Annotated in this window: 58 protein-coding genes and 3 pseudogenes (1 of these 61 only partly in view); 30 read left to right on the top strand and 31 right to left on the bottom strand. The window is 66.2% G+C overall.

All coding sequences use genetic code 11. The features are described from left to right. Positions 1–214: the start of a PRC-barrel domain-containing protein gene (locus FV223_RS00915; protein ID WP_147724819.1), read on the bottom strand. Its footprint begins 560 nt before the window's first position; the window shows 214 of its 774 coding nt (coding positions 1–214); it begins with the start codon at positions 212–214; its stop codon lies off the left edge, out of view. A 226-nt stretch (positions 215–440) separates the two neighbouring features. Continuing rightward, entirely contained in the window at positions 441–1,370 is a 930-nt protein-coding gene (locus tag FV223_RS00910; protein WP_147724817.1) for a LysR family transcriptional regulator, read from the bottom strand. Between the two features lie 158 nt (positions 1,371–1,528). Here FV223_RS00910 and FV223_RS00905 point away from each other — a divergent pair, with 158 nt between their 5' ends. The 8 genes from FV223_RS00905 (at position 1,529) to FV223_RS32520 (ending at position 7,346) form a co-directional block, all read left to right on the top strand. After that, positions 1,529–2,089 carry an OsmC family protein gene (locus tag FV223_RS00905; RefSeq protein ID WP_147724815.1) on the top strand — a complete coding sequence of 187 codons (561 nt, stop codon included), beginning with the start codon at positions 1,529–1,531 and terminating at the stop codon, positions 2,087–2,089. A 73-nt stretch (positions 2,090–2,162) separates the two neighbouring features. Then, entirely contained in the window at positions 2,163–3,260 is a 1,098-nt protein-coding gene (locus FV223_RS00900; protein WP_187275999.1) for a sensor histidine kinase, read from the top strand. A gap of 140 nt (positions 3,261–3,400) precedes the next feature. Further along, positions 3,401–3,619 (top strand): hypothetical protein, encoded by a 219-nt coding sequence (locus FV223_RS00895; protein ID WP_147724811.1) that lies wholly within the window; start codon positions 3,401–3,403, stop codon positions 3,617–3,619. Positions 3,620–3,676: 57 nt separating this feature from the next. Then, positions 3,677–4,414, top strand: coding sequence for a cyclic nucleotide-binding domain-containing protein (locus tag FV223_RS00890; protein WP_147724809.1), 738 nt, complete (start codon positions 3,677–3,679; stop codon positions 4,412–4,414). Between the two features lie 604 nt (positions 4,415–5,018). Continuing rightward, entirely contained in the window at positions 5,019–5,666 is a 648-nt protein-coding gene (locus FV223_RS00885) for a BON domain-containing protein (protein ID WP_147724807.1), read from the top strand. Positions 5,667–5,738: 72 nt separating this feature from the next. Further along, complete coding sequence (locus FV223_RS00880; protein ID WP_147724805.1) at positions 5,739–6,452, top strand: hypothetical protein; 714 nt, start codon at positions 5,739–5,741, stop codon at positions 6,450–6,452. Next, positions 6,449–6,877 carry a heme-binding protein gene (locus FV223_RS00875; protein ID WP_147724803.1) on the top strand — a complete coding sequence of 143 codons (429 nt, stop codon included), beginning with the start codon at positions 6,449–6,451 and terminating at the stop codon, positions 6,875–6,877. The genes FV223_RS00880 and FV223_RS00875 overlap by 4 nt, the downstream gene beginning before the upstream one ends. A gap of 46 nt (positions 6,878–6,923) precedes the next feature. After that, positions 6,924–7,346: a hypothetical protein gene (locus tag FV223_RS32520; protein ID WP_187274697.1), complete on the top strand. Its 423-nt coding sequence runs from the start codon at positions 6,924–6,926 to the stop codon at positions 7,344–7,346. Positions 7,347–7,366: 20 nt separating this feature from the next. On the opposite strand, the gene FV223_RS00865 is transcribed toward FV223_RS32520, so the two are convergent. Further along, positions 7,367–8,353: a 2-hydroxyacid dehydrogenase gene (locus tag FV223_RS00865; protein ID WP_147724801.1), complete on the bottom strand. Its 987-nt coding sequence runs from the start codon at positions 8,351–8,353 to the stop codon at positions 7,367–7,369. A gap of 55 nt (positions 8,354–8,408) precedes the next feature. Next, positions 8,409–9,779, bottom strand: a complete 1,371-nt coding sequence (locus FV223_RS00860; protein WP_147724799.1) for an MFS transporter — start codon at positions 9,777–9,779, stop codon at positions 8,409–8,411. A gap of 331 nt (positions 9,780–10,110) precedes the next feature. On the opposite strand from FV223_RS00860, the gene FV223_RS00855 reads away from it, so the two are divergent. Both FV223_RS00855 and FV223_RS29955 read left to right on the top strand, forming a co-directional pair. Next, a complete protein-coding gene (locus tag FV223_RS00855; RefSeq protein ID WP_147724797.1) occupies positions 10,111–10,329 on the top strand; it encodes a hypothetical protein in 219 nt (72 codons plus the stop codon). A gap of 39 nt (positions 10,330–10,368) precedes the next feature. Further along, entirely contained in the window at positions 10,369–10,545 is a 177-nt protein-coding gene (locus tag FV223_RS29955) for a hypothetical protein (protein WP_187274698.1), read from the top strand. 201 nt (positions 10,546–10,746) lie between these two features. Here the strand turns inward: FV223_RS29955 and FV223_RS29950 are convergent, their stop codons facing one another. Together FV223_RS29950 and FV223_RS00845 are read right to left on the bottom strand one after the other, a co-directional pair. Beyond that, a complete protein-coding gene (locus tag FV223_RS29950) occupies positions 10,747–11,160 on the bottom strand; it encodes a hypothetical protein (protein ID WP_147895737.1) in 414 nt (137 codons plus the stop codon). Positions 11,161–11,294: 134 nt separating this feature from the next. Continuing rightward, on the bottom strand, positions 11,295–12,113 hold the full coding sequence (locus tag FV223_RS00845) for a universal stress protein (RefSeq protein ID WP_147724793.1): 819 nt from the start codon (positions 12,111–12,113) through the stop codon (positions 11,295–11,297). A gap of 263 nt (positions 12,114–12,376) precedes the next feature. On the opposite strand from FV223_RS00845, the pseudogene FV223_RS31410 reads away from it, so the two are divergent. Next, positions 12,377–12,529, top strand: a pseudogene (locus tag FV223_RS31410) (universal stress protein); the annotation flags it as partial. After that, the gene (locus FV223_RS00835) at positions 12,529–13,164 is read left to right on the top strand and encodes a DUF1003 domain-containing protein (protein ID WP_348642507.1); all 636 of its coding nucleotides are present in this window, start codon (positions 12,529–12,531) and stop codon (positions 13,162–13,164) included. The pseudogene FV223_RS31410 and the gene FV223_RS00835, both read left to right, overlap by 1 nt. A 58-nt stretch (positions 13,165–13,222) precedes the next feature. Here FV223_RS00835 and FV223_RS00830 read toward each other — a convergent pair whose 3' ends face one another. Together FV223_RS00830 and FV223_RS00825 are read right to left on the bottom strand one after the other, a co-directional pair. Continuing rightward, a complete protein-coding gene (locus FV223_RS00830) occupies positions 13,223–13,546 on the bottom strand; it encodes a cytochrome c (RefSeq protein ID WP_187274699.1) in 324 nt (107 codons plus the stop codon). Positions 13,547–13,686: 140 nt separating this feature from the next. Continuing rightward, complete coding sequence (locus FV223_RS00825; RefSeq protein ID WP_147724789.1) at positions 13,687–14,031, bottom strand: hypothetical protein; 345 nt, start codon at positions 14,029–14,031, stop codon at positions 13,687–13,689. Between the two features lie 140 nt (positions 14,032–14,171). Between FV223_RS00825 and FV223_RS00820 the strand changes: the two genes are divergently transcribed. From FV223_RS00820 to FV223_RS31405, 4 genes and pseudogenes are all read left to right on the top strand, one after another. Next, the gene (locus tag FV223_RS00820; RefSeq protein ID WP_147724787.1) at positions 14,172–14,822 is read left to right on the top strand and encodes a BON domain-containing protein; all 651 of its coding nucleotides are present in this window, start codon (positions 14,172–14,174) and stop codon (positions 14,820–14,822) included. 70 nt (positions 14,823–14,892) lie between these two features. After that, on the top strand, positions 14,893–15,264 hold the full coding sequence (locus FV223_RS00815) for a hypothetical protein (protein ID WP_147724786.1): 372 nt from the start codon (positions 14,893–14,895) through the stop codon (positions 15,262–15,264). A 14-nt stretch (positions 15,265–15,278) separates the two neighbouring features. After that, positions 15,279–15,518, top strand: a complete 240-nt coding sequence (locus FV223_RS00810) for a DUF2934 domain-containing protein (protein WP_147724785.1) — start codon at positions 15,279–15,281, stop codon at positions 15,516–15,518. 59 nt (positions 15,519–15,577) lie between these two features. Beyond that, a pseudogene (locus tag FV223_RS31405) lies at positions 15,578–15,715 on the top strand (VIT family protein); the annotation flags it as partial. Between the two features lie 181 nt (positions 15,716–15,896). On the opposite strand, the gene FV223_RS31400 reads toward FV223_RS31405, so the two are convergent. Further along, positions 15,897–16,058, bottom strand: coding sequence for a flagellin (locus tag FV223_RS31400; protein ID WP_246686424.1), 162 nt, complete (start codon positions 16,056–16,058; stop codon positions 15,897–15,899). 31 nt (positions 16,059–16,089) lie between these two features. Continuing rightward, complete coding sequence (locus tag FV223_RS00800; protein ID WP_246686423.1) at positions 16,090–16,545, bottom strand: hypothetical protein; 456 nt, start codon at positions 16,543–16,545, stop codon at positions 16,090–16,092. Positions 16,546–17,364: 819 nt separating this feature from the next. On the opposite strand from FV223_RS00800, the gene FV223_RS00790 reads away from it, so the two are divergent. The 5 genes from FV223_RS00790 (at position 17,365) to FV223_RS00770 (ending at position 24,870) form a co-directional block, all read left to right on the top strand. Next, complete coding sequence (locus FV223_RS00790) at positions 17,365–17,805, top strand: hypothetical protein (protein WP_147724783.1); 441 nt, start codon at positions 17,365–17,367, stop codon at positions 17,803–17,805. Positions 17,806–17,987: 182 nt separating this feature from the next. Next, on the top strand, positions 17,988–18,509 hold the full coding sequence (locus tag FV223_RS00785; protein ID WP_147724781.1) for a hypothetical protein: 522 nt from the start codon (positions 17,988–17,990) through the stop codon (positions 18,507–18,509). A gap of 2 nt (positions 18,510–18,511) precedes the next feature. Then, complete coding sequence (locus FV223_RS00780; RefSeq protein WP_147724779.1) at positions 18,512–18,952, top strand: YetF domain-containing protein; 441 nt, start codon at positions 18,512–18,514, stop codon at positions 18,950–18,952. 194 nt (positions 18,953–19,146) lie between these two features. Further along, positions 19,147–22,119 carry a response regulator gene (locus FV223_RS00775; protein ID WP_187275998.1) on the top strand — a complete coding sequence of 991 codons (2,973 nt, stop codon included), beginning with the start codon at positions 19,147–19,149 and terminating at the stop codon, positions 22,117–22,119. Between the two features lie 117 nt (positions 22,120–22,236). Further along, positions 22,237–24,870 carry an MHYT domain-containing protein gene (locus FV223_RS00770; RefSeq protein WP_147724775.1) on the top strand — a complete coding sequence of 878 codons (2,634 nt, stop codon included), beginning with the start codon at positions 22,237–22,239 and terminating at the stop codon, positions 24,868–24,870. A gap of 666 nt (positions 24,871–25,536) precedes the next feature. On the opposite strand, the gene FV223_RS00760 is transcribed toward FV223_RS00770, so the two are convergent. Together FV223_RS00760 and FV223_RS00755 are read right to left on the bottom strand one after the other, a co-directional pair. Further along, positions 25,537–27,759: a molybdopterin cofactor-binding domain-containing protein gene (locus tag FV223_RS00760; protein ID WP_147724771.1), complete on the bottom strand. Its 2,223-nt coding sequence runs from the start codon at positions 27,757–27,759 to the stop codon at positions 25,537–25,539. A 14-nt stretch (positions 27,760–27,773) separates the two neighbouring features. Continuing rightward, positions 27,774–28,244: a (2Fe-2S)-binding protein gene (locus FV223_RS00755; protein WP_147724769.1), complete on the bottom strand. Its 471-nt coding sequence runs from the start codon at positions 28,242–28,244 to the stop codon at positions 27,774–27,776. Between the two features lie 133 nt (positions 28,245–28,377). On the opposite strand from FV223_RS00755, the gene FV223_RS00750 reads away from it, so the two are divergent. Continuing rightward, on the top strand, positions 28,378–28,974 hold the full coding sequence (locus FV223_RS00750; protein WP_147724767.1) for a hypothetical protein: 597 nt from the start codon (positions 28,378–28,380) through the stop codon (positions 28,972–28,974). A gap of 720 nt (positions 28,975–29,694) precedes the next feature. Here FV223_RS00750 and FV223_RS00745 read toward each other — a convergent pair. The 4 genes from FV223_RS00745 to FV223_RS32340 all read right to left on the bottom strand — a co-directional run bounded on the left by FV223_RS00745 (position 29,695) and on the right by FV223_RS32340 (position 33,154). After that, positions 29,695–30,393 carry an HAD-IA family hydrolase gene (locus FV223_RS00745; protein WP_147724764.1) on the bottom strand — a complete coding sequence of 233 codons (699 nt, stop codon included), beginning with the start codon at positions 30,391–30,393 and terminating at the stop codon, positions 29,695–29,697. 174 nt (positions 30,394–30,567) lie between these two features. Beyond that, positions 30,568–31,473: an SDR family oxidoreductase gene (locus FV223_RS00740; RefSeq protein WP_147724762.1), complete on the bottom strand. Its 906-nt coding sequence runs from the start codon at positions 31,471–31,473 to the stop codon at positions 30,568–30,570. A gap of 143 nt (positions 31,474–31,616) precedes the next feature. Next, on the bottom strand, positions 31,617–32,870 hold the full coding sequence (locus tag FV223_RS00735; RefSeq protein ID WP_147724823.1) for an FAD-dependent oxidoreductase: 1,254 nt from the start codon (positions 32,868–32,870) through the stop codon (positions 31,617–31,619). 158 nt (positions 32,871–33,028) lie between these two features. After that, positions 33,029–33,154 (bottom strand): hypothetical protein, encoded by a 126-nt coding sequence (locus FV223_RS32340; RefSeq protein ID WP_279605340.1) that lies wholly within the window; start codon positions 33,152–33,154, stop codon positions 33,029–33,031. 117 nt (positions 33,155–33,271) lie between these two features. Here FV223_RS32340 and FV223_RS00730 point away from each other — a divergent pair. After that, positions 33,272–34,439 (top strand): annotated as a pseudogene (locus FV223_RS00730) (IS3 family transposase). Here the strand turns inward: FV223_RS00730 and FV223_RS00725 are convergent. The 8 genes from FV223_RS00725 to FV223_RS00690 form a co-directional block, all read right to left on the bottom strand. Next, on the bottom strand, positions 34,389–35,057 hold the full coding sequence (locus FV223_RS00725; protein WP_147724760.1) for a hypothetical protein: 669 nt from the start codon (positions 35,055–35,057) through the stop codon (positions 34,389–34,391). The pseudogene FV223_RS00730 and the gene FV223_RS00725 overlap by 51 nt on opposite strands. A 743-nt stretch (positions 35,058–35,800) precedes the next feature. Further along, entirely contained in the window at positions 35,801–37,336 is a 1,536-nt protein-coding gene (gene citF, locus FV223_RS00720) for a citrate lyase subunit alpha (RefSeq protein WP_147724758.1), read from the bottom strand. Next, positions 37,333–38,214: an aldolase/citrate lyase family protein gene (locus tag FV223_RS00715; RefSeq protein WP_147724756.1), complete on the bottom strand. Its 882-nt coding sequence runs from the start codon at positions 38,212–38,214 to the stop codon at positions 37,333–37,335. The genes citF and FV223_RS00715 overlap by 4 nt, the downstream gene beginning before the upstream one ends. A gap of 8 nt (positions 38,215–38,222) precedes the next feature. Further along, positions 38,223–39,506 (bottom strand): TRAP transporter large permease subunit, encoded by a 1,284-nt coding sequence (locus tag FV223_RS00710; protein WP_147724754.1) that lies wholly within the window; start codon positions 39,504–39,506, stop codon positions 38,223–38,225. Beyond that, on the bottom strand, positions 39,503–40,090 hold the full coding sequence (locus tag FV223_RS00705) for a TRAP transporter small permease (RefSeq protein WP_147724752.1): 588 nt from the start codon (positions 40,088–40,090) through the stop codon (positions 39,503–39,505). The genes FV223_RS00710 and FV223_RS00705 overlap by 4 nt, the downstream gene beginning before the upstream one ends. Before the next feature lie 37 nt (positions 40,091–40,127). Beyond that, complete coding sequence (locus FV223_RS00700; protein WP_147724750.1) at positions 40,128–41,138, bottom strand: TRAP transporter substrate-binding protein; 1,011 nt, start codon at positions 41,136–41,138, stop codon at positions 40,128–40,130. A 130-nt stretch (positions 41,139–41,268) separates the two neighbouring features. Further along, positions 41,269–41,988: a GntR family transcriptional regulator gene (locus tag FV223_RS00695; RefSeq protein WP_147724748.1), complete on the bottom strand. Its 720-nt coding sequence runs from the start codon at positions 41,986–41,988 to the stop codon at positions 41,269–41,271. A gap of 5 nt (positions 41,989–41,993) precedes the next feature. Next, positions 41,994–42,404 carry a carboxymuconolactone decarboxylase family protein gene (locus FV223_RS00690; RefSeq protein WP_147724746.1) on the bottom strand — a complete coding sequence of 137 codons (411 nt, stop codon included), beginning with the start codon at positions 42,402–42,404 and terminating at the stop codon, positions 41,994–41,996. Between the two features lie 193 nt (positions 42,405–42,597). Here FV223_RS00690 and FV223_RS00685 point away from each other — a divergent pair, with 193 nt between their 5' ends. Next, positions 42,598–43,503, top strand: a complete 906-nt coding sequence (locus FV223_RS00685) for an NAD(P)-dependent oxidoreductase (RefSeq protein WP_147724744.1) — start codon at positions 42,598–42,600, stop codon at positions 43,501–43,503. Positions 43,504–43,510: 7 nt separating this feature from the next. Here FV223_RS00685 and FV223_RS00680 read toward each other — a convergent pair whose 3' ends face one another. The 3 genes from FV223_RS00680 to FV223_RS00670 are packed head-to-tail and all read right to left on the bottom strand — an operon-like array spanning position 43,511 to position 46,673. Beyond that, positions 43,511–44,383 (bottom strand): MaoC family dehydratase N-terminal domain-containing protein, encoded by an 873-nt coding sequence (locus FV223_RS00680; protein ID WP_246686422.1) that lies wholly within the window; start codon positions 44,381–44,383, stop codon positions 43,511–43,513. Then, the gene (locus FV223_RS00675; RefSeq protein ID WP_147724742.1) at positions 44,380–45,495 is read right to left on the bottom strand and encodes a CaiB/BaiF CoA-transferase family protein; all 1,116 of its coding nucleotides are present in this window, start codon (positions 45,493–45,495) and stop codon (positions 44,380–44,382) included. Before FV223_RS00675 ends, FV223_RS00680 begins: the two co-directional genes overlap by 4 nt. A gap of 14 nt (positions 45,496–45,509) precedes the next feature. Next, complete coding sequence (locus FV223_RS00670; RefSeq protein ID WP_147724740.1) at positions 45,510–46,673, bottom strand: acyl-CoA dehydrogenase family protein; 1,164 nt, start codon at positions 46,671–46,673, stop codon at positions 45,510–45,512. A gap of 507 nt (positions 46,674–47,180) precedes the next feature. On the opposite strand from FV223_RS00670, the gene FV223_RS00665 reads away from it, so the two are divergent. Together FV223_RS00665 and FV223_RS00660 are read left to right on the top strand one after the other, a co-directional pair. Beyond that, on the top strand, positions 47,181–48,116 hold the full coding sequence (locus FV223_RS00665; RefSeq protein WP_147724738.1) for a LysR substrate-binding domain-containing protein: 936 nt from the start codon (positions 47,181–47,183) through the stop codon (positions 48,114–48,116). Between the two features lie 528 nt (positions 48,117–48,644). Next, positions 48,645–48,833, top strand: a complete 189-nt coding sequence (locus tag FV223_RS00660) for a hypothetical protein (RefSeq protein WP_147724736.1) — start codon at positions 48,645–48,647, stop codon at positions 48,831–48,833. An 892-nt stretch (positions 48,834–49,725) separates the two neighbouring features. On the opposite strand, the gene FV223_RS00650 is transcribed toward FV223_RS00660, so the two are convergent. Together FV223_RS00650 and FV223_RS00645 are read right to left on the bottom strand one after the other, a co-directional pair. Next, positions 49,726–49,944, bottom strand: a complete 219-nt coding sequence (locus tag FV223_RS00650) for a hypothetical protein (RefSeq protein WP_147724733.1) — start codon at positions 49,942–49,944, stop codon at positions 49,726–49,728. Beyond that, complete coding sequence (locus FV223_RS00645) at positions 49,941–50,369, bottom strand: hypothetical protein (protein ID WP_147724731.1); 429 nt, start codon at positions 50,367–50,369, stop codon at positions 49,941–49,943. The genes FV223_RS00650 and FV223_RS00645 overlap by 4 nt, the downstream gene beginning before the upstream one ends. A 507-nt stretch (positions 50,370–50,876) precedes the next feature. Between FV223_RS00645 and FV223_RS00635 the strand changes: the two genes are divergently transcribed. From FV223_RS00635 to FV223_RS00615, 4 genes are all read left to right on the top strand, one after another. After that, a complete protein-coding gene (locus FV223_RS00635; protein WP_147724727.1) occupies positions 50,877–51,110 on the top strand; it encodes a hypothetical protein in 234 nt (77 codons plus the stop codon). A 742-nt stretch (positions 51,111–51,852) separates the two neighbouring features. Next, complete coding sequence (locus FV223_RS00625) at positions 51,853–52,074, top strand: hypothetical protein (protein ID WP_187274701.1); 222 nt, start codon at positions 51,853–51,855, stop codon at positions 52,072–52,074. A 297-nt stretch (positions 52,075–52,371) separates the two neighbouring features. Beyond that, positions 52,372–53,298 carry an Abi family protein gene (locus FV223_RS00620; RefSeq protein WP_187275997.1) on the top strand — a complete coding sequence of 309 codons (927 nt, stop codon included), beginning with the start codon at positions 52,372–52,374 and terminating at the stop codon, positions 53,296–53,298. Positions 53,299–54,055: 757 nt separating this feature from the next. Further along, positions 54,056–54,646 carry a hypothetical protein gene (locus tag FV223_RS00615; protein ID WP_147724720.1) on the top strand — a complete coding sequence of 197 codons (591 nt, stop codon included), beginning with the start codon at positions 54,056–54,058 and terminating at the stop codon, positions 54,644–54,646. Positions 54,647–54,657: 11 nt separating this feature from the next. On the opposite strand, the gene FV223_RS00610 is transcribed toward FV223_RS00615, so the two are convergent. Together FV223_RS00610 and FV223_RS00605 are read right to left on the bottom strand one after the other, a co-directional pair. Then, the gene (locus tag FV223_RS00610) at positions 54,658–54,954 is read right to left on the bottom strand and encodes a hypothetical protein (protein WP_147724718.1); all 297 of its coding nucleotides are present in this window, start codon (positions 54,952–54,954) and stop codon (positions 54,658–54,660) included. An 18-nt stretch (positions 54,955–54,972) separates the two neighbouring features. Further along, positions 54,973–55,221: a hypothetical protein gene (locus FV223_RS00605; protein ID WP_147724716.1), complete on the bottom strand. Its 249-nt coding sequence runs from the start codon at positions 55,219–55,221 to the stop codon at positions 54,973–54,975. Between the last annotated feature and the right edge of the window lie 99 nt (positions 55,222–55,320).

The raw sequence follows: 55,320 nt of genomic DNA, 5'->3' as shown, positions 1-55,320 counted from the left end.
CGGGACGGGCGTTTGCGTACCCCATCATCGCGGACGCGGCGCCCATCGCCATGCCGTTGTTCCCGGCCAAGCCGCCGAACAAGTATCCGCCGAGGGGATAGCCGTATCCGTAGCCCGACCCGCCGAGCCAGTAGCCGTCTTTCTCCATCCGGGCGTCGAAGGCCTTGAGGTGGTCGAGGCAGGCCTGCGCCGGCTTGGCATCCGTCTCCGCCATGGGTCCGGCCTTCGGCTCCTCGGCGGCCCGGAGCGGGGCCATCAGGGAGAGCGAAACGACCGCCCCGAGGGCGATGGATCTGGCTGGCCGTTGCATGTTCGTGTTCCGGGTTGTCGGGCGCCCAAAGACTGCTCGCCCCGTTCATCCCCCGGGTTTGCCCCTTCGGCCCCCTCGATACTTTGTTCTGGATCAAGTCCGGCCCACGTCGGTGGGTGAAGGCGCCTTGTCAGGCGCCGACGGCCCGCACGTCCTCCTCGTTCGCGCCCGGTGGCTGGAGGAGGTGGGCGAGCGCCTGGAGGCTTTCCGTGATGTGCGTGAGCACCGTCCGTATCCTCGGCGTGTCGCGATTGTCCTTGTGGACCAGCAGGAGGATGTCGGCGCTGGGCGGTTCCGTCGGCACGTCCATACGGATCAGCCTGGGCTCGTCGTCCCCTCGGAAACGGGCGAGGCAGGCCAGCCCGCCGCCGCTGGCAGCGGCCTGCACGGCGGCCTCGTGGCTGCTCGTCTGCAGGACGACACGGGACATCGAGGCCATCTCGGTCAGCCAAGCCGACTGCGTCATCTCCTGGCTGTCCTCCATCTGCGTGATCAGGTGATGGTCCGGGCAGCCCTCGGCGAAGTTCAGGTCGCCCCGTTCCCTGATGTAATCCGACGTGGCGTAGAGGCCGAAGGCGATGCCGCCGATGCGCCGCACCACGAGGTCGTTCTGCTCGGGCTGCCGCATGCGGACCGAGATGTCCGCCTCGCGCATCGCCAGGCTGAGTTCCCTCGGGTTGGGGATCAGCTCGATCATGATGTCGGGATGCCTGGCGTGCAGGCCGGCGAAGCTCGGTGCCAGCAGGTGCGCGGCCATCGTCTCGGCGCAGGTCACCCGGACCAGCCCCCGCAGACGGCTGTCGCGGCCGGTGACATCCCGCTCAAGGGCCAGGGCCTCGGCTTCCAGACGCTCGGCCTTCTCGCGGACTTCCTTCCCGGCCAGCGTCGGCACGTAGCCGTCGGGGGTCCGGTTGAGCAGGCGCACCGCAAGGGTCGCCTCCAGCGAGTTCAGGCGCCGTCCCACGGTCGATTGCGAGACGTGGAGCACCTTGGCGGCGCTTGAAAGGCTGCCGTGCCGGACGAGCGTCAGAAAAAATCTCAGGTCGTCCCAGTCCAGCATGTGCTCCCCGCGATCCGTTTTCGCATTCCTCCTCGTCAGCTTTGGTGGCCGACTTCGTCGCGGATGAGCCTATGCTGAATGGCAGGAAATAACCACGCAGGAAATATTTTCGCCATCCGAGAATTCTCCTGGCCACTATTTCCTTCCTGGAGAATTCGATGGCACCACCACCCGTCAAACCAGGTCTTGGAGCCGCCGCCCCCATCGACAAGCGCGAACTCCAGACGGTGATCCACCAGGGCAAGGCCGACCCGACCGCCGTCCGGACCCTGCGCTGCCGCACTGTGGCGCAAGGAAGGCTGAGCCAGCTCAATTACATCCGGGACCTGCCGCCGCAGCCGGTGACGGAGCACGCGCCCGAGGGCCCGCTCGGCGAGGCCGCCGCCCCGAACGCCTCCGAGGCCCTGCTCGCGGCCCTCGGCTCATGCCTTTCCATCGGTATCCACGCCAACGCCCTCGCCCAGGGCATCCGGATCCGCTCGCTGGAACTCGACGTCGAAGCCGACATCCACATGACCTCGGTCTGGGGCGGCGGCGACCGGCAACCGAGGACCATCGGCTTCGAGAGCATCCGGGTGTCGGTGAGGATGGACGCCGATGCGTCCCGAAAGGCACTGGCGGCGCTCGTCAGGCATACGGTTCTATGGTCGGCAGTGGCGAACACCCTTCACAACCCGGTCCATCTCGACATCGCGCTCGCACCCGCCGCAGCCGCCTGAAACGAGGCCGGACATGACCGTCACATCGTTCCTTTCCGCGTTGGGACAGCGCCGCGCGAGACCTCGGACAAGAGTGGAACCGCCTCCGATCCTTGGTTCGCCGCCCGCCGTGTTCCACGACCGGGACGTGCACGGGGTGGTGATCCTCGATCGGCTTGCCACGGAGGCGAAGGCGCATGCGGCCGCGTTGGCCCTGAGCGAGGAGCGCCTCCGCTTCACCCAGGAGGCCGGACGCATCGGTTCCTGGACCCTCGACCTCGCGACGATGTCGCTCGACGCATCGGAGGGATGCAAGGCGAACTTCGGACGCGATCCCCTCGCACCCTTCACCTACGAGGCCTGGATCGAGGGTGTCCACGCGGAGGACAGGGGACGCATGCAGGGAGCGGTCTCGGCGGCCATCGCCGGGGACACGCAATACGACCACGAATTCCGGATCACCTACCCGGACGGGGCGGTCCATTGGATACACGCCCGCGGGCATGCCTCCTACCGAATGGACGGGACGGCCCTGACCATCGCCGGCATCTCGCTCGACATCACCGACCGCAGGAGGGTCGAGGCGCACCGCGACCTGCTGGCGAAGGAACTGGCCCACCGGGTCAAGAACACCCTCGCGACGGTGCAGTCCATCGTCCGCCAGACCCTCCGCAGGTCCGCCTCCCTGGAAGAGGCCGAGACCATCCTCGACGCCCGCATCCTGGCGTTGTCGGCCGCGCACGACGTGCTTATCCGCGACACCTGGGAGGGGGCGACCCTTGGCGAGGTCGTCGGCGTCGCGCTGCGCCCATTCGGGACAGACCAGGAGGGGCGCTTCACGTGCCGGGGGCCCAGCGTCCAGCTCGCCTCGCGGGTCGCGCTGGCCTTCGCCATGGCCCTCCATGAACTCGCCACCAACGCCGTCAAATACGGAGCCTTGTCCACGGCGGCCGGAAGCGTCCTGCTGACGTGGGACATCCTCGAGGTCGACGGCTTGGAACGGCTGCGTTTCACCTGGGAGGAGGCGGGGGGACCGGCCGTTGCCCCGCCGACCAGGGCGGGCTTCGGGTCTCGTATGATCGAACGCGCCCTGGCGGTCGAGATCGGCGGGACCGCCGAGATCGATTACCGCCCGGCCGGCATCCTCTTTTCGGCCACGGCGATCCTGAGCGAGATCCTGCGGTTCGATTGAGTGGCGGACACAGATCCTTGGTCTCGGGATGCAAGCAAAACTGCATCTCCGGTCGGCGCTTTTGGTTCCGCACCCTGACGCCGCATGCACGTTATACTTAGGCGTAGACTGACCTGGATTGCCCGCTCCGAAAGGTCACAATGTTCAGAGCCGACGCCTTTTCCGTTCTAGCCAAGTCGGTCACGACCCTGCGTGACGGAGCGGAAGACAGTCGTGCCTGGGACGACGTCACGGTCCGATTGGCCGCCGGCGCCCTGCAGCGCGCCTTCACGCTCGACGAGGGTGCCCGGAACCACTTCCTCGACCTCGCCCGGCATGCGGAGCGCGTCCGTGCGACCGAGCGCTGGCGCGGTCGCTGACGCGACGTATCTCCCTGGCCGTTCGACGAAGCCTCACCGAACCGGAAGGACAGAGCCATGTCGATCCATCCACTTACGGTCATTCCCGCACCCTACCGGCCCATCCCGAATTCGCTCCTTCGCAACGGGGTCGGAAAGGCCCGCCTCATCAGCCTCTCGGCGGCCCTGCCGCTGGTGGAACGCGATGTCCTAGAGCCGTTGAGCCGACGCGTCTCGCTCGCCCACGGAGAGACCCTGTACGGACAGGACGAGCCCGCTTGCTCGGTCTTCAACGTCACCTCGGGGGCGCTGCGCCTGTACCGCATCCTTCCGGACGGGCGCCGGCAGGTCACCGGCTTCGCGTTCCCGGGCGACTTCCTCGGGCTTTCCCTGCTCGACCGGTTCGCCGTCTCCGCGGACGCACTCGGTTCGGCCACCGCTTGCCGGTTCGAACGGCTGGCGTTCAAGGACCTGATCTGCGGACATCCCGGCCTGATGATGCACCTGCACGAGATCACCGGACAGGAACTGTCCCGGGCCAAGGACATGATGATGCTTCTCGGGCGGCGTACCGCGGAGGAGAAGATCGGTGCGTTCCTGGTGGGGCTCCAGGAACGCTACGTCCGGATCGGGCTATCCGCGGTCACCCTCGAACTGCCGATGGGACGCCTGGACATCGCCGACCACCTCGGCCTGACCATCGAGACGGTGAGCCGGACCCTGTCGCGCCTCGACCGGGACGGCTGCCTCCTGATCGTGCCAGGGGGCGTCCGCCTCCTTGACCAGGCGCGCCTCGCCCGGATGTCGGCGCACTGAGCCTGGGCCCACGGGCGAACGACCGGGAGTGAGTCGGGTGCCTGCCGTCCTCCCAATCGTCCGCGCCTCGGCAGCGATGCCGTCAGAGGTCCGGGGGGCGGACAGGCGGCCGCCTGAGGTCATACCACCGAGGCTTCGGTACCGGCGCATCGGGTCTCAGATTCGTTCCGGTGGCGAGTGGATCCTGCGGGTGGATGTCGCTCGGCACCACCTCCTCGGATCGCGGCATGATCGGCCGTTGGACAGGGCGCGGGTTTCCTCTGCGTGCGCCGCCTGGACCGTCGTCCCGACGAGAAGCGCCCCGAAGGCGGCGTACGCGGTCCTGATCGATCCTGTCGTCGTCCGTCCTTTCCGGGGCGAGTGTCTTGGCCACCCCGACGTCATGGCCAGCATGCGCGTATCGACACCGACGGACTTTGCGCTGGATCAAGGACCCCATGGGACCGGCGACTAGGGTCCGTCCCGTCGGCACCGACGGAACCGTCCTGCTACCGGCCCTCCCCAGCGGCGGTTCCCAAGCCGACGGGCCGCGCGCCCTTCCGCCCCGGCCTCGCCAGGCATCGCCGGAGACGGTCCGCATCCTCCACGATCCAGGAAACAGATCATGACCATGGACAAGACGCTTCAGACGAACGTCCTCGCCGAGCTTAGCTGGGAGCCGAGCGTGACCGCCGCCCATATCGGCGTGACCGCCAAGGACGGTGTCGTGACCCTGACCGGCCACGTGCAGAACTACATGGAGAAGCACGCCGCCGAGAAGGCCGCCGGACGCGTCAAGGGCGTCCGCGCCGTCGCCGAGGAGATCGAGGTCCGCCTTCCGTTCGAGGCCAGGAAAAGCGACGACCAGATCGCCGCCGCCCTCGTGCAGCGGCTCGATTGGAACGTCTCCGTTCCCGACGAGGCGGTGAAGGTGAAGGTCGAGAAGGGTTGGGTCACGCTCACCGGCAGGGTCGAGTGGCAGTACCAGAAGGCGGCCGCGGAGCATGACATCCGCGGGATGCTCGGCGTGGTCGGCATCACGAACCTGATCACGATCAACCCGCATCCGAACGCGACCGACATCAGCGCGGACATCACCAAGGCGCTTCATCGGAGCTGGTACGACCCGAAGACCATCAGCGTCACCGCCCACGGCGGTGTCGTCCACCTCGGCGGCACGGTCCACACTTGGTACGACCGACAGTTGGCCGGATGGACGGCCTGGGGCGCGCCCGGCGCGACGACGGTCGACAACGACATCCGCGTCGTCTGAGCGAACTGCGACCCCCACCGTCACCGCACCGGGCAGGTCGCCCGGTGCGGAGTCCGTCAGGAACCCCATCCGATGATCAATGCCCGGATACACGGTCACGACCGGACCCTCCTCGGCCGGATCTTCCACCACCCTGCCAGCAACAACCTGGCATGGCGGGAGGTGGTGGCCTTCGTGGGGCGGATCGGCCTTAGCGAGGAGACGGGCGACGACACGTGGGGCTTCACCCTCGCCGGCCGGACCGCGACCTTCCTGCGTCCGCGGGACAAGGACATGGACCCACGCGAGGTCGAGCGCCTGCGCCACCTGATGCAGGATGCCGGGCTGTCGCCCTACTCCACCGAGATCCTTGAGGCCTCGCCAACCCCGGTGAAGAGCGATGCCCTCATCGTCGTCGACCACCACGAGGCGCGGATCTATCGCCTCGATCCCGAGACCGCGGGCGGCGAGACCGAGACGACGCTACGGCCCTACGACCCGAAGGGCTACATCCACCATCTCTCCGACAAGGAGGACGGCAACGATCGCGGCCAGCGCGCGCCCGAGGACCTCGGCTACTACGACCGCATCGCCGAGGCCGTCGCACGAGCGCCGCGCGTGGCCATCGTCGGCCACGGGACCGGCAAGGCCAGCGCGATGGCCGTCCTCTCGGATCGCCTGCGAGAGCATCACCACGAGATACAGGGACGCGTCGTGGCGACTGCGACCATCGACCTTTCGGCGGCGACGGACAGCCAGCTGCTGGCGCTCGGGCGCGGGATGCTGACCCGGGACGACCTGTCATGAACGCCCGCGTTTCCATGGTCGACGACCGCGACCTGACGCTGGAGGAGGCGACCGCAATCGTCCGGCGCGCCGTCACCGAGGCCTGCCGGCTCGGGATCACCGTGAGCGTCGCGGTCTGTGGCGCACAGGGCCGTCTCGTCGCCTTCTCGAAAATGGACGGCGCTGGCTGCATGAGCGCCCGCGGGGCCATCGGGAAGGCCGTGGCCTCGGCCATCTCGGGCGAGCCGAGCGAGATCATGCCGCCGCCCGGGGATGACCTTTATTGTTCCGTCGTCGAAGGCGAGGGAACCGCGGCGTTCCACGAGCGCGGCGGCATTCCCCTTCGGCGGGATGGCACCCTCATCGGTGCCATAGGCGTCTACGGCGAGGCATCACGGGAACAGGATCGCGCCTGCGCGACCGTCGGGGCGGCCACCTACGGGTGACGCCGGCCCCCGGCCATGGCACCCTCGACGACGCAGGCGGGCGACCATGCTCGTCGGAACCCGCTCCCGATCCACCGTCAAGACCGACGAACGTTGCAACCCCGAAGGTCCGCATCGTATCGTCTTCGCTGATCGAGACATACTCGCCCTCCACGAAACGGTGGCTGCCCAGCCGGTAGCCAGGCTCGTCGTCATCCGTCGTCCTGTCGTCGTCGTCGATCAGCCCCGTGCCCCCACCGAAGCCACCCTGCCGGTGGATCAGGCGCCCGTCGCGATACGGCTCCCCGAGCCAGAACCAGCGGACGCGGCAAAAGTCCCGCATCTTGCGCCAGAGCACCGGATCGAGCTCTCCCCTGGCGTCGAGGGGCGCGTCGATCTCGTAGCGGCGGTCGACGCTTCCACTGGGAAAATCCGGTCCGCGGGCGAATGTCAGGGTGACGTGGGGCAGCGTGGTGTTCTCCATCGGTGAGGGTACGCGCCCCCGCGGGGTCAGAGGACCTCGTGGACCGGTCGTCCCGTCCGTTCGAACGCGTCGATGTTGGCGACGGTCGTCTCGGCGATGGCCGTCATCGCCTCGACCGTGAAGAAGCCCTGATGCCCAGTGACGAGCACGTTCGAGAACATCAGCAGGCGCTCGAAGACGTCGTCCCGGATCACCGCGTCGGACTTGTCCTCGAAGAAAAGCTCTTCCTCCTCCTCGTAGACGTCGAGGCCGAGGTGTCCGATCCGACCCTCGTTCAGGCCGGCAACGACGGCCTTGGTATCGATGATGGCGCCGCGGCTGGTGTTGATCAGCATCACGCCGCGCTTCATCACGCCGATGGCGGCCGCATCGATGAGATGGTGCGTCTCCGGCGTCAGGGGGCAGTGCAGGGAGATGATGTCCGAGGTGGCGAGCAGGTCCTGGAGCGGGCGGTAGACGACGCCCATGGCCTCGCAGGCCGGGCTCGGCTCGACGTCGTATCCCAGCACCGTGCAGCCGAAGCCCAGCATGATCCTAGCGACGCCGAGGCCGATCCGGCCGGTTCCCACGATTCCCACTGTGCGGCCATGCAGGTTGAACCCGAGCAGGCCATCGAGAGCGAAGTTGCCGTCCCGGACCCGGGCGTAGGCGCGGTGGATGTGCCGGTCGAGGGACAGCATCAGCGCCACGGCGTGCTCGGAAACGGCCTCGGGGGAGTAGGCCGGGACCCGGGCGACGACGATGCCATGCCGCTTGGCGGCGGCGAGGTCGACGTTGTTGAACCCTGCGGACCGCAGGACGACGAGGCGCACACCGGATTGCGCGAACACATTGAGGGCGGCGGTGTCGACCGCGTCGTTGACGAACGCACAGACGACCTGGGCCTTGCCGGCAAGGACCGCCGTGGTCCGGTCGAGCCGCGCATCGATGTAGGTCAGGGCGTGGCGGCCCGCGACCGCCGCGTCGAGGAAGCGCCGGTCGTACGGCTTGGTGCTGAAGACCGCGACATCCATGTGGTCATCCTTGGGCGTGAGGGCGTTCGAGGAGAAGGCATTTGGACGAAGCCGCTCAGGCGGGCGCCAGGACTGAGACGAAAGGCTTCGTGCCGTCCTGCGCGAGGGGTCCCTGCTCGGCCGTGCCGGTCTCCCGGAGGAACAGAGCGAGGACCAAGGCCAGGACGACGCCGCCCACCAGGGGCAGGAAGGCGGTCTGGAAGTCGGCCAGGGTCAAGGGTACGCCCTGCCGCGGTAGCATCAGGTGCGAGATGAACGGCGACATGATCCCCGTCGTCACGAAGACGAGGAAGTTCATCACCCCGGCCGCGGTGCCCTTCACCTCCGACGGGTTTGTCTCCTTCATCATCGAGAAGGGGATCATCGCCGCCCCGGACGCGATGCCGAGGATGAGGGCCACGGAGTAGCGCGGCAGCGTGCCCACCGGGACGTAGATGGCCGTCAGGCCCGCGGCGAGCATCAGCAGGGCGCCGCCCAGCAGCACCGGCTTACGCCGGCCGAGCCTGTCCGAGACGTATCCGAGGAGCGGGCAGCCGAGGACCCAGCCGATGGGCACCATGGCCGCGTCCGACGCGGCCTCCGCCATCGACAGGTTCTCGCCGGCATGGAGGAAAGACGTGGCCCAGACCAGGGCGCCGATGGTGGTGGGCAGGAACAGAAGGCCCCCGACGATGCCGGCGAGCCAGCTCTGCGGATTACCGAAGATAACCTTGAACGGATGGAGCAGGGCGGAGACCGAGAACCCGGCATGGTGGCTCGGGCTGTCGCCGGTGTCGCGCGGCATCACGAACCAAGTCGCGAGGGCCAAGACAAAGCCCATCGCGGCGAAGGCGACCCAGACATGCTGCCAGGGGACGTTGAAGCCGCCGGCCGGGTCGATGGCCATGTGAACGGGCTTCGATCCGAACGCCGCGCCGGCCATGCCCAGGCATTGCGTGAGGCCGATGAACAGCGCCAGCATGCGCGTCGGCAGGTAGCGGGCCGCCACGTAGGACGAACCGACGAAGGCGAAGATCGCCCCGGTCGCCTGAAGGACGAAGCCGATCATGCCGGCCGCCTCGCTTCCTTGCGCGAAGACGAGACATCCGAGGCCGACGACGGCGATGCCGTACGGGATGGTCTGGTGGGCGCCGTACCGGTCCAGCAGGACGCCTGCGACCAGGGCCATCACCGCGTAGGCGACGTAATAGGCCGAGATCATCGTCCCGATGTGATTGGCACCCCAGGCCGAGGCGAGTTCCGCCTGCATCACCCCGGGCGCAGACCGCACCGCGTACTGGAAGAAGTAGAAGACCGCGCAGAGCACCCAGGAAAGGAGGAACAGGAGCTTGAGCTCGGCCGGCGGCGAAGGATCGGATCGTCCACCTGCAGGCACCGCCACCGAGAGGTCTTTTGGATCGCTTTTGGCGATTGCCGCGTCCACCATTTCGAGATCTCTCCGGCATTCGCGGCTGACCGCGGTTTCGTGATGCCCGCCCGGAAAGCACGTTCTTCCATGGTCGTTCGCGACATCGAGAGCCCCTGGTGAGGGGACGCGTCCTGCGAGCGAACGAGGGGACACGAAGACCCTAGATCGGGGCTCGGGACGAAGCCTTGCGCTGGATCAAGGATACCGCCCGCGTTCCCGCCGTAGGCTCGTTCCCAGCTGGCACCTCGATGGGCGGACCTCGCTCGCGACCGTGATCGGCCCACGAGGAACGGGTGACATGGGCGGGAGAACTCAAAGGTTCCCGAAGGATGGGAGCAACGTCGGGGCCATGCTCGACGGCATCTCGGCGGTGCTGGGGGCGCTCGTGGTCCTCACTCCGTTCCTGTTCTTGGAGACCGGGAACTCCCCCGCCGCACTGAACGCCTTCGCATGCGGGTTTGCCGTCATGGGCTTGGCCTTCCTCGACGGGCCCGAACCAGAGCCCTGGACACGGTGGGCATCCAGTGTGCTGGGTGCCTGGGTCGCCGTCTCGCCCTGGATGCTTTAACGGGCTCTCCTACCAATGGGCGCCGTCAGTCGACCGCCGATGGCCGAGCCCGCGATCTCGATGGCGTTCGTCCTCGGTGTTGGTATCGCGGTCGTCGCCGCCCTCGACATCGTCCGGACCACCTCGAAAAACCGTCGGTCGCTCACGAAAGGACGATCGACAGCGCATGCCCTGAGGGAAATCGGACGTCAGGTACCGGCATTCCTCTCGCGATGAAGGGGCTTTCCCTGCGAGCCGCGACGCGCCTCCGCCCGAACCGAGCCGGATACGTCTTCGGGTCAGCCTGTTCGGTCGGGAGGTCCCGTTCGTGGCGTACCGCGACCTCGCGGATGACACCCGCGATCCGGTCCCGAGTATCCTCCGGCTCCCGTCGGATCGCCACGGCGAGATGGCCCAGGGTGCGTCGCTTATTATTGATCAGGCGAGATTCGGGACGCCGCCGGAAAGCCGCCGGGCCCGCTGCTCGTATCCCCCCGACGGATGGATCTCGTCTTGCAGGGGACCAACCTGGCCCCGAGAGAACGGACCGAAGCCTTCCGGCGCGGCGCGGCCTTCGTGAACATGATGTCCCGGTGTCAAGACGGCATGCGTCGCTTTCGGAGCCAGCTGCGACCCGGTGCCGGTGCCGTCCTCCGCAGCCATCTCGCCGGCGAGACGCTCGACCACGTCGAGGGCAGCCCCGATCCCGTCGGCCTGCAGGCAGACCTCGTCCTCGTCGATCCGGCAGGCGTCGTCCCCGGTCCACCACCGCCCGTCGTCGATCAGGCGGAGCACCTCGACGAGACGGTCACGCTGCTTGGTCAGGGCCTCGACGGCGCGGGGACAGGTCACCTCGAATTCCTTCTCGCCGTGGTCGAACGCGGGGCGTCGACCGTGCAGGCGCGGGGATCACCGTAGATGCCGGGCCGGCGTCGTCCTTGCGGTGGATCAACGACCTCGCCGGACGTCGATCCACCGGATGGCGTTCAGTGAGACATCAGGCAACAGACAGGGCTGTGGTCGAGGAGGGTGCGCGTCACGCCGCCGAAGAACCATTCCCGCAGGCGACTGTACCCGAAGGCTCCGCTGACGATCAGGTCCGCCCCGAACATCTCGGCGGCGTCGAGCAGGGTCTCGGCCGTCCCGCCAGCCTTCGGGGCCTTGAGAACCCCCACGGCCTTGACGCCGTGCAGGCCGAGATAGGCGACGACGTCCTCCAACTCGGTCCGGTCGGTGCCCTCCGCGACCTGGACGACCTGGACCTGTTCGGCGAGCGTCAGGAACGGCATCGCATCGGAGATCGCCCTGCGGCCCTGCGGGGTGTCCTTCCAGGCCACCACCACGCGGGTCGCCGACAGTCGCTCCACGCCGTGCGGCACGACGAGGATCGGCCGGCCAACCGTCATCAGTGCGTCACCGGGTCCGACGGCGGCCGCGTGATGCGGCAGGTCGTTCTTCCCCTGACGCCCGACCACGACGAGATCGGCCGCCCGCGACTGCTCCGCGAGGAACGTGAGCGTTTCCCTGAGCTCGGAACGCCACTCGATCCGCTCCGCCGGCCGGGCCGCAAGACGGAAAGTCTCTTCCGCCCGGTGCAACTCACCGAAGGCTTTCTGGCGGAGGTCCTCGATCCCGTATCCGGTCGGCACGGACGTCTCCCCGAACCCCCGCGGGTAGTCCGGTGCCCAGGCCGCGACGCCGATGAGGCGTGCATCGAGCCGTTGCGCGAGATGCGCGGCCACACCGATCCGCGGAGCCGTCCGCTCCCCGGGATCCACGGCGACGATGATGCTGGCATACGACATGGTGGACCTCCGGTGACGAGGGGAGGACCATGCCTGTTGGCCGGGCATCCATCGTTGATCCAGCGCAAACCCGTTCCGGGCGGCGAAAGGCCAGGCATCGTCGTCCCTCGACGATGGCCCGGTACGATTTCCGGCCCCGCCCTTGCGTTGGGTCAAAGCCGGCACCTTGGCGGACGGGCATCGTCCGGTTTCCCGCAGCCGAGCGAGCCGTCCCGTCCATGACATTGGCGAGCATCATGGTGTCCGTCGATCTCGCAGGCGACACGGAAGCCCTGCTCGACCTGGCGTCCGAGGGCGCGACCGACCTGATCGTCATGGGAGCCTACGGTCATGGGCGCTTGCGGGAGGCCGTCCCCGGCGGCGTCACCCGGGATGTCCTGCGCCGTTGCCCCGTCTGCAGCTTCCTGAGCCACTGATGACCGAGCACGCCCCGACGAGCGGCATGATCCCTCCCGCGAATGCCGATGACGGCAGTAAGCCGCCGGTCGACGGTGCGGTCACCCAGCTGGCCCGGCAGTTGATGGAAGACGGATTGGAAGGGCTTTCCGAACGCGAGCGGCGGGTGATCCTTCATGTCGCCAAGCGGCGGTACGTGTCCCGGGACGTGAACCGCGTCCTCGTCGAGCACCAGACCTTCGGCGAGCGCCTCGCGGACCGCGTCGCCCAGTTGGGTGGCTTGTGGGGCTTCATCCTGGTCTTCACGGGAATGCTCGTCGCGTGGGTCGTCGTGAACACCGTCGTCCTGGCCCGCGCCGGCGCCTTCGACCCCTACCCCTACATCTTCCTGAACCTGATCCTGTCGATGGTCGCCGCTCTTCAGGCGCCGGTGATCCTCATGTCGCAGAACCGCCAGGCGGCGCGGGATCGCATGGCGGCCGGTCTCGACTACGAGATCAACCTGAAGGCCGAGGTCGAGATCATGGCCTCGCACGACAAGCTCGACCGCATCCGGATGGAGCGTCTCGAGGGCATGCTGGCCGACCAGTCGACCCGGATCGAGGCCTTCGCCAAGGCGGTCGGTGCCAGCGCCGAGAAGGCGACGCGTCCCTGACGGGTTTTCGATGTCCGCTTCCTAGGGATGCAGTTTGGAAGCCTCCATGGCAGGACGGTCATTGCTCCAGGGACTTCAGGTAGGCCAACACGTCCGTGATCTGATCGGGCTCGAGCTCGAACTGGGGCATGGTCGGATGCCCCGTGGTGATGCCCTCCGCCAGGGCCTCGCCGAGGTCCTCGACCGGATACTTCGTATGGAGTTCCCGGAATGCAGGTGCGACGGCCAGGGGGCTTTCCCCGATCCGGCCGACGGCATGGCAGGTGGCGCAGTTCGCGCCGACGAAGGTCTTGCCACGTTGGACCTGTCCATCCGTGGCCGCCGCCGCGACCTGTAGGAGGCCGGTCATGAGCAGCGCGGATACGGGAAGGCGAATGGACATGGGATGGCTCCGGGTTCGGCTGATGCCATGACGCGCCTCGCGCCGGACGCATCCGAGAAGCGAGGCCGGCAGGCCCCCATCGACGCGGAAGGTCCAGGCGGCGGGTCGGCTCGACGGTAGGGCGGCGACCGGGACGTCGCTCAGGATACGAGCCACATCAGGCAGACGGCGGTTGCCGATCCGAGGACGGCGACCCCCAGCATCCGCAGGCTCTCCGTCAATGGATCGAGCGATGCCGCAGTCGGCGTCGCTCGCGTGACGGCGACATTGGTCAACGATGCGACGTCCGTGCTCATGACCGATGGACCCCTGATTTCCGGTCGCGCCTTATTACGGCCGACCACGACCCAGGGATGGCCGCGTTGTCGGGCCCGGTCTTTGATCGAGATCAACCCCGGTGTTCCCGGTGGACCCGTGCTCGCCGCCCGAGCCGCTCGTTCGGTCATGAACAATTCCGGTGACGCCTGATCCTTGCGCTGGATCAAGGACTGCTCCGGTTCCGCCACCTAGTGTTCACCGGATGCCGGGACGCGTTTCGACGACGTCGCCGGACCGCCTCGCATGGGTCGGGGTCGCCGAGCCCTTCCGCGCATCGGCGATCCCGGCAGCCCCCAAGGAGACCGTCATGTCCCACGACACCAGCCTGCAACACCGCGTCACGGCCGAACTCATCTGGGATCCGGCGGTGACCTCCTCGGAGATCGGCGTCACGGCCAGGGACGGCGTGGTCGCCCTGTCCGGTCAGGTGGGGACCTACGACGAGAAGATCGCCGCCGAGGCCGCCGCATGCCGCGTCAGGGGCGTCAGGGCCCTCGTGCAGGAGATCGAGGTCGTGGTGCCCTACGCCCGCAAGCGGTCCGACGAGGACATCGCCGCGACCGCCATCGCCCGTCTCGCCTGGAACGTCGCCGTCCCTCCGGATCGCGTCATGGTGAAGGTCTCGAAGGGGACCGTCATCCTGACCGGCGACGTCGACCATCGCTTCCAGTCCGAGGTCGCCGAGCGCGAGCTTCGGCAGTTGTCCGGTGTCGTCGCCGTGAACAACCGGATCGTGGTCAAGCCCCAGGTCGACGTCGAGGCCGTCAGCGACAGCATCAGCGAGGCGCTGGATCGCTCTTGGCTGTTCGACCCGAAGACCGTGACCGTCAAGGCGGATGGCGGGACCGTCTACCTCGGCGGGACCGTGCGCACCATGCAGGAGCGCAGGGAGGCGATGGGAGCCGCGTGGGCCTCCCCTGGCACCACCGCGGTCGAGAACCGCATCAGCGTCGTCTGAGCGACGCGAAGCCCCTGCCGGTCCTCGTGGGCCCGGCAGGGATTCCGACCTCCGAAACAGGAAATCGACCATGACGAAGCCCCACAACGAGCATCGCCAGTCCACGGACGACGAGGATACCGGCACCGATGGAGGCCGCCGCATCGAGGGTGCCGCCGACGAGATCTTCTGGCGCGCGAACGACGCCGTTGAAGACGTCGCCAAGCGGGCGACCCATCTGGCACAGGATACCCTCCACCGCGGACGGGCTGGCATCCGCAAGGCCGAACGGTCGAGCCGCGGCGGACATCCGGGACGGGGGGAGCGCGGCCTGACATCGCCCTTGGCAACCGCCCTGGCCGTCGGCGCCATGGGCTACGCCATCGCGACCCTGATCCAGGGAGCGATGAGTAAGCGTCATGCGGCCTTGCACAGGGCATCGCCGGAGACGCCTCCGGCATAGGCGTGGCGGCGCCCATGACCATCGATCCCGACCATCGCGAGGACCAGAGCATGCCCACCGATACGACGCAGACCGAAGGCGACATCCGTCTCAGAGCCTTTGAGCTCTGGAACATGCGTGGCCGCCCTCATGGCTACGAGGTCGAGTTCTGGCTCCAGGCCGAACGCGAGCTTGAGGGCGAGAAGACCGGTAAGCCGGTGCTCCCCGACGGGGACTTCGTGAAGAGTGGATCGGGGTCCGATTGCTTTTGCTGACCCCCGTCCCTCGAACTCCCGGACAAAGGCGAGCGTCCCCTCGAGAAACCCTGAAGCCGATGCGCGCAATCCATATGGAAAAGCATCTCGTCAACCGCATCGGCTGGCTGCGTGCCGCCGTGCTCGGTGCCGATGTCGGGCTCGTCTCCACGGCGGGCCTTATTGTCGGCGTGGCCGCTTCCTCAGCTGCCTCGGGCGTGCGAGCACACGGTCGAGCCTCCGGACGTCGCGTGGAGTCCTACGACGGTGATGGCGACGTCATAACCCACGAGATCGTCGGTATCGGCGCACCGGCGTATGTTGCGCCCCCCCGACCGCCTGGGCGCCTTCCCACGTGGCAGCCGGCGCGACGGCACGGCCGCGCCGGCCAGTCCCGGCTCAGCGCAGGAGCTGGAGGATGCCCTGGTTGGCGGTGTTGGCCAGCGACAGCGCCGAGATCGCCAGGGACTGGCGCGTCGACAGCGCCTGCGAGCGCGCGGCCTCCTCGTTCATGTCCGCATCCGTGAGGTTTGCCGCTCCGGTGTTGAGCCCGTCGACCATCTGCTTGGTGAAGTCCTGCCGCGTCTGAACCCTAGAGGTTCGAGCCCAGGGTCGAGCTCAGCGACTTCAGGCTGGTCAGCGCGTTGGTCAGCGCGTCCGACGCCTTGGCGAGGTCGGCGTTGTTCTGCACGCCGAAGTTCGCCCCGCCCTGGGCGGTGGCCGAGTCCACGAAGCTGCCGATCCCGAGGCCGGCCGCCGACAGGGCGGTGCCCTGGACGCTGAGCTTGGACCGGGCCGAGCCGGTCTTTTCGTTGAAGGCGATGGTCAGGTTGTCGCCGGCCAGCAGGTTGGTGCCGTTGAAGCCGGCATCCTTGGCCGCCTGGTCGACCTGCGTGCCGAGGTTGTTGAACTGGTCGATCAGGGCCGAGCGCTGGGCCGAGGTGCCGCCGGCCGTGGTGAACGCTGCCCCGCCCGTGAGCTTGGCGGTCTCCGTCGCGTCGGCAGTGAACTCGCCCACCGTGGTCAGGCCGGCGGCCAGGGTGATCACGTCCGGGCCGGTGCCGACGACGTCGAGCTGGCCGCTGCTGTCGATGGAGGCGGTGGCTCGGCTTCACTGCTGCTGCTCCACCGATCAATCCTGACGCGAACTCTTGACCCTTTGGCGACCTTCGGAAGGTCCGCTTCCGGGCTGTTGAGGTAGAGGCCAACGTCCGGGGTGGGTGGTTTTCTGCCAGTCTGCTTTTGAGCGTCAAACTTCAGAGGCGGACGTTCGACATTTGGCAGTTTTTGGCCGTAAGACGCTGGTCCGTTTCTGACAGAGTTCGCCGGAAAAGCTGACGGTGGTGTAGCCGACAGATCTATTTCACCGACCGCGGCGTAGTCGTCGAGCACGGCCCGTTGGCAACATTTGTTGCCTCCGCTCAGGACGAGCGAACGCGATGGTCCTTCTCGCAAGCCCTCTGACTGACTTTTGCGGGGCATATCAAAATCAAGACCCGGTTCCGCCCGCCGATTAGGTCGCCAGCAAGTTCTCATCGGCAATCGGCACACAGGGGCGGGCACTGTTCGCGCAAGGCAAATCATCGAGCTGAGCCTGCAGGGGTGCTTCCGCCGGACCATCGACGCCAGCGGACTCCGTTTCGAGATGACAATCCCGATCCGATGAGCGGTCGGGCCGGGTCGCCGGCGCTTAACGGAGGCTGAACGGCGCGGTTCAAGATGAGTTCGAACCCTGGCCCTAGAGAGCCGTCAACCCCGACAGGGGCCGATGCCAGTCTCCACCGGCATCGCCAGGAACTGGCCCCGTCCAGGTACACCGGGCATCCCGTGGCCCAGGCCGGCAAACGACACCCGAGGAAGACTCGACATGAACGACATGCAGACCATCACCGGCACCGTCTGGGCCGTCTTCGGCCACCGCTTCGCCATCGATGGCAAGGAAGGACGCATCCTCGCCGACCTTGGGCCGAAGGGCGCCGAGGTCATCGCAATCGCCCATGGCGACACAGTTACGATCACGGGCGAGCCCAAACCCTCGGAAATCAAAGTGACGCTCATCACCCTCAAGGACGGCACCGTCTGCGAGATCGCGTGGCCGCGGAAGCTTCACACGGAAAAGGCGAACCAGACCCCGGCCGATCCGGCGGCGGTCCTCGCGGCGGTCAAGGCCGAGGGCTACGCCGTCGAGGGAGAGCCTCAACGCAAGCCGAAGCACTTCGAGATCGTAGGCGCCAAGGACGGCATTCGACACGAGATCCACGTCGAGCTCTATGGGAAGATTCGGACGGCCAAACCGCTCGCCGCCTGAGAGACCGAGCCGGATCGCAGCCGCAATCCGGCGGTCGTGATCCGGTTTGCCGACCCGAAGGAGCGATCACGTTCCCGCGTCATCCCAGATAACGCCGCACCTGCAGGGAGCCAACGGCAGGTCCGACGACTTGGCTCCCGTCCCGGGCGGTTCCGCCCAGATCCCTGCCCAAGGAAAATATCTTGGACGTCATCCATCCCGACCCGCCGATGCGCGAGGAGATCGCGCGCGGCTTCTACCCGGCGTTCGAGGGACGTTGGCGGCGTGCCGAGATCATCGGCCGTTGGGCCATGGTCGCATTCGTGGGCGCCTCCGTTCTCGGAGCGTTCGGGCAGGGGCTGTTCAGCGAGCGCGAGGCTGCCAACGCCGATGCCTCGATCAAGCTCCGCTACGAGCCGGTGGTCCGCTTCGGTGCTCCGACCAAGGTCCAGTTCGACACCCGCGTCCCGCCCGGCGGCGATAAGGTCGCCGTGACCATGGCAAAGGGGCTGGCCGATCATTTTGGGTTGGAGAGCATCATCCCGCGTCCTTCTGTCTGGGAAGCCGGCGCCGACAGCATCCGCATGGAGTTCCCCGTCGTGAAGGGTCAGGAACGCGTCACCATCCTGTTCGCGGGCTCGCCCGGCTTCCGAGGCAGCATCCATCTCTGGGCACGGCTGGATGCAGGCGAGACCCTGCCCTGGTCGCAGTATTCGGTGCCGTAGGCATGAGCACCGTCTTCAAGGCCGCGGCCGCCTACCTCGTCGTTCTCTTCGTCATCCGCCTCATCGGACGCCGGACCGCGAGCCAGCAGGCCCCCATCGACATGGTGGTGCTGTTCCTGTTCGGCGGTATGAGCGTCAGCGCGGTGCTCGGCGACGACAAGTCGTTCGTCGGCGCGATGAGCGCGATCTTCACCGTCGGCCTCATGCACGTGGCCGTCTCATGGCTGAAGCTGCGCTACGTCTGGTTCGAGCGTATCTGCGACGGCACGCCCATCGTCGTCTACCGAGACGGCGACTGGGACGAGACCCAGATGCGGCGCCTGCGGATGCAGCAGGCCGACGTGCGCACCGCCGCCCGCCAACAGGGCCTCGATGACATGGATCAGGTCGCCGTTGCCATCGTCGAGCGGGATGGGAAGGTCTCGGTCATCGAGAAGGACTGATCCCCGGCGGCTGCCCCAGGGCGTGACCCGTCGCTCCGGAACAGACGCCAATCAGGGACCACTCGAAGACGTGACCGGGACGGGCGGGCAACCACCGCACGGTCACCGTGTTGTCGAGGGCACCCGAACACCGCATCGCGTCATCCCACGGCCTTGCGTCGGCGAGCCCATCCGTTCCCATGAGCGAGCCGCACATGACCGACGATACGCTCCCACCCGAAGTCGGCGATGCCCGTCGCCTGGACGCACTCCGAGGGTACGGCATCCTCGATACGCCCCCCGAGAAAGGGTTCGACGACATCGTCGAGCTGGCCCGAATGACCTGCTCTGTCCCGGTCGCCCTGGTCAGCCTGGTCGCCGGCGACCGCCAATGGTTCAAGGCGCGGTCGGGCTTCGCGCCTTGCGAGACCTCCCTGGACAAGTCGGTCTGCGCGCATGTCCTCGGCTCCCCGGACCTGCTCGTAATCGCCGACCTGTCGCTGGACTCCCGTACCAGGGACAATCCCCTCGTCACGGGCGAACCGTACCTGCGCTTCTACGCCGGGGCGCCGCTGGAGGCGGCCGACGGCGAGCGTCTCGGCAGCCTGTGCGTGATCGACCTCGCGCCCCGCCCGGAGGGCCTCACGGATCGGCAGGCGGTAGCCCTACGCGCGCTGGCGGGGCAAGTCATGTCCCAGATGGAACTGCGCCGCTCGGTCGCTGAGCGCGAGGGACTTCTTTCCGGCCAGGCCGCGCTGATCGCGCAGCAGAACGCCCTGATCGCCGCCCAGGCCAGCGTGACCCGGGCGGCAGGGGACCGTGGCGTGATCCTCGATACCCTCGTCGGCGGTGTGATGGCGGCGGTCTCCCAAGCCGAGGGCGCAGTGATCGAGCTCCGTGAGGGCGACGACCTCGTCTATCGCTCGGCACGCGGTGCGCTCGAACCCCATGTCGGGCTGCGCATCCCCATCGACGGCAGCCTCTCGGGCCATTGCCTGGCGACCGCCAAGCCGGTGCTGTGTCCGGACCTCCTCGTTGACCCTCGCGTCCGTCGCGACCTCGTCGGCCCGCTCAACGCACGCTCGGCAGTCTGTGTCCCGATCCTCCGTGGGGACGCCGCCGTCGGTGTCCTGAAGCTACAGTCCAGTCGTCCCGATGCCTTCACCGGCCTCGACCTCCACGTCGCCACCCTGTTCGCCGGCACCATTCCGGCCGGGTTGGCGGAAGCGGGCGAGGCGGAGGCGCGCCGTGGGATGCGGGCCGGCGAGGCCACCCTCCGCACGGTGATGGAGACGCTGCCCGTCGGTGTCCTGATCGCCGAGGCTCCGACGGGCCGCATCGTCGGGCACAACGCCCGGGCCACCGTGATCCTGGGGCATGATGTGGTCTCAGATACGTCCGCCGACCGGAAGGACCGCTGGGTCGGGTTCCATTCTGACGGATGCCAGGTCGAGCCCGGGGATTGGCCCCTCGACCGCGTGGTGCATGCCGGCGAGTCGCGCGCGGATCTTGAGGTCGACTACCGCCGCGGCGACGGCAGCCGTGCCTGGATCGGGTTCTCGGCGGCGCAGATGCTCGACGTTGATGGTCACCGCGTCGGTGCCGTCGTCGTCGTCACTGATATCGACGGGCGCAAGCGGAGCGAGCTCCAGTTGGCCGCCGCCAAGGAGGCTGCCGAGGAGGCAAACCGGGCCAAAAGCGAGTTCCTCGCCAACATGAGCCATGAGCTGCGCACCCCGCTCTCGGCGGTGATCGGCTACTCGGAGATGCTGCAGGAGGAGATGGAGGACGGCGGCCACGACGACCTGCTTCCCGACATGCGCAAGATCGAGGCGAACGCGCGCCACCTCCTCGGTCTCATCAATGACGTGCTCGACCTGTCGAAGATCGAGGCGGAGCGGATAGAGACCTACGTCGAGGACTTCGCCATCGACGCGATCGTCCGCGATGTCGCCTCGACGGTCGAATCCCTCGTCGCCGCAAAAGAGAACGTCCTCACGCTGGACCTTGCCGATGACCTCGGCGAAGCGCGTTCCGACGTGACCAAACTGCGCCAGTGCCTGATCAACCTCTTGAGCAACGCCGCCAAGTTCACGGAAGGTGGCCGGATCACCCTGAAGGCCGAACGGGGCGAACGCGACGGCAAGAGTTGGCTGACCTTCCAGGTGAGCGACACCGGGATCGGCATGAGCCCGGACCAGCAGGCGCGCCTGTTCGAGCGCTTCACCCAAGCGGATGCCTCGACGACGCGGAAGTTTGGCGGCACCGGCCTCGGGCTGTCCATCACCCAGGCGTTCGCATCCATGCTGGGCGGCGATATCAAGGTGGCGAGCGAGGAGGGTCGAGGAACCACCTTCACCATCTCGGTCCCGGCCCGCATCGCCGGCACGAACGACCAGCCGGCAATGGAAGCGGGTGTCGGGATGCCTCTATCCGACGATGTGTGCGGCAAGGACGTCGTCCTCGTCGTCGATGATGATCCGGCGACGCGTGATCTCCTCACCCGCTTCCTCGAACGCGACGGGTTCAAGGCCGTCGCCGCCGTCGACGGGCGGGAGGGCCTGGAGATCGCGCGGACCCTGAGGCCCCGGGTTATCCTGCTCGACGTGACCATGCCGCAGCTGGACGGCTGGTCGGTATTACGAGAACTTAGGGGAGATCCAGAACTCGGCAACACGCCCGTAGTCATGGTCACAGTGCTGGACGAGCAGAACCTAGCCTTCTCCCTCGGAGCCACCGACTACCTGCAGAAGCCGGTGGACTGGGACGAGCTTCAGGGGGTGATGGACCGCTTCCGACCCCGGGACCACGAAGGCCCGCTACTCGTCATCGATGACGATGCCGACACACGGGATCGTATGTCGACCCACCTCACCCGGGAAGGCTGGCGGGTCGTCACGGCCGAGAACGGCAAGGTCGGGCTCGGGGTCGTCGCGACAGTGCAACCCTGCCTCATCCTTCTCGATGTGATGATGCCGGAGATGGATGGCTTCGCGTTCCTCGCCACCCTGCGGGCCAAGCCGGAATGGGGTTCGATCCCGGTCGTCGTGCTGACGGCCAAGGACGTCGACGTGAACGACCGGCGGCGTCTGGCCGGACGGGCCGACAAGGTCCTCAGAAAGGGCCAGGTCGGTCTCGACGACCTCACTAGGCTGCTGCGTTCGGTGGTTTCGCCAAGCCCGGCCTGATCCTTCGAGAGCCATCGCGCTGACGGCTCGCAAGGTCTTGCGCTTCCGGGCCGAAAGATTGGTCCCAGGAGCGCTGCCTTTCGGTGCTACGGACCCCGTGCCCCCACCGGACATCCTATGGCCCATACCGGATACAACCCGCTACTCGTCACGCTGTCCATCGTCATCGCGGTGTTCGCGTCCTATGCGGCGCTGGACCTCGGTGCCCGCGTCCGGCGTCCGGACGCCGGTGCGCGCTGGGCCTGGGGCGCTGGCGCGGCGGTGGCGATGGGCGGTGGCATCTGGTCGATGCACTTCGTCGGCATGCTCGCCTTCGAGATGGGAATGGCGGCGGCCTACGATCTCGGACTGACGGTCCTGTCACTGCTGATCGCGGTGGGTGTCACGGCCGGCGCCTTTGCCTGGGTTGCACGCCGGGGAACGGGTGCGGGCTCGTTGCTGGTCGCGGGCCCGCTCATGGGCCTTGGCGTGGCGGCGATGCACTACACCGGCATGGCGGCGATGCGCGTGCCGGGCAACCTTGCCTACAACCCGGCTGTGGTGGCGGTCTCGGTCGCCATCGCGGTCACGGCTGCGACCGCAGCCCTGTGGCTTACCTTCCGCCGCAATCGGCCCTGGCAGAAACTCGCCGCCGCCTGCGTGATGGGGCTTGCAGTCGCTGGGATGCACTACACCGGGATGGCCGCGGCAACCTTCACCGCGCAGGAGAGCGGCGCCCATGCGGCCCACGTAGCCACCCTGGCGGCGGGCCAACGCGACCTCGCCCTGGCGGTCGCCGGCGTTACCTTCCTCATCCTGTTCCTGGCGATGATCGCTTCCTCGCTCGACCAGCGTCGGGTGCAGCGACGCCTGCACGTCAGCGAGGCGCGCTTCCGATCCGCCGTCAGGGCCGTCAACGGCGTGATGTGGACGACCGACGCCGCCGGGCATTTCGTCGAGGAGCAAGCAGGGTGGGCGGAGATCACCGGGCACACCCCAGAGCAGTACATGGGCGCGGGCTGGGCGAAGGCGATCCATCCCGAGGATCTCCCGGCGACGATCGCGACCTGGACCGACGCATTGCGAGCCGAGGCCCCCTACACGGTCGAGCATCGCGTGCGCACCGCCCAGGCGGGCTGGCGCCGCTACGTGGCAAGGGCAGTGCCGGTGCGCGATGCCGACGGCGCGATCCGGGAGTGGGTGGGCGTCCATGAGGACATCACCGAGCGACACGCGTTCGAGGTGGCGCTCAAGGAGGCGCGGGACGCGGCCGAGGAGCACAGCCGGGCGAAGAGCCGGTTCCTGGCCAACATGAGCCATGAGCTGCGCACGCCGCTTTCGGCCGTAATCGGCTATTCCGAGATGCTCGAGGAGGAGGCGGAGGAGCTCGGTCAGGAGAGCCTCCTCAAGGATCTCGGAAAAATCAAATCGAACGCCCAGCACCTCCTCGGCCTGATCAACGACGTGCTCGACCTGTCGAAGGTCGAGGCGGAGAAGATGGAGCTCTACCCCGAGGACATCGACGTCGCCGCCTTCGTCATGGACGCGGCCGCCACCGTCGAGGCGCTCGTCAAGAAGAAGGGAAACGTCCTCGTGCTCGACGTGGCCGATGGCGTCGGCCGAGCCCGAACGGACGCGGTGAAGCTGCGCCAGTGCCTGTTCAACCTGCTCTCGAACGCGGCCAAGTTCACCGAGGGCGGCACCATCACGCTGGAAGCCGGGCGCGAGGCAGGTATCCGCGGCGGCTGGCTCCAGTTCACGGTGCGGGATACGGGCATCGGCATGAACCCGGAGCAGGTCGGGCGCCTGTTCGAGCGCTTCACGCAGGCCGACGAGAGCACCACACGCAACTATGGCGGCACCGGTCTTGGATTGGCTCTAAGCCGCGCCTTCGCCCAGTTGCTCGGCGGCGACATCTCCGTGACGAGCGTCGAGGGCGAGGGAACGAGCTTCACCCTGCGCGTGCCGGCGGTGGCACCGGACCGGACGGTCGATGTCGCGCCGGATGCCGTACCGGAGAACGGCGAACGCATGGATGACTTGGTGCTGGTGATCGACGACGAGGCATCCCAGCGCGAGCTCATGACCCGCTTCCTCGAACGCCAGCGCTTTTCCGTGCGCACGGCGGCGGACGGGCGCACCGGCCTCAACCTCGCCCAGTCGCTCAAGCCCCGCGCCATCCTCCTCGACGTCATGATGCCCGAGATGGACGGCTGGTCGGTGCTCGCCGCTCTCAAGTCGGATCGCGAGACTGCCGGCATCCCGGTGGTGATGGTGAGCTTCGTTGCCGACGCGACGCTCAGCGCCTCGCTCGGTGCCATCGAGGCGGTGCCGAAGCCGGTGGACTGGGCGCGCCTCCGGACGATCCTGGATCAGTTCCGGGCAGCGGACGGCGACGTCCTCGTGGTCGATGACGACGCGGACATGCGGCACCGCCTACGGACGGCCCTCGAACGCAACGGCTGGAGCGTCCGCGAGGCCGGCGACGGCCGCGAGGCGCTCGAGCAGGTCGGGCTTGGCGTGCCGCGCCTCGTCCTTCTCGATCTCACCATGCCGGTGATGGACGGGTTCTCGTTCCTTGACCGCTTGCGAAGATTGCCGGGTTGCGCCGATGTGCCGGTAGTGGTCCTCAGCGCCCGGGACGTCACGGCCGAGGAGCGGGACCGGTTATCAGAAGCCGATCGCGTTTTGCGAAAGGGAGATTCCAGTCTCCAGGACATCGCCACCGAATTGCGCAAGCTCGACAACCGTCAGACCAGCAAGTCGGCCTAGGATATCCGATCGATCTGCCGTCCCTAGAGTTTTTCAGTTAAACCATGAGGTCATGGATCGCAGCAGCAATCCCGCATCCTACGAACCGCCTGCCAGTGAGCAAGATTGCCTGACCCAGATCACTGGAATGGCGCAGAGAATATCCACTGTCGGGTGCCTCCTAGATCCCTTGTTGCATCCGTGTAGAGTTGGATGCGGAACGTCCGCTTCCGGGTAAACCTGCAACGAGCGCCTGTGGGGCCTTGCGGATCCGATACCACGTCTCACAGCCTAGTACTATCTAAGCACTTTAATGTCGGAGGGCAGCGTGAAGCGCCTTCGGCAGGGTCGGTGGGAGTGTCTTCTCGCCTCGTCGGCATAGGCAGGCGGTCCGCTCGCGATGTTAGGGTAGGCCCCCAACAGCTCCATCCTTGTCCGGCCGCCGTCGAGGAGCCAGCGTACGGGACGAACGTAAAGCAGCAGATGTTCGAGCGCCGCCACGGTGCGGTCAAAGGGTGCCGGACCGGACCCCGGCACGGGCCGGCCCATGCCAGCCGCCTCTATCAAGCTGCGTCGATCCCGGCGGCCGAGGCACCACCCGGTGTCCGCGGCGCGGCCGGCGGATCGCGATCCGGGCTCGCGCCGCGGGACCGGCGCCACGCCCCGACGATCCTGCCTGCTCGCGTTTCAGGCCCCCTGCAGAGCCGCCTTCACCTTGGCCGGGGTGAACGGCACGGACCGCACGCGTACGCCGGTCGCGTCGAAGACTGCATTCGAGACCGCCGCCGGCACGATGGCGGCGGACGGCTCGCCGGCGCCCCACGGCTTCTCGGTTGGCCGGTCGATCAGGTCGATCACGACCTCGGGCACGTCCGGGAAGGTCAGGATCGGGTAGCTCGACCAGTCGAGGCTCGTCACGGCGCCGCGATCGAAGGTGACCTCCTCCAGCAGCACACGGCTGACGGTCTGGATGACATTGCCGTCGAGCTGGTTGCGCACGCCGTCGGGGTTGATGATCTGCCCGCAATCCTGGACCACGAAGAAGCGCGGCACGCGCACTTGCCCGGTGCTGCGATTCACTTCGACTTCGGCCACGCCCGCTACGTAGGTGCGATTGAGTTCGTACTTCACGTAGGAGATTCCGCGGCCGCGCAGCACGTCGCCCGCGGCGTCTTTCACCGGCGAGGGGCGCGCCTGCCACATGGCGAGTTCGGCAACCCGCTTCAGCACCTCAATGCCGCGCGGATCCTTCAGCGCCCGCAGGCGGTACTCCAGCGGGTCGGCGCCGGCTGCCGCCGCGCACTCGTCGAGGAAGGCCTCGTTGGCGTAGGTGTTCTGCATCCGCCCGGGGGTGCGGATCCAGGAGGGCCGGAACGGCGTCGAGGCCAGCCGGTGGCAGACCGTGCGCACGTTCGGAAAGGCGTAGGGCAGCGCCGAGTTGCCGATGATGTTGCCCGGCGCCATCGTAGTCTCGTGCGGCAGATCGGCCAGCGAGGCCGCCACCAGCGGCACGTTACCGGCCGCCCCCTCCGGGATGTGGAACTGGGAGGACCAGGCGGTGACGTTGCCCTGCGGGTCGAGCCCGGCCTTCAGGTCGATCAGGGTCGGCGGTCCTTTCGGATCCCAGCCGTGCTCGTCGGCGCGCGACCACTGGACCCTCACGGGGCGGCCGACCGCGCGGGCGAGAAGGGCGGCGTCGCCCGCCGCGTCCTCGTGACCGTTGCGGCCGTAGCAGCCCGAGCCCTCGACGTAGATGCAGCGCACCGCCTCCGGCGCGAGGCCGGTCATCGCCGCGAGCTGCTTGCGCAGGGCGTGCGTCATCTGCGAGGCCGTCCAGCAGGTCAGGAACCCGTCCTTCAGCTCTGCGATGGCGCAGGACGGCCCGATCGAGCCGTGGGTATGGATGGCGAAATCGTACGTCGCTTCGAGCTTCCGGGCCGCCTGTCCGAGCGCCGCCTCGGCATCGCCCGTGCTGCTCGTGACGTCGTCCTTGGTGACCTTCGTGGCGCGCACGTGCTGCCAGAGCTTGCCCTGCTCGGGCAGGCCTTCCCATTCCGACCACGTCGCCCTCAGCTGTTTTGCGGCCTTCACGGCCGCCCACTCCTTCTCGGTGACGATGGCCAGGAAGTTACCCTGGCGCACGACCTTGATCAGTCCTGGGATGTCCGCGACCGAGGCCTCATCCACGCCCTGCAGATCCGCCCCGATGGTTGGGGGACGGACCACCCGCGCATGCACCATGCCGGGCACGCGATAATCCTGCATGTAGGTGAAGCGGCCGGTCATCTTCTCGGGTATGTCGACCCGCGCCACCGGCTTGCCGACGAGGGCGAACTGAGCCGGATCCTTCGTCTTGACCGCCGGATCGACCTTGAGGTCGAGGCGCCCTTCCTTCACGAGATCGGCGTAGGAGAGTCCCTGGCCGCCAGCTTTCGGCCGGACGGTGCCGTTCTCGCTCACCAACTCGTCGGCCGGTACGCCGAGGCGCTCGCTGGCCATCTGCACGAGGCGCGCGCGGGCCGTCGCCGCCGCCTGCCGGATTTCGACGCCGCCCTTCTGGATCGAGAGGCTCCCGTAGGTCGGTCCCTGATCCGGCGTCAGCGCCGTATCGCCCTGGACGACGGTCACGCGGTCGAGCGGCAGGTCGAGTTCCTCAGCCGCGATCTGCGTCAGGGCGGTCTCGACCCCGGTGCCGAGATCCACCTTGCCGGAGAAGATCGTGGCGTGACCGTCGGCGCCGAGCGCCAGGAAGCTGTCGACGCGGTCCGGGGCGACGGGCTTCGCGAAGCCGTTGGTGGCGACCGGCGCGAAGGTCTGGGCGCTGGCGCCGCGGCCAGACAGCGAGAAGCCGACCACGAGGGCGCCGCCCTGGAGGAGCAGGCTGCGGCGGGAGAGGGCGGGTGCGGTCATGACAACAACCTCTGTCAGAGTGTGCCGGCAGCGCGCTGGACAGCGCGCACGATCCGCTGATGGGTGCCGCACCGGCAGAGATTCTGGGCGAGCGCCTGCCGGATCGCGGTCTCGTTGGGCTTCGGCGTCTCGTTGAGCAGGGCAGCCGACTGCATGATCATGCCATTGATGCAGTAGCCGCATTGCGCCGCCTGCTCGGCGATGAAGGCCGCCTGCACCGGGTGCGGCTTGTCCAGGCTGCCGAGCCCTTCGAGCGTCACGATCTTGGCCCCCGCCTTTAAACTCGAGACCGGGGTGATGCAGGAGCGCACCGCCTGCCCATCGACATGCACCGTGCAGGCGCCGCACTGGCCCAGCCCGCAGCCGAAGCGCGGCCCGTGCAGGCCGAGATCATCGCGTAGCACGTAGAGGAGCGGCGTATCGGGGTCGTCCACGCTCACGGGCGCCGCGCGCCCATTCACGTCCAGCGACATCAGCTGCACCATCGGGCATCTCCCTGGAACCATTCTCGGGTGCTCGGCCTATACCCGGCGTAGACCCGGAGCAACGCGGCGGCGTGACAGCGATTCCCATTCGCTGCAGGAAGCCGTGCTGCCCCCGGCGCCGTCAGGGAAGCGCATGCCCTCGCAGAACCGCAGCCGATGCATCCTCGCTCTCGTCCTCGCGCTGTCCGCGGGCCCCGCAGGGGCCGCCGAGCGCCTCGCTCAGGATTGGCCCGAGCCGTCCCGCAAGGCCGCTGAAGCCGTTGCTGACAAGTACGGCGCACCCCAGGAGCAGACGGCGACACTGCTGATCTGGCACCGCAACGGGCCTTGGATCCGGACGGTGGTGCACAAGATGGGAGCCGAGCACGATTTCCCGGCCAAGCACAACGACGTGCTAGAGCAGAGCTTGCCCTACAAAGTCCCGCTCAACTTCTTCAGCGCGGTCGCCACCTTCAACGGCAGCGTCATTCCGGACCGGACGCGAGGCACGCTCACCGCCTACGGCGCTAGCGAGGCCGAGAACGTCCTGAGCCTGAACCTGGCCCGGGCGGTGGTGCGCGGCGAGCTCACGGCGGAGCAGGCACGTGATAAGGAAGTTGCGGCTGCGCAGGAGTTGGCGAACGGACAGGAGCCGGACCTCGCGGCCAAGCTCTCGCTCGATCAGCAACAGGAGGGCGACGTCTCCGACCCAGACACCGCGATGATCCTGCCGCCCAGCCAAAAGCCATAGTCCGGAGTACGCGGCCCTCTGCTCTGGCAACGCGTTGATCCATGGGCGCCCGCTGCCTCGATCTCAGATTCTCATGCCGCGCAGTTCTCGACACTCTACCCCATGCGCTGAATACAGTGGTGAAGGCTGGAGCGCCCTATTCTAATCCGCGCACGTCGGCCGCCGCATCCTGCCGGCCGGGCATCGGGGCATCCGCGATCTCCCGGCGAAACGGCGCGATCCAGTCGTGAAGTGGCCGCCGCGCGCTGGACCGGCTCGTTTGAGGCCGACGCTCGGGACTGTGCGTCAGACGCTTAGAACGATCTTTCCGAGAGGCTCGTTTTTCCTCATGCGGGCGAGCATGGTCGGCGCCTCGGCTAGCGCGTAGCGGCTGTTGAATGACTGATGGAAACTTCCGGCTACCATCGCCGGCCACAGGTCGGCTCGGACGCGCACGGTGCGCTTCATCAAGCCCTGCGAGCAGAGCCTACTGTGGTTGGCAGCGGGGGGCGATGCAGCCTCGCCCTGCATGAGCGTTGTTGTCGAGGTTCGCTGCAGAGAACGTCGACGTTTGCGGCGAACCTACTTTGGAGCGGACCAGCGGCTTTCGGCCAGCATCGGCCGCCGCAGACCGCCTGCCTGAGCGTTTCAGACGGGTGGGATGCGGAACGTCCGCTTCGGATCGCCGTGCCGAACTGGCTGAGCATCATCTTAAGGCATCAGGTTCCTCGCGGCGTTCGCTCACTCCGGCGAGAGCAGGTCCGGCAGGCGCGAGAGATCCTTGAGCGACGCATGCGGTGGCCATGCAAGGTTCGGCGGTTCGCCCACCCGGTCGATCCACACGGAGCGGATTCCGAGCTCGTGGCAGACCTTGAGGTCGGTGAACTGCCCCATGCCGACATGGATGGTTTCCTCTTTCCGCACGCCCATGGTCTTGTAGGCGTGTAGGAAGAGCCCGTGATCGGGCTTATAGGCATGGGCCTGCTCGGCCGTGACGACGAAGTCGAGCGGCACTCCGATGGCCGCGACGGTGCCTGCGATCAGGTCGTCGTCCGTGTTGCTGATGACCGCCAGCCGGTAGCGTGCGCGGAGACGGTCGAGCGCCGCGGCAACCTCAGGGTGCGGCTCGATACGTCCCAGGACCCTCAGCAACGTGTCGCCGTCCTCGGGCTTGGCCGTATGGCCGGCATCGGCGAGGGCCTCGGCTAGGGCGGATCGCAGGATCGACTTGTAGTCGCGGAATTGCGGACGCTTCTGCCGCTCTACCGCAGCCTCTCGCAATCGATCGGCCAGGATGGCCGCTTGCTCCTGCGCATCGGCTTCCGGGAGGCGACGGGCAAGGATCGCGTGGGCCGCCGACCGGACGGCGTCATGCCACCGGACCAAGGTGCCGTAGCAATCGAAGGTGATGACCTTCGGCATCGGTTGAAGCTGCAGCATGATCGGTCCCACCGGGCGAGCCAAGTAGAGTATCCCCGCCTGCAACGCCTGGCGTCCACCCCCTCGAAGATCTGTAGCGCGCGTACGGCTCGGGCGAATGCTACGTTTGTCTCGAACAGGCAGTGCCAAGCATGACAGCCGGCGGGAAGCGGTTTTCCCGCCGGTTCGGCGAATTCACGCGGTGCCGTTGCCACCCGTCGCGCCGTAGACCTCGCCGGTGACGTAGCTCGCCTCCTGGCTGGCCAGGAAGACGTAGACCGGCGCGAGTTCCACCGGCTGGCCGGGGCGGCCGAGCGGCACCTCAGATCCGAACTTCTCGACCGCCTCCTGCGGCTGCCCGCCCGAGGGCTGCAGCGCGGTCCAGAACGGGCCGGGCGCCACCGCGTTCACGCGGATGCCTTTTTCGATGGACTGCTTGGCCAGCGCCTTCGTGAACGCGATGATGCCGGCCTTGGTGGTGGCGTAGTCGACCAGGATCTTGGGTGGGTTGTAGGCCACGACCGAGGCCGTGTTGATGATGGACGCGCCGGCCGGCAACAGGGGCATCGCCGCCTTGGTGATCCAGAACATCGCGTAGAGGTTGGTCTTCAGCGTCCGGTCGAACTGCTCGTCCGTGATGTCGCCGATGTCCGTCTGGTTGGTCTGCTTGCCGGCGTTGTTGACGAGGATGTCGAGACCGTCGAGCTCGACCACGGCCTTGTGCACCAGGGTGTCGCAGAACGCCTTGTCGGTGATGTCGCCGGGCAGCAGCACCGCCTTGCGGCCCTCCGCCTCGATGAGCTTCGCCACCGCCCGGGCGTCCGGCATCTCGGCCTCGACGAAGCTGAGCGCCACGTCCGCGCCCTCGCGGGCGAAGGCGATGGCCGCCGCGCGCCCGATGCCCGAATCGGCGCCGGTCACCAGGGCCTTCCGGCCGGCGAGGCGGCCGTGGCCCCGGTAGCTGGTCTCGCCGTGGTCCGGCTTCGGGTCCATCGCGCCGGCGAGGCCCGGCGCCTCCTGCGGTTGCCGCTTGAACGGCGGCTGCGGGTATTGGGTGCGCGGGTCCTGCATCTTGAGGCGGTGGTCGGAGGCGTCGGTCATGAGGTTGTCCTGGCGCGCCGGTTTCGTACGGGACAGCCCGTGCGGCGCGCGTCTTGGGTGATGCTGTCCGGGAACTTCGGAAATCGGCCCCGCCCCCGGATGTTCCGGCCCCTGCGGCCATGCGGACGCCTCCGGGACCTCGCCTAGGCCGCTTCGCCCCGCCTGTCCCCGAGCGCCGCCAAGGCCTCGTCGGCGGCCCGTATCCCGCTGTCGTGGGCTCCGTGTGCAGTGGTGAAGTCGAAAGGATGCGTCGCCTCGCCGGCGAAGAACAGGCGGTCCTCGAATGGCCGGGCCAGCCGCGCCCGCGCATCGGATCGGCCCGGCAGGGCGCAACTATACGCCCCACCGATGGACGCCATCCGGCTCCAGGACGTCGCCGCGAGGGGGCGGATGGCCGACGCCACGTCACTGCCGAACAGGGCGGCCAGTTCGGCCGACACGTGGGCGAAGCCGGCGGCCGGCCCCCCCTCCGCCACGATACGGGCGCCGTCGCCCCCGAGGAACGCCTCGATCACCGGCCATCCGTTCGGTCGGATCGAGTAGGCAGCCGACCTTGGGCCGTGCAGGTTGCCGTAGGCATGCGAGTCTGGCTCGAACGCTGCGTTATGCCCGATCTCCAGGAAGATCTTTTCGTTGCGGCCCAGCGGCAGGGCGGCGGCCGCCTCGCGCCAGGGTTCGGTCCCGGCGGGAAGGCGGATCGCGTCGCCGGCCAGGACCGCGGTCGAGATCGTGAGGATGGCGGCCCCGGCGCGGATGGTGCCGGCGCGGGTGGTCACGGCGACGCCGTCCGCCGTCAGGTCGATCCGGTCGGCGGGGGTGGCGAGCCGCAGCGTCGTCGTGGACGGCAGGCTGGCAGCGACCAACGTGCCGTAGCCGGACGGCAGATGCCAGTTCCGGCCCGTCGAGGCATCGTCGTAGGCGAGGTAATCGGTCGCGGAGATCTGCTCGGGCGCCATGCCGCTCATGAAGCCGGCGATGGCCCGCACGTAGGCGATCCAGGGGCCGCCCGGCTGAAGGGCGTCGCTGGCCCGGTCGCTGCCCGCCGCGACGATGCGGAGCCGGTCTTCCCAGTCGCCGTACGCCCTTTGCGCCGCCTCTTGTGCGTGCTCATCGTGCTCGATGCCCGGGTGGGCCTTCGCCCATGGCGGTTCGCCTCGGTCGACCGGGAAGCCCGATGCCTCGGCGATGCCGACCCATGCATTTCGATCGCCGGAGTGGAGCCATTCGCAACCGAGGTCGAGCGGGTACCCTCCGATGTCCTGCGTCCACGCGCGGCCTCCGAGGCGCGCAGATGCCTCAAGCAGCAAGGCCGATGAGCCTTGTGCCGCGAGCCGCCGGGCGGCACCGATGCCGGCGGCGCCTCCCCCTACGATGATGACGTCGAACGCGCTGCCCATTGGGGGCAAGGTGAGGTCTGCCGACACGACTTCCAAGGTAGCTGCGCCGGTTGCACTCAACGTCGTCTGCACACCCCGCGGCTCGTTGAACTTCAGACGGCGACCCCGCCGTCCTCCGACCTGGGCGTCCGATAGCGTCCGGCGCCCTCGCTCACGAATCAACCGTTGCGGTACATTCGCTCGTCGATGGCCCCTCCCCTGACCGTCTCGACGCGCCAGGCCTGCACGTGCTCGCCGGCCTCGTGAACCAGGTCCGCGCCGATCCGCAGGGTGATGTCGCTCACGTGGATCGCCTTGCGCTCCGGCAGGATCTCCCGGATGACCCGACGACAGAAATGGCCTGCCCCCTGAAAAGTGGTCCTCCCTGAGGTATGGCTTCGAGCCATGTGGAGGATGTTGTCATGGGACGGAAAAATCATACGGCTGAAGAGACCGTCGCCAAGCTGCGCCAGGTTGATGTCTTGGTCTCGCAAGGCCGTAAGGTCGCCGAAGCAATCCGGTCGATCGAGGTGACGGAGGTCACGTACTACCGCTGGCGTTTTGAGTACGGTGGCTTGAAGGGTGATCAGCTCAAGCGGCTAAAATCTTTGGAGACGGAGAATCAGCGGCTTCGTCGGGCGATCTCCGATCTGACCTTGGAGAAGCTGATCCTGAAGGAGGCAGCCTCGGGAAACTTCTGAGCCCGGCTCGCCGCCGGGCGTGTGTCGACTACGTCGTTGCCGAGCATGGCGTATCGGAACGCTTCGCTTGCCGTGTCCTGGGCCAGCATCGTTCGACCCAACGCAAGGCCGCCGTGGTGGTCGAGGACGAAGCTGTTCTGACGGCTGCGATCGTCGCCCTGGCGCTGCAGCATGGATGCTACGGCTATCGTCGGGTTACGGCCTTGCTCCGGCGTGACGGCTGGACGGTGAGCGTGAAGCGGGTCGAACGGATCTGGCGCCGCGAGGGCCTCAAGGTTCCCGCTCGCCAGCCGAAGCGGTCGCGGCTCTGGCTCAACGACGGCTCGTGCCTGCGACTGCGGCCGGAGCGACCTGACCACGTCTGGTCGTATAACTTCGTCGAGCACCGCACGCACAACGGGCGCAAGTACCGGATGCTGAACGTGATCGAGGAGTTCACGCGCGAGTGCCTCACCATCCGCGTATCCCGCAAGCTTAGGCCCTCGAAGTGATCGACGTGCTCTCGGATCTGTTCAGCCTGCGCGGTGTGCCGGGCCATGTCCGCTCGGACAATGGACCTGAGTTCATCGCTCGATCTGTCCGAGACTGGATCGCAGCGGTCTGATCAGCAACGGCCTACATTGAGCCAGGCAGTCCGTGGGAGAACGGGTATTGCGAGAGCTTCAACGCGAAGCTGCGCGATGAACTTCTCGACGGCGAGGTGTTCTACACCCTCAAGGAGGCCTGCATCGTGATCGAGCAATGGCGGAGGCACGGCAACACCCTCCGACCGCACTCGTCGCTCGGCTATCAGCCGCCCGCGCCGGAGGTCGTCATCTGGCCAACCGAACCGAGCAGCTCAGCGCCGCTCGCACAACCCGCCATCGTCACGCGACCGACGATGCACTAACTTCGAACCTGGGCCACAGGATAGGGGCAGGCCAGTCCACCGGCGCACCTTGCTGGAGAACGTATAGAAGGTTTTCTCGGTCGGCGCCTGATCCGTCTTCCAGCCTTCCAGAATCTGCTCCGGGCTCGGTGCCTCGATCCTCTCCTGCTTCGGCCGAGACACGGCCTCCGTTCGAAGGTCTTCCTTCGGCGGGGGCGAGGGTGTGGGGCGGGTATTCCCGGAGTGCCGGTCCTTGATGATGGTCATCACCTCGAGTTCGGCTTCGACGAACGCCAGATGGAGACGACGATCCGCTGGCGATCCGAACGCGATGTTCAGTCCGGCATCGAGCACGGTCATCATCGCATCGAAATCGAAATGCGTGGCGGTGCAGTCGCCGCGCGCGTTGGCATTGCGCAATTCGGCCTCCCGCGACGCGATCTCCCGTCCGAGTGCGTCGAACCCTTCGCGACTGAGGGGGTCGACGCCGCGCCGCCGCGCTTCATCCGCGGCGAGCTTGCGGTGGCGGAACGTCGCGACCAGACCCTGAAGAACCGTGTCGTCGAGGTCCGAGAGTTTCGGCTGAGCGCTGAGGCAGACGGCGCTTCGCCAAGTGGACGAGTGCGTCCGCCTCGCCATCCAGCCGGCGGGCCCGATCGCGTGCCACGTCCGCGTCGCGGGTGCCGAGGCTGACCCAGAACTCCCGGCCGGCCCGCCTTCCCTTCAGCGAGACGGGCGCGCTTTCGTCGAAGATGCCAGGCCCTGCCGTTCCGGGCACCGCCAGCATGTCGGCGCGCAGCGCATCCGGGATGGTGCAACGGACATAGAAGATGCCCCGACGCTGGACGAGCCCCACCATCTACCTCATGGCTTCGTAGCACTCCTTCGTAGCAGGAGCGCGCTGAAAGGCCTACGGCATCAAAAAGATACCGTCATCACAATGGTTTAAGGGTGATTTGGCGGAGAGGGGGGGGACTGTCCGGCCGGACTTAAAAACTCAATTAAATCAAGGGCGTTTCGTTTGGCGCCACGACTCATTCTGTACCAGCTAACAGTACCAGCGTCGACGTCAAATTTGATGACAAGCGGTTGCCGCAGATAGGTAACGGTGCTCGCCTCCGCCTCCCATGGTCGAGGTGATCGAGGAGTGCGCGTCGGAAGCAATATCCGAAGTCGGGTCAGACATTGCAGCTTGGCAGGATTGGATACTTGATTGCTAACTGAGCCTGTGATGCGCTCATCGAGCCGACGAGCCTTTGGCCGTCCAGAAAAAAAGTGCAGATTCACGATTAGTCAGAGCTACCTTTCGTTTTGGTCGAATGGTGAGGGAGGGCCCACAAGAAGCCGCAACTAAGTTTTGAGTACTTGCGCAGATATCTGCGCTAGACTGCTGGAACCATGTCGATAACGGTGCCGTCCCGATACTCAACCACAGCGACGATGCGTCCGTCAGCTGCACGGGGGCGTGCAGGAGCACCGGCCCGACGCCTGGCTTCCGCGGCCAGGTCGTCGATCCCGACGAGGGGGATCCCGGCTGCGCGGAGCCGGTCCGCAAGTTCCAGGCGGCGTGGGTTCACGGCGACGCCACCGTCGGTGACCACCACGTCCACGGTCTCGCCCGGTGTTGTAACCGTGGTGACGTGGTCGACCACCTTGGCGTGAGACCGGGCGACGAGCTGCGTTGTGATCAGGGTCAGCGATGCACCGGCGGCGGTGTCAGCATGACCTCCGGAGCCGCCGAGGATGATCCCGTCGGTGCCGGTGGTGACGTTAACGTTGAAGGTCCGGTCGATCTCGGCGGCGCCGAGGATCGAGGCGTCGATGCGGTTCACCACGCAGCCGCGGTTGTGCGGGTTGGCGTACATCGAGGCCGACATGGACTGATGCGCCGGGCTTCGGCGGAAACTGTCGACTGCATCGATGTCGAAGGCTTGCACGTCCATCAGCGCGCGGAACAGCCCGGCATCGAACATCCGGACGATCCCGGCCGTGATACCGCCGGCGGCGAAGCTGCCGGCCACGCCCCGCTCGGCCATGATGGTCCCGAGGTAAGCCGCGGCCGCGAGCGAGGCGCCCCCGGCGCCGGTCTGGAACGAGAAGCCGTCCGTCAGCAGCCCAGAGGCGGCGATCACGCTGGCCGCGGTCTCGGCGATGCCGAGCGCCACCGGGTCGGTGGTCGCGCGCGTGGTGCCCGATACTATGAGCGACGGATCGCCGATCGAGGCGATCGGAACGACGAAATCGACCCAGTCCTGCCCGATCTCGATGGGTACCGCCGGATAGGGCACGAGGGTGTCGGTGACGGCGACCACACGCTCAGCGCCCTGCGCGTCGGTGACGGCGTAGCCGAGGGGTCCGCAGGCGGCGCGTCCATGCGTGCCGTTGAGGTTGCCGTAGCTGTCGGCGACCGGTGCCGCCACGAAGGCGACGTCGATGCGCAGGTCGCCAGATTCGACCGCTCGTGCGCGGCCGCCATGGGTGTACATCAACACCGGCTTGGTCAGGATGCGCTGCGAGACCGCCAGCGCCAGCGGTCCGTAGATGGTGCTGGCGGCGAGCCCCGTAACGACGCCTGCGCGGATGTGTTCGATCAGCGGCGCATGGACGGCGAACAGCGCGCTCGCGGCGACGGTGATGCCGCGCAGACCCGCGCGCGCGACCGCATCTAGGACCTGGTTGAGCACGGCGTCGCCGTTGCGCAGGTGATGGTGGAACGAGATCGTAGCGCCGTCGCGCAGGCCGCAGGCACGGATCGCGGCGTCGAGATCAGGTAGCAGCTTCTTGCCCTCTGGCCGCGCCGGATGCACCGTCAGCCCCGCCCGCGTGACCCGTCCGCGATCGGCAAAGGCGCCGGCGAAGGGCCGAACCGGACCGTAGCCGGGGATGTCCGCGGGCCAATGCCCCATGCGGACGCTCATGGTGCCGCGTCCCCGCCCACCGATCCCAAGATGTCGGCGGCGCGCCGGACGACGGGAGCGTCGACCATCCGCCCGTCGAGCTCGAACGCGCCGCGGCCCTCGGCGCGGGCCGCGGCATCAGCCGCCAAAACCCGGCGCGCCCAGGCGACCTCATCTGCGGTCGGACTGAAGCCCGCGTTAAGCAGCGGCACCTGCGCGGGATGCACCGCCATCGCCCCGCGAAAGCCGAAGCGGCGCGCCCGCGCCACCGTCGCGGCGAAGGCGTCGAGGTCGGCGTAGGCGCCGATGCTGTCGATGAAGCCGAGGGGCACGATGCCGGCAGCGCGGGCGGCGCGGAGGACAGCATAGCTCGGCGCAAGCAAGGTGTCGGGATCGGGCACACCGCCCATCGCCGCGGCGTAATCCTCGGGACCGAGGGTGATCGCGGCGACCCGGGGATCGGCTTTGGCGATCGCATCGAGGCGGGGGAAGGCCGTCGGTGTCTCGACCTGCAGGACGAGACGCACCGATCCCGGCGCCATTGCGCGCTCAGCCTCGATCTCCGATACAGCTTCTGCGACCTCGCGGACGAACCCGGCTTCCTCGACCTTCGGTAGCACCAGGGCCGCGAGGCCCGGAACCACCGCCGCCTCGAGGTCGCAGGCCAGCAGACGCAAACCGTGGTTCACCCGCACCATCGCCGCCGCGCCGTCGCGCCCGACCGCGGCGATCGAGGCCGGCAGCGCCGTACGCGCCGCCGCCTTCTCGCCCGGCGGCACTGCATCCTCGAGGTCGAGGATCAGCGCGTCGGCACCGCGTTTGTGTGCGCCCTCGACGAAGCGCGGCACGTGGGCTGGCAGGAACAGAAGCGAGCGCCAGCGGGGCTGCGGTCGGTTCATCCCTATCCTTACATCGCGCCGAGCGCGCGGGGCAGCCACAGAGAAAGCGCCGGCCAGTACGTCACGAGCACGAGGAAGCCGAGCATCGTAAGCAGCCAGGGTAGCACCGCCACGGTGAGTTCGCTGATGCCCATATGAGCGATGCCGCTCGCCACGTAGAGGTTGAGCCCAACCGGCGGATGGCACAGGCCGACCTCCATGTTGACCGCCATGATGATCCCGAAATGGATCGGGTCGATCCCGAGCTTCACCGCGATCGGGAACAGGATCGGCGCCATGATTAGCAGGATCGAGGACGGCTCCATCACGTTGCCAGCGATCAGCAGGATGACGTTGACCACGAGCAGGAACACCAGCGGGCTGAAGTTCTTGGCGATCAGCCAAGCCGCCATAGTCTGGGGGATGTTCTCCGAGGTCATCAGGAACGAGAAAAGCACCGCGTTTGTGATGATGTACAGGAGCATCGCGCTCATGTTGGCCGAGGCCAAGAGTACGCGCGGCACGTCGGACAGCTTCAGGTCCTTGTAGACGAACACCGCGATGACGAAGGCGTAGACGGCGGCCGTTGCCGCTGCCTCGGTGGGCGTGAAGACGCCGGCATAGATGCCGCCGATCACAATCACCACAAGGAGCAGGCCCCAAAGGCTGTCGCGGAAGGCGCGAAACCGCTCCATCCAGGTGGCGCGCGGCATCCGCGGGTATCCCCGCCGCCACGCGATCACTAGGGTGACGGCGGCAAGCAGGCCGGAAAGCACAAGGCCGGGCATGACGCCGGCCAGGAACAGGTTGCCGATCGACGAGTTCGTGGACACGCCGTAGAGCACGAGGATGATCGAAGGCGGCACGAGGATGCCGAGCGCGCCCGAAGTCGTGATGATCCCGGCGCCGAAGCGGCGCGGATAGCCCTCCGCCACCATCGCCGGCAAGATGATCGAGCCGATCGCCACAACCGTCGCGACGCTCGATCCTGACACGGCAGCGAACAGCGCGCAGGCCACCACCCCGGCAAGGCCGAGGCCCCCGGGCCAGTGCCCGACCAGGGAGGTGGTGAAGGCGATCATCCGCTTGGCCACCCCGCCATGCGACAAGAAGTTGCCGGCCAGGATGAAGAACGGAATCGCCATGATCGAGAAGTTCTCGATTCCGGTAAAGAGCTTCAGCGCCACGCTCTCGATCGGCACCTGCGTCAGCGTGAACAGGAAGGTCAGCACCGTCAGACCGAGCGCGATCGAGATCGGCATGCCCGTCAGCATCAGCCCGAGCAGCAGGCCGAAGATGATCAGCGCGCTCATGCCGGGCCTCCAAGCTTACCCATCTGGACGGGGTCGACGCCCTCGACCGTCTCGACGCCGTCGACGTGGGCGTGGTCGCGGGCCGGCAGGTGGCCGGTCCGCAAATAGTGCCAGGCCACCTGGAGGAAGCGGAAGCACATGAGATAGGAGCCGAGCGGGATCGCGAGGTAGACCAGCCAGACCGGGATTTCCATGTCGGGCGTGGTCTGGTCGGTGTGCGCGATGCGCCAGACGAAGTTGGTGCCCAGCGTTCCGACGATCGCCGTGAACAGGGCCCCGCAGAGCAGGCTCGTCAGCACCATGCCCTTGCGCGCCCGCGGCGGCAGCTTGTTCACCAGTACGTCGACGCCGACATGGATGCCGGTCCGGACGCCGTAGGCGGCTCCGAACTTCGCCACCCAGATGAACATGTAGATGCAAAGTTCCTGCGCCCAGCCGAAGTCGAGGCGCTCGGTGTAGGGCTGCAGCGCCGGCACGCCGGAGAGGAACCGGTGGACGACGGCGGCGAAGGTGATCAGTGTCGCCGCCGCCATCAGGCTGCCGATCAGCACCTCTTCGAGCCGATCGAGGATCTTGAGCATCATGACGTGACGCGTCCCGATGTTCGTGCCGCGAACGCGGTCAGTTGTTGGCGCCGTCGGACTCGGCTTCCTTGTTTAGTTCCGCCACGAGGTCCTTGCCGACGCGCGAGGCCATCTCCTTCTGAACGGGGAGAAGCGCCTTGCGCCACGCGGACTTCTCGGCGTCGCTGAGCTCGTAGACGGTGGTCTTGCCGGTGGCTCGGATGTCGGCAAGCGCCTTGTCGTTGTCCTTCTGCGCGATCTCGTGCTCGTAGGTGGTCGCGTCGGCCATCGCGCCCTCCAGGGTCTTGCGGATGTCGGCCGGCAGCCCGTCCCAGAACGGCTTGTTCACGATCACCGCGTAGCCGACATAGCCGTGGTTCGACAGAGTCGCGTGCTTCTGAACCTCGTTGAGCTTCTGCGTGGTAACATTCGAGGGCGGGTTCTCCTGGCCGTCGACCACGCCGGTCTGCAGGGCCTGGTAGAGTTCAGAGAACGCCATCACCTGAGGCAGCGCGCCGACCGCCTTGAACTGCGCCTCCAGCACCTTCGAGGATTGGATCCGGAACTTGAGGCCCTTGAGATCCTCAGGCAGGTGCATCGGTTTGTTCGAAGTCATTATCTTGAAGCCGTTGTCCCAGTAGGCCAGCCCCTGGATGCCCTTGGATTGCAGCTTCTTGAACAAGCCCTGCCCGATCGGTCCGTCCTGAACCTTCCGCAACACGGTGTCGTTCGGGAAGATGTATGGCAGGTCGAAGGCCTCGAACTCCTTGACGCCAAGCGGCCCGAACTTGCTCGTCGAGGGGGCGAGCATCTGCACCGCCCCGAGTTGGAGCATCTCGACCTCTTCCTTGTCCTTGTAGAGTTGGCTGTTGGGATAGAGCTCGACCTTCACCGCGCCGTTAGTGCGCTCCTCGGCGAGCTTCTTGAATCGCTCGGCGCCGAGGCCCTTCGGTGTATCGGTCGTGGTGACGTGGCTGAACTTGATGACGATCGGCGTCTGCGCCTGCACGAGACCGGTGCCGAATAGGCACGCGGCGGCCAGGAGAGTTCCCAGGATCCGAGACTTCATAGCACCCTCCCACTCAATTCCCTGGCGTCGTCCCGGTGGGGCCGCGCCGGTATTTTGGATACCCTCGCAAGTCGGTCCCGCCGCGGTCAAGGCACGGGACTGCCCGCACCTGTCGAGCGGCCTTGCGGTGTCATTCCGTTTTCGAGTGCCGTCCGCGGCTCACCTGGGTTGGCACGTTGGACTGCTGCTCCAGCACCGCGATCGCCACCACCGCCGCCCGCGCGATGTGGAGCCGGCATGACGCTTCGGCGGCGTCCCCATCCCCGGTGACGATCGCCGCAGCGATCGTACGGATCTCGGAGACGCTGTCCTTGAGCCGCCCCGGCTGACTCATGGAGGTTAGGCGAAGCAGGGTGATGCGGTTGTGCAGGGTAGTGAGCATCTGCCGGACAACGGCGTTGCCGCAACCGCGCATCAGTGTGGCATAGAGGGCGGTCTTAGCCGCAATCAGCGCGCGGCGATCCGCGTTTGCGGCCGCTCGCGCGAAGCCCTCGACGTCGCGCCCTAGCGCCGCGATCTCGGCTTCGGGCCGAAGCCTCGCGAATTCGCGGCCAGCATAGCCTTCCAGCAAGCCGCGCACCGCGTAGAGGTCGCGGGCCTCCCCCGGCGTGATCACGGTCACCGACGGGCCCCGATGCGGCACCACGGTGACCAGCCCCTCCGCTTCCAGCTGCCGGATCGCCTCGCGGATCGAGGTGCGCCCGACGCCGGTGAGTTCGCAGAGTTCGCGCTCGATCAGCCTTTGCCCGGGCGGGAAGCGCCCTTCGACGATCGCTGCGCGCAGCTTGTCCTCGACGAGCAGCCGAAGGGTTGCGGGATGGCGTTCGACGTGCAGGTCGAGATCCGGCACGAAGGTCAGAGGTCCGGGCCGACCGGCTCGCCGGTGATCGCGCCCTCGGCCTTCAGCACCTCGTGCGCCGCCTTGAAGGCGTCGAGGCCGGCCGGGATGCCGCAATAGACCGTGGCGTGTAGCAGGGTCTCCCTGATCTCTTCGACGGTGACGCCGTTGGCGAGCGCGCCCTTCACGTGGAGGCGCAGTTCCGCCGGCTTTCCGAGAGCGGTCAGCATCGCGAGGTTGAGTAGGCTGCGCGTGCGGCGGTCCAGCCCATCGCGTGTCCAGGCGTAGCCCCAGCACCATTCGGTGGTGATGCGCTGGAAGGCCATCATGAAGTCATCGGCTTTGGCGAGCCCGCCGTCGACGTACTCGGTGCCGAGCACCGCACGCCGGACCTCTAGGCCCTTCTGGAACTGTTCGCTCTCGGCCATCGCGCCCTCACCACTTCAACTTCGCCGATGGTGACGGTGCGAGTATTGTCTGTCAATCAGCAGATTAGACGCTCTTTACGGTGCGATGCAGCATAAACGTACGTGCTATTGACGGATTGTCTGATGATCTACATCGTGCTTCGGATCGGCCGTGTTTCTTGATGAGACGATGCCAGCGTTCCAGGAGATGCCTATGCCGACGGCCGATACCATCGTCCCTCCCGCCGTGATCGGCTTCGTCGGCCTCGGCAAGATGGGCCTGCCGATGGCGGGGCGGCTGTTGGCAGCCGGCTTCGCGGTGCACGGCTTCGACCCCGTCACTGACGCTCGCGCGGCGTTGGCCGCCTCCGGCGGCGTAGCGTGCGCAACGGCCTCCGAGGCCGCCGCCGGCGCTGCGGCCGTGATCACGATGCTGCCGGACGGGGACATCGTCCGTTCGGTGATGCTCGGCGGAGCAACGCCCGTCGCCGCGGCCATGGAGCCGAGCGCGATCCTGATCGAGATGAGTTCGTCCGCCCCGCTCGCAACGCGGTCCCTCGGCGCGGACCTCGCGGCCGTCGGCTTAGGTATCGTCGACGCCCCGGTTTCCGGCGGGGTGAAGAAGGCGGTGGCCGGCACCCTGTCGATCATGGTCGGAGGCGCGGTCGACGCCATCGCTCGCGTGTCGGCGATCCTCGCGGCGATGGGCGCGGCCGTGTTCGAGACCGGCGGGCTAGGCTCGGCCCACGCGATGAAGGCGCTCAACAACTACGTGTCGGCGGCAGGCCTGATCGCCGCCTGCGAGGCCGTACGGATCGGCGCGGATTTCGGCCTCGACCCGGCGGTGATGACCGACATCCTCAACGTCTCGACCGGACGCAACAACACCACCGAGAACAAGCTCAAGGCCTTCATCCTGAACGAGGCCTACGATTCTGGCTTCGGCCTCGCCCTGATGACGAAGGACATCGGCATCGCCGCCGACCTCGCCACGGCGCTCGACCGTCCGGCGCCGTTCTCGCGCACGGTCGCGGAATTCGCACGGCGGGCGCTCGATGACCTTGGGCCGACCGCGGATCACACCGAGGTCGACCGCTATCTAGGGCGGTTGAAGACCTGACCCCGGCTCAGACCGCGCCCGCGTGCGTCGTGCTCGCCTGCATGCAGATCCGGTCCTCGGCATCGAGCGTGAACCCGGAGAAGCCGCCGGCCGCATCAAGGCGGCCGCAGACGCGAAAGACCTGATTTGCGGTCATCGGAGCCAACCCGCGATATGCGAAACGCTGCGGCGTGTGGCCGATCAGCGTGGCAGCGAGGTTCATCAGCAGGCTCGCCTGCATCGGCCCGTGCACGACGAGGTCAGCATAGCCTTCCACGTCGGTGGCGTAGGGCCGGTCGTAGTGGAAGCGGTGCCCATTGAACGTCATCGCGGAGTAGCGGAACAGCAGCGTCGGGGTCGCGGGGACAGACCAGATTGTGGACCCTTCCTCCGGTGTGCTCCGCGCTGCTTCGGTTCTGTCTGTGCGGCCAGCCTCCTCGCGGTAGACGATATCCTGGCGCTCGCGGATCGCGAGACCGCGATCCGTCGTGACCGCGTGGTCGACGGTGACGAAGCAGAGGCGGCCGCTGCGACCCTCCTTCATCACCACGTCGCGGACGGTTTCGCGCCGACGGATGGTGTCGCCCAGGCGCAGGGTGTCCAGTGTCTCAATCTCGCCGCCGGCCCACATGCGCCGCGGCAATGGCACCGGCGGCAGGAATCCGCCCTTGGCCGCGTGGCCATCGGGTCCGAGGGTATCAGCCCGCGGCGTTTCCGGGGCGAGGCACCAGTGCAGGGCGGGCGGCGCCGCGCCATCTGCCGTCGGCGCGAGGTGGGGCGCCAGCGTTGCCTCGTATTCGGCCAGGATGCGACGAGTGACAACGTCCTCGCCCTCGCGCGTTCGCCCGATCCAGGCTTGCAGATGCGCGACATCCACCGGGCCGACCGCCTGCGCGTTCACGACTTGGTGCCCTTGGTCTCGCCGAGGCCCGGCACCGCGCCGTATGCGCGTTCCGCACCCTCGACGCGCGCAGCCGGGGCCGGGAAGGCGACGGGGCCGGACGGCGTCTCGACGGTGATCCGCCGCAGGTGCGGATGGGTGGCGAGCGCCGCCATGTCGTTGACGGAGGCGAACGCCACGTCAGCCTGTGTCAGCCGGGCGACCACCGCGTCCGCGTCGAGACCAGCGAAGGCGCGGGCCACCAAAGCGTCGGTCTCGGCGCGGTTGCGGGTTCGTGCCACGTTCGTGGCGAAGAGCGGGTCCTTGCCGACCGTCGCATCGCCGACGAACAGCTCGCAAAACTTGATCCATTCGCGGTCGCTCTGGATCGAGATTAGCAGCCGCTTGCCGTCGCTTGTCGAGAACACGCCGTAGGGGGCGATCGAGGGGTGGGCGAGGCCAAGGCGCTTGGGCGGCCGGCCGCCTTCCTGATGGAGTAGCGGCACGGTGAGCCAGTCCGCCATGACGTCGAACATCGAGATGCGGATGTCGGCGCCCCGTCCGGTGATGCCGCGCCCGATTAGCGCCTCCAGGATCGCCGCGTGGGCGGTGGCGCCGGTAGCGATGTCGACCACGGAGATGCCGACACGGGCCGGTTCGTTCGGACCTCCGGTGATCGACGAGAGGCCGGATTCTGCCTGGATCAGCAGGTCGTAGGCCTTGCGGCTAGCGAGTGGCCCGGTCTCGCCGTAGCCGCTGATCGAGCAGGCGATCAGTCGAGGGTGCTGGCGGCAGAGGGTCTCGGTGCCGAAGCCGAGGCGGTCGAGGGCGCCGGGCTTCAGGTTCTGGATCAGCACGTCAGCGCCCGCGACGAGGGTTCGCAGGCTTTCCTTGCCGGACTCGGTGGCGAGATCGATCACCACGGTTTCCTTGCCGCGGTTGAGCCAGACGAAGTAGCTGCTCTGCCCGCCGGCCACGACGTCGTCGTAGCCGCGCGCGAAATCGCCCTCCGGCCGCTCGACCTTGATGACGCGCGCACCCGCGTCGGCGAGCCGGGAGGAGCAGAACGGCGCGGCCACCGCCTGCTCGATGGCGACGACCACAAGGCCGTTGAGGGGAAGACCGGTACGCATCGGAACGGTTCTCCTCAGAAGGATCTAGGCAGGCCGAGGACGTGCTCGGCGACGTAGGACAGGATCAGGTTCGTGGAGATCGGCGCCACCTGATAGAGGCGCGTCTCGCGGAACTTGCGCTCGACGTCGTACTCGCAGGCGAAGCCGAAGCCGCCGTGGAACTGGATGCAGGCGTTGGCCGCCTCCCAGGACGCCTTGGCGGCGAGGTACTTCGCCATGTTGGCCTGAGCCCCGCAGGGGAGATTCTCATCGTAGAGGCGGCAGGCCTCGTAGCGCATAAGGTTGGCCGCCTCGACCTCGATGAAGCTCTCGGCGATCGGAAACTGCACGCCCTGGTTCTGCCCGATGGGCCGGCCGAACACCGTACGCTCCTTGGTGTAGGCGGTGACTTTATCGATGAACCAGTAGCCGTCGCCGATGCATTCGGCGGCGATGAGGACGCGCTCGGCGTTCAGGCCGGTGAGGATGTACTTGAACCCCTGGCCCTCCTCGCCGATCAGGTTCTCGGCTGGGATCTCAAGGTCGTCGAAGAACAGCTCGTTGGTCTCGTGGTTGACCATGTTGAGGATCGGCCGGACCGCCATGCCCTTCCTCTGCGCCTCGTGCAGGTCGACGATAAAGATCGACATGCCCTCGGACTTCTTCTTGACCTGATCGAGCGGCGTCGTGCGGGCGAGCAGGATCATCAGATCGGAATGTTGGATGCGCGAGATCCAGACCTTCTGGCCGTTGATGACGTAGCGGTCACCCTTGCGTACGGCGGTCGTCTTGATCCGCGTGGTGTCCGTGCCGGTAGTCGGCTCGGTCACGCCCATGGATTGCAGGCGCAACTCGCCGGCGGCGATCCGGGGCAGGTACTTGCGGCGCTGCTCCTCGGACCCGTGCCGGATAAGCGTGCCCATGTTGTACATCTGCCCGTGACAGGCGCCGGAATTGCCGCCTGAGCGGTTGACCTCCTCCATGATGACGGAGGCTTCTGTCAGGCCTAGGCCCGAGCCGCCGTATTCCTCTGGGATCAGGGCGGCCATCCAGCCCGCTTTCGTCAGGGCGTCGACGAAGGCCTCGGGATAGCCTCGGGCTTCATCGATCTTGCGATGATATTCCGCAGGGAACTCGGAGCAGAGCGCGCGGACCGCGTCGCGGATGTCAGGATAGCTGCCGTGGTCAATGGTCTGCATCGCGTTTCCTCACCCTGACGGGATTGTCGATGATCGACATCGTGCGCCCCGACGGGCGCCAGAGCACTACGAACGAGTTCGGCACGTCCTGCGCGAGGTTGATCCAGATACTCTTGGCCTGGTGGTACGCGTCGATTGCGGACTAGCCGTTCTCTCGGCCGATGCCGCTACGCTTGCACACGGCGTCGACCTCCGCCGCCGCGCAGATCTCCGACGTCCGCACGCGGCCGAGTACCGACCGTAGGCCTGATGTTTCCGCCCCGGAAGATCGGGCGATCCTCTACCTGGAATGCCGAATTGCGATGGCTTGCCGACCGCTCCGGGACGGGCGCGCCAGCGGTCGCCAAATAACATTTTTCTGCAAGCACTTGCACCGGATATACGTGTGTCGACGCCTCGTTGAGGGATGAGGTCGAAGAGTAAGGTCAAGCGATCACATGGCGGCATCGTCTTGATCGAACCCAGGCCTGATCGGTATGCCGGAGGGATGTCATCGAGGCGGCGTTCATGGACATCACCCAGCTCAAGACGATGATTCACGTCGCCGAACTCGGGAGCGTCAGCAAAGCTTCGGAACGCCTGGGCATCGCACAACCCGCGCTCAGCCGGCAGATCCGTCTCCTCGAGCAGGAACTCGGCACCTACCTGTTCGAGCGCCATGGCCGCGGCATGGCGATCACCGAGATCGGCCACGAGGTCCTGGACCATGCCACGCGCGTCCTCGCCGAGATCGACGCCATCCGCAATCTCGCCTTGGATCGGCGCAGTTCGTACCGCGGCACCGTCTCGGTGGGGACAACGCCGACCGTGGCAGAGATCGTAACGGTGCCGCTGGTCCAGATGATCCGGGAGGCGCATCCGCATCTGAACGTACGGCTGTCGGCAGCCTTCAGCGGGCACATGCTGAACTTCCTCCAGCGGGGGGAGGTCGACATCGCAGTCATCTACAACCTGCCTGCGATCCGTTCGTTGAAGATCGATCCGGTACTCGTCGAAAACCTTCTCCTCGTCGGCTCGGCCAAGAGGGGCTTGCGCCTCGATCGAGCGATCCCGTTCTCCGAACTCGCCCAGGAACGACTCATCCTTCCGAGCGTCGGCCATCGGTTGCGGGACATCGTCGACGAGTGCGCACGCCAAGCCGGCCTCGACCTGTCCTCCGCTATTGAAACCGATTCGTTCCAATCGATGATCAAACTGGTCCGGGCCGGCCTCGGATCGACGATCCTGCCTCTTGCACCGCTCTATCCTCTAGTCGAGCGGGGCGAGCTCAGCGTCTCCCCGCTGGTCGATCCGATCCCGTCGCGGAAGCTGGTGATCGCTTACCCGGCCGACCGGCCTGTCGGCCTCGCGGCCCGTTTCGTCGGCGACACGATCCGGGACATCGCGGCGGACCTCGTCGCGCGTAACATCTGGGTCGGGCACATGATCGGCCACCCGAACTAACCGACCGACGGCGGGCGAGCTATATCGGGCAGGCCGTAATCCTCATATGTCCAAGACACGATGCATCACCCGTTGCAATTTCTTTGTCTAAGATGCCTGCGGCATTTCCCCAGGACAGCCCCAGGTTTGACATTTCTTGGTAAAATAGTCCTAGGCGCGACGCGGATCATCCTGTGGGGCGGCTCGTTCTCTTGCCCGAATTGGAGCAGAGGCGATGACACTCGGCGGTGGGTGCAGATGACTCCGATGCGCAAAAGCACCTACGGATGGGCCCGATGTTTGACGAATTGCATCACGCAGATTGGAGTACGGGAGCTTCGAAGCGATGGGTTGCGTCGGCGTGGCGTACTTCGGCGGGTTGGGTCGTGGTCGGACCGCGGCGGGTCGGACGATCAGATCTATTCGTCGACGCCCTCATCGATACTGGCAGATCACGCCGCGTCCTTGCCGGATTGCGAGAGCAAGACTTCGCAGGCTGATCGCCGCTCGAAGGCGGCCTCAATTATAGCGTGGTCATCGGCGGCCGGGGTGGATCTCGGCGAAGCGCGCGAGCCGCTCTTGGACGGCTTCGGCGCGAGCAGCTCGGGCGAGGACCCGTTCGATGCGCTTGCCGGCCTCCTCGCCATGATTGAGGTGGTTGAGAAGCGCGCGCCGGAGGCGGTGACGCAAGTCGGACTAGAGGTTGCAGCTTGGGAGGGCTGGATCGTCGGTCGCTAGCCGAACCCGGTGGCTGAGTGCGATCCGCGCAACCCGCGCGTGCATCTTTCGTCTGCGTCACTGTACCTACCCCTGCGATCACCACGACCGCAGGGGCGCGTCATAGGATCGAGTTTTAGGCCACGACGATGGCATCCTCGTCGACGCGGCGGCCGCGGCCAGCCGCCTCCAGGAAGGCGGCGAGGGCGTCCGCTTGATGAGCAGTAATTCTGTATACGCTTCATAATGATACCCTTATCGACGACTGACCTACCCACATATGAAACCACATTTCAGGCGCGAACCTACGTGGACGATGGCGAACAAATTTTCCGCTCGAACGTCAGCGCGACCTAAGTTCAGCTTAGGCGTTCGTGAGGCCCGGCCGGGCTCGACTGAAAGGGGGTGGCGTTTCACCACCCCTCGCCCGCGACTGGCCGGGCCAGGGTATTAGCGAAGGTGCGAGAACCTAGGGCCGAGGCCCGCGCGGGTCGCCAAGGCATCGGCAACGCGCACGCGCCCCCGAGACCGCAGCAACGCCGCGTCAGCCTCGTCGGCGAGCCTTTCGGATCGTGCGATGTCGGCACGAGCCCACCGGATGTTCGCGATGGCGAGGTAGGCGAGGATCATGCGCATTGCACGACCCTCTGCGCTGCGTGCCGAGCCTGTGCGATCAAGGCGCCAATCTCCACACTCGCGTGTCGAGCTAACGCCATCGTCACCACCGGATCGCCGCGCATCGCTTGGGCGACGAGCGTTCGCAACACCGTGTCGGCATACTCGGCTTGCCGCAGCAACATTTGCGCTTCGCCAAGAGCCATCGCAGTCGGAACAGGCTTCGGCGCCTGCCGCTTGGGGCGCTTAAACCGCTTTCCTGTGGACGGGACAACGGCAAGGTAGGACGGGATCGGCCTCATGGCTCGCCACCCGACTGCCGATAGGCTTCCATCCAGCGCGTCTCTAAACGCGCGCCCAATTCGCGAAGTGGAACGGCTAGGACATTCAGCGCGCCTGGATCAATCATGACCCCGGCGCTTCCGAGAGCGTCGACTAGGTGCGACCAGCGACGAACATCAAAGATGTCGTCTTCCATCTCCTGCAGAGAGGCCGAAACCTTGGATGGCGTGCTCATGCAGGCACTCCCCAAGCCGAAAACGTATGCTCTCCGACGCCAGCCCACTCGGGTGCGGTGTCGCGCTCGTCTACTTCGGCATCATGCGGCTCGTCCTGCACGTCGCCGCCGTGTTCGTTCTCCTCCTCCCGGTCGTCGTCGGCGCTGTCCTCACGGTCGTCGGTCGCGCCACTGCCCCACGCGAGCAGCGGTCCGTGATCGCGATAAGTGTGAGTGGCTGCCTCAGGGGCGCCTAGGGAAGGCTCAAGGTCCACGTCGCCCGCCAGCATGTCGAGCAAGGCAAGATCCGACTCGATGCGATCCGCGACGCTCCTGCGAAGCGTCTTGAGGCGCCGATAGTCAGCCTCGGAGAAGTGGCGATCCAGGCCTAGGCGTATCGCCTCGATAGCGTCGTGCGCGGCCTGATCCGGGTCGGCAGTTCGCATGGCGCGCAGGGCTAGGGTGACTGGGCCAGGCTGCCTGCCGGCCCCGCGGGGTAATAAGGCCGATTGAGCGCCAGCCTCGGGTAATAAGGGCGTGCGTGTGCTATGGGCGTGGCTAGCCATGCCGCTCTCCTCAACAGAGTGGTGGGGTTAGAGCCGTGGCAAGGGTTCCAGCCTTGTCCCGGCTCGTCATTCACGCTAGCGTCAAATCATGGGCTCGTCAATTAGCGCTAGCGCGAAAAAACGCGGACGTCCGGCCACGACAGGCACGGGCCACACGATTGGCGTTCGAATGCTCCCGGATCAGCTCCGCCCGCTCGACGCCTGGATTGCCGATCAGCCCGACCCTAAGCCAACACGAACAGCTGCCATTCGTAAAGCTGTCGACGACTGGCTCACCGGCCAGGGCTACGTCCGCCACCGCGAGGATCCTGAGGGCGCGAACTGACATCCTCGCCCCGGCGTTGCCACGTTGATGTCGCGCGGCGCGGCGTCCAATTTGGAAACTCGATGCCCTACACCCTTAAACGCCTCGCCCCTGGTAGCTTCGATCTCATCCTCGACGGCGCGGTGGTCGGCAGCTTGGTCCGTGATGTGTCGCGGGACGGGTACGAAGGCGATTGGACAGCCGAACCGCTCGCCGACAGCCCGCCCTTTCCAGCGCCTTTCACAAGTGAGGCGCACAAGTTCCCGAACTTGAAAGCAGCGGCGGACTGGCTCGACGCGGACGTGCCGGATCTTTGACATACCACCGCGCCCGGCCAGGGGTACGTGCGGCACCGTGAGGATCCGAGAGGGGCGAGCTGACGTTGAAGCTGTTCCCAACCCGAGGAACACATCCTGTCCGAAAATCAGAGCAAAGAGTGGAAGCAAGCCGAAGCGGCTTTCGCTAGGCGGCAGAGCCAACCCATCTCCATGCCTGCCGAGGAGCCGCCGGCGAATGTAGCTGAGACCAATCTGGCTCGGCAGAGGGCGGCGCGCTTAGTCAGGGATGCCGAGCAACTGAAGGCGAAGGGCAGCTCGAAATAAGCGGCACGAGCGTCGCCCTTCTCAAAAAATCTCTGCGCCGAGCGACTGGAACTTGGCTGGCATCTAGTGCGTCGACAACACAAGGATGCAACCTCTAACAAAAGGCTGAGCCATGAGAGTCAATATTTTCCATAGTATTGGGTTGATCCTATTCCTATCAACTCCTGCTTTATCTCAAGTCCAACAAAACGATCCAAACGCTGCCAACGCATCGTTTGCCTACCAAGGTGATATGCGCGCGCTTCATCAGAACAATGTTTCTAATTACAACACTCTCAACATGCAAATTCAGCGCGGCATTCAATCCAATAGAGCAAGTTATTACGGATATCTGAATTCTGGAATTGCCGAAAGGTCACTGTCGCGCGGCATAAGCAGGCGATCCCATATTCCTACCGGCCGCGGGTTTAATTCTAGCGTTTGCATTGGTTGTTAGGTCTATGACGGCGCTGCCGATATGCGCGTCATTCGGTCGATGCCGGCACATCCTCTTGAGGAGCAGACAATCGTCACGCAGCTGGTCGAGGCGATCCGCCCGCAGATCGGCAGCGGCTCCACGGGTGCAATCGTCGAGGGTGCCAACGCTGCCTTGTCGGCCTGGGAACAGCGCGATCCGGATGTCCGCGGTCCTCGCGTCGTAGCGGTCAATCAGACCGACGGCTCTGTGACCCTGGGGTAGCTACCCGACACGCCATCACGCACCCCGTTTCACGGCAGTGGAAGGGGTACCAGCAGAGGGCTCTCGCGTAACCCCAGACCTAAGAGTAGTGCGAAGCCACACCACTTGTCCACAACCTGGAGTCATGCGTTAAAGTACCACTTGACTGAGGAAGGGCGGTGGTTATTTTCAGCCTCAATAACACCCCCCACGCCTCTCGTAGAAGCGCCTCAGGGGGGTTTTTTGTTGTCTAAAGTAGATTTCGATAAGCCGCCAATAACTATCGGTGAACAGGTAGAGTTACTAAGAGTCAGGGGCTTGGAAGTTGCTGACCCTGCTGTAGCAGAAGCTTTCATTTCTAATGTTGGCTACTACAGGCTTTCCGGATTTTACAAATACTATCTAGACCCCAATGATCCGCAGCGCGAGAAAATGCGCGCGGGCGTGACATTTGACGACGTAGTGAAATTGTATGAGTTTGATCGAAGGCTGCGGGCCTTATTATCTCGTGCCTTGGAAAGAATAGAAATATCCATCAAATCTAAGCTTTCGCATGAAGCCGCTACTGCGCACGGCGCGTTTTGGCTTTGCGAGCCAGTAAACTTTGATCGCGGGCGTCATGCCCAGATAATAGAGATGATAGATAAATACATTGGAGACAAGACAGTAGACCATCAGCATGTTTTTATAAATCATTTCATGAATAAATATTCTAATCCGTATCCTCCTTGTTGGATGATGATGGAGCTATTTTCTTTTGGCGCTCTATCAAAGGTCTACAAGCTATCAAAGGGAACGATTAGAAAGTCGGTAGCTGACCAATTCGGCTTGCAACACGATATTTTAGAGAGCTGGCTGCACTCACTAAGTTTTGCTCGCAACGTCTGCGCTCATCATGGACGAGTTTGGAATAAAGGCTTCACCATTAAGCCTAAGATACCAAAAATGTACAATAAGGTCTGGCCCGATACCTCACAGGATAAGCTCTATTCGGTTTGCGCTGTTGTCTGGCACCTGCTATCTCGCATTGACCCTGCTTCACCTTGGCCGCAAAGGCTCGCTACCATCCTAGATGGTAAGCCGAACGTGACCCTTGCGGCGATGGGGTTCCCCGACGATTGGCAAGAACGCCGGCCATGGGCATCTGCGAAGCTTGCTCATATCGAAGCTGCGCCGATTGATGCAGGGGACGCGCCTTCAAAGCCCGCAACGCCTTCGACATCCGGCGGGTATGCTCCGTCATGAGCTGGTCGGCCTAGTCGCTCGAAACATCAGCCTTGGGCGCCTGGTGGCACCAGATTGCGAACTCGACGGTGCCGGCAAGCCAGCACGTGCAGAGCAGGATCGGAGCGCTGAAGGCGAAGTTCATCCCGAGATCTTTTCTGTCAAATGTTAAAAACACGGTGGCCACAAAATCCACAGGTTGCAACAAAAATCTGCAGTGCAACCGTGAAGCGATGATGCCGCAGGCGATGTACCGCTCGGAGCAGGCAGACCGCAGAGGTCCAGGCGGTGGGCACAATCACACCGGCTGCCTCGTGTGTGGTGAGGCACCAACACCGTCAGGGTAAGCGAAACTAAACCGATTGGTCCCAGTTCTCCCTCGCTGTCATCGAGCAGCGAGGAGCCCCAATGTTCGCAGCCCGTGCAATCGCTATAGGCCTGGTCGCTAGCATCCTGGCGACCGGAGCGATCTCAGCCGAAATCGATCAGACCGGCAGCATTCAGCGCTCATCCGTCCAGGAGATGCCGGGCGCTCAGGGCCGATCAGTGACCAGTAGGAGCATCGAGACGGTGGCTCTGCCAGAATTAAGCGTCACGACAGAAGCTCGGCGCCCTCGGGAAATTCATATCAAAGAATTCGGGTGGGACCCGCACGTCTGCATCGGCTGCTAATACGACTGACAAAGATGGACAGCGGGAGGGGGCATGCGCGCAATGCGCTTCCCTGCCGGGGAACTGGAAGCCTCGACAACCGCACCCCGGCGGCTATCCTGCCGGGATGCGCATTGCCCTCGCCGCCCTTGTCTTGACCGCTGCCGCAGGTTCGGCAGCACGGGCGGAAGTTAGCCCTGACGTTGCCGCCTGTCGCAATGTAGCAGACTCGCTGCTTCGCCTGCGGTGCTTTGACGACGCGGCGAAGGGCCCGCCAGCTAAGGTAGTTTCGAGCAATCCCTCGGTGCCCACAGCCCCGAATTTCGCTCAATACCCTGCTGCACCCTATCGAGGAACAGTCTCACCACCTGATTTCCGAGGTCGAGATCGACAATACGCAAGCTATCGAACGCGCATCATGGATGGGTTTAAGTCCGGTCCGAACTTCGCTGGCAAGCTATCAGTTGTCGAAATTGGTTGCGGCGCCGGATGCCGTTTCGTCTATGTCATCGATATCCAAAGTGGGCGAGTTATGAACTTTCCGCTGGGCGGTGAGGACAACCTGTATCTTAATATGACTTACAAGACCGACAGTCGCTTGCTTTCTGCTCAATGGGTTTCAGACGAACGCTGCAAATCCGAATTCTTAATCTGGACGGGGACTGAATTCCAGCGAGGGAAGGTGATTGATATCGGTGATCGTGAGAAATGCGGCTAGCGGCTCCAATTTCAAGTTGCCGCCTCCGGCTGCGCAGGCGCATTGCCGAGGTCGTAGAAGCCATCGTTCTTCGTCGCGTCGCCTTTGCGCTGCTCCCAGGCCAGCGTGTTGATTAGGTCGAGCGTCGTTGTCGTGCCGGCGTTCACATCCTGCGTGTAGGCGTAGCCGGCCACCTTCAGCGTCTCGGTCGCGCTCTCTGTAGGGAACAGCATGGGGGACTTCACCGTCACGCCGTCTGACGGGTCCCAGAGGCCGCCCACGCTGGGCTTCAGCCAGCCCGCGTAGGTGAGCTGCAACTGCAGGGCCATGCTCTGTAGGACGGCCGCTTACCAATTCGTCCGCAGCTGCGTGCCTTTCTGGTCGAGCGGCATCTCGGCCAGCACCTTCCAGGTCGCCCCGGGCGTACCGCCTTTCACCGTGGCCTTCGCCTGGATCTCGGAGGCTGACCTGCCGAACAGGCTGTCAGACCCGGGCTGCTGCGAGTTCGAGACCAGCGACTCCACCGCGAGGTGGCGCAACTGGCAGTTCGCCGAGAGGATGTTCTGGCTGTGTAGGGCGGTGACAAAACCATCCACTGGAGCGTCGGCGGGGTGCTGATGCGGCCGGGGTAAAAGCCGGCCAGTGGAGAGGCTTCTCTTTCGGGAGGGGCCCAGGATGTTTGCCGTGGAAGTCTA

It is taken from the genome of Methylobacterium sp. WL116 (genome assembly GCF_008039455.1).
In the GTDB taxonomy this organism is placed as follows: Bacteria; Pseudomonadota; Alphaproteobacteria; order Rhizobiales; family Beijerinckiaceae; genus Methylobacterium.
This window is presented reverse-complemented; position numbering and strand designations above follow the sequence as displayed.

Coding starts and splice junctions, on each gene's coding strand:
- FV223_RS00910 (WP_147724817.1), bottom strand. CDS start 1,370: ATGCTGGACTGGGACGACCTGAGATTTTTTCTGACGCTCGTCCGGCAC.
- FV223_RS00905 (WP_147724815.1), top strand. CDS start 1,529: ATGGCACCACCACCCGTCAAACCAGGTCTTGGAGCCGCCGCCCCCATC.
- FV223_RS00895 (WP_147724811.1), top strand. CDS start 3,401: ATGTTCAGAGCCGACGCCTTTTCCGTTCTAGCCAAGTCGGTCACGACC.
- FV223_RS00890 (WP_147724809.1), top strand. CDS start 3,677: ATGTCGATCCATCCACTTACGGTCATTCCCGCACCCTACCGGCCCATC.
- FV223_RS00885 (WP_147724807.1), top strand. CDS start 5,019: ATGACCATGGACAAGACGCTTCAGACGAACGTCCTCGCCGAGCTTAGC.
- FV223_RS00880 (WP_147724805.1), top strand. CDS start 5,739: ATGATCAATGCCCGGATACACGGTCACGACCGGACCCTCCTCGGCCGG.
- FV223_RS00875 (WP_147724803.1), top strand. CDS start 6,449: ATGAACGCCCGCGTTTCCATGGTCGACGACCGCGACCTGACGCTGGAG.
- FV223_RS32520 (WP_187274697.1), top strand. CDS start 6,924: ATGCTCGTCGGAACCCGCTCCCGATCCACCGTCAAGACCGACGAACGT.
- FV223_RS00865 (WP_147724801.1), bottom strand. CDS start 8,353: ATGGATGTCGCGGTCTTCAGCACCAAGCCGTACGACCGGCGCTTCCTC.
- FV223_RS00860 (WP_147724799.1), bottom strand. CDS start 9,779: ATGGTGGACGCGGCAATCGCCAAAAGCGATCCAAAAGACCTCTCGGTG.
- FV223_RS00855 (WP_147724797.1), top strand. CDS start 10,111: ATGCTCGACGGCATCTCGGCGGTGCTGGGGGCGCTCGTGGTCCTCACT.
- FV223_RS29955 (WP_187274698.1), top strand. CDS start 10,369: ATGGCCGAGCCCGCGATCTCGATGGCGTTCGTCCTCGGTGTTGGTATC.
- FV223_RS00845 (WP_147724793.1), bottom strand. CDS start 12,113: ATGTCGTATGCCAGCATCATCGTCGCCGTGGATCCCGGGGAGCGGACG.
- FV223_RS00835 (WP_348642507.1), top strand. CDS start 12,529: ATGACCGAGCACGCCCCGACGAGCGGCATGATCCCTCCCGCGAATGCC.
- FV223_RS00830 (WP_187274699.1), bottom strand. CDS start 13,546: ATGTCCATTCGCCTTCCCGTATCCGCGCTGCTCATGACCGGCCTCCTA.
- FV223_RS00820 (WP_147724787.1), top strand. CDS start 14,172: ATGTCCCACGACACCAGCCTGCAACACCGCGTCACGGCCGAACTCATC.
- FV223_RS00815 (WP_147724786.1), top strand. CDS start 14,893: ATGACGAAGCCCCACAACGAGCATCGCCAGTCCACGGACGACGAGGAT.
- FV223_RS00810 (WP_147724785.1), top strand. CDS start 15,279: ATGACCATCGATCCCGACCATCGCGAGGACCAGAGCATGCCCACCGAT.
- FV223_RS31400 (WP_246686424.1), bottom strand. CDS start 16,058: ATGGTCGACGGGCTCAACACCGGAGCGGCAAACCTCACGGATGCGGAC.
- FV223_RS00790 (WP_147724783.1), top strand. CDS start 17,365: ATGAACGACATGCAGACCATCACCGGCACCGTCTGGGCCGTCTTCGGC.
- FV223_RS00780 (WP_147724779.1), top strand. CDS start 18,512: ATGAGCACCGTCTTCAAGGCCGCGGCCGCCTACCTCGTCGTTCTCTTC.
- FV223_RS00775 (WP_187275998.1), top strand. CDS start 19,147: ATGACCGACGATACGCTCCCACCCGAAGTCGGCGATGCCCGTCGCCTG.
- FV223_RS00770 (WP_147724775.1), top strand. CDS start 22,237: ATGGCCCATACCGGATACAACCCGCTACTCGTCACGCTGTCCATCGTC.
- FV223_RS00760 (WP_147724771.1), bottom strand. CDS start 27,759: ATGACCGCACCCGCCCTCTCCCGCCGCAGCCTGCTCCTCCAGGGCGGC.
- FV223_RS00755 (WP_147724769.1), bottom strand. CDS start 28,244: ATGGTGCAGCTGATGTCGCTGGACGTGAATGGGCGCGCGGCGCCCGTG.
- FV223_RS00750 (WP_147724767.1), top strand. CDS start 28,378: ATGCCCTCGCAGAACCGCAGCCGATGCATCCTCGCTCTCGTCCTCGCG.
- FV223_RS00745 (WP_147724764.1), bottom strand. CDS start 30,393: ATGCTGCAGCTTCAACCGATGCCGAAGGTCATCACCTTCGATTGCTAC.
- FV223_RS00740 (WP_147724762.1), bottom strand. CDS start 31,473: ATGACCGACGCCTCCGACCACCGCCTCAAGATGCAGGACCCGCGCACC.
- FV223_RS00735 (WP_147724823.1), bottom strand. CDS start 32,870: ATGGGCAGCGCGTTCGACGTCATCATCGTAGGGGGAGGCGCCGCCGGC.
- FV223_RS00725 (WP_147724760.1), bottom strand. CDS start 35,057: ATGGCGAGGCGGACGCACTCGTCCACTTGGCGAAGCGCCGTCTGCCTC.
- citF (WP_147724758.1), bottom strand. CDS start 37,336: ATGAGCGTCCGCATGGGGCATTGGCCCGCGGACATCCCCGGCTACGGT.
- FV223_RS00715 (WP_147724756.1), bottom strand. CDS start 38,214: ATGAACCGACCGCAGCCCCGCTGGCGCTCGCTTCTGTTCCTGCCAGCC.
- FV223_RS00710 (WP_147724754.1), bottom strand. CDS start 39,506: ATGAGCGCGCTGATCATCTTCGGCCTGCTGCTCGGGCTGATGCTGACG.
- FV223_RS00705 (WP_147724752.1), bottom strand. CDS start 40,090: ATGATGCTCAAGATCCTCGATCGGCTCGAAGAGGTGCTGATCGGCAGC.
- FV223_RS00700 (WP_147724750.1), bottom strand. CDS start 41,138: ATGAAGTCTCGGATCCTGGGAACTCTCCTGGCCGCCGCGTGCCTATTC.
- FV223_RS00690 (WP_147724746.1), bottom strand. CDS start 42,404: ATGGCCGAGAGCGAACAGTTCCAGAAGGGCCTAGAGGTCCGGCGTGCG.
- FV223_RS00685 (WP_147724744.1), top strand. CDS start 42,598: ATGCCGACGGCCGATACCATCGTCCCTCCCGCCGTGATCGGCTTCGTC.
- FV223_RS00675 (WP_147724742.1), bottom strand. CDS start 45,495: ATGCGTACCGGTCTTCCCCTCAACGGCCTTGTGGTCGTCGCCATCGAG.
- FV223_RS00670 (WP_147724740.1), bottom strand. CDS start 46,673: ATGCAGACCATTGACCACGGCAGCTATCCTGACATCCGCGACGCGGTC.
- FV223_RS00665 (WP_147724738.1), top strand. CDS start 47,181: ATGGACATCACCCAGCTCAAGACGATGATTCACGTCGCCGAACTCGGG.
- FV223_RS00650 (WP_147724733.1), bottom strand. CDS start 49,944: ATGAGCACGCCATCCAAGGTTTCGGCCTCTCTGCAGGAGATGGAAGAC.
- FV223_RS00645 (WP_147724731.1), bottom strand. CDS start 50,369: ATGCGAACTGCCGACCCGGATCAGGCCGCGCACGACGCTATCGAGGCG.
- FV223_RS00635 (WP_147724727.1), top strand. CDS start 50,877: ATGCCCTACACCCTTAAACGCCTCGCCCCTGGTAGCTTCGATCTCATC.
- FV223_RS00625 (WP_187274701.1), top strand. CDS start 51,853: ATGCGCGTCATTCGGTCGATGCCGGCACATCCTCTTGAGGAGCAGACA.
- FV223_RS00615 (WP_147724720.1), top strand. CDS start 54,056: ATGCGCATTGCCCTCGCCGCCCTTGTCTTGACCGCTGCCGCAGGTTCG.
- FV223_RS00610 (WP_147724718.1), bottom strand. CDS start 54,954: ATGGCCCTGCAGTTGCAGCTCACCTACGCGGGCTGGCTGAAGCCCAGC.